Consider the following 49,919-nt stretch of genomic DNA (forward strand, 5'->3'; position numbering starts at 1 on the left):
GGTGCGACCAGGAAACCGGGCTGATCAACAGCATCAGGACGGCGGTGGCGGACACTGCGATGAAGTTCTCGTCAGCGTCCACCGCCCATTTGATGACCAGGGCGGCGAGAACCACCAGCGCCAGCGAGAGGCCCAGCCACGCCAGGTTGGTCAGTGACGAGTCCGGCATGCCGACGTGCAGGAGCAGCCCCTTGACGGACAGGTTGTCCACGTAGCCGGGACCGCCGATCCGTCCGGTGTCCGGCAGGATCTTGGTCCAGAAGGTCAGCGAGGCATTCGGCAGCAGCGCCCAGGACAGCGCAATGGAACCGAAGAAGCCGGCGGCCATCCAGGCCAGCGCCTTGAAATCGCGGCGCACCAGGAAGTACAGGCCGAACGCGAGCGGGGTGAGCTTCACTCCGGCGGCCAGACCGATCAGCAGGCCTGCGGGCCAGCGGATTTCGCCCGCACGCGACTTCCCGTACAACGCGAAATCAGCCAGGATTACGCCCATCAGGATGATGTTGATCTGGCCGAAGACAAACGTGTCCCGCCATGGCCCCAGGAGCAGGATCGCCCCGGTTCCCAACAAGGCGGTGGTCCTGAAGCGGTAGTCGGCGAAGGCCGCGCGCCATGTCTTCATGCCGAAGTAGTGCCGGGCCAGCCAGCCGGCCACCACCGCGGCGCCGGCCAGGGCGGCACCGATGAAAAGCAGGCTGCTCGCGCCGAAGTCCATGGTGGCCAGGGCGGCAAAGAGCAGCGCAGCGAACGGCGGGTACGTAAACGGCAGGCCGTCCCGCGGCGCGTAGAGCTCGTTGACGCCGCCTTCACCCGTTGCCAGCACGCGGCCGCCGCCGTAGTAGTAGACCTCGAAGTCGTTCATGAACGGCTTGTAGTCCGTGTACAGGAACCACACTGCAAAGGCCAGGATCAGGGCACCCGCCGCCGTCGCGAGCCAGCCGCGGGTGGTGGGCGATACGGCCCGAAGCGAGATGGTCACCGGCTGCTAGCTGCCCGTCCCGATGAAGGTGAAGGCGTGCTCCAGGTCCGCGATGAGGTCCTCGACGTCCTCGATGCCGCAGGAGAGCCGGATCAGGTTGACCGGAACAGCCAGCTCGGTTCCCTTGACGGAGGCGTGGGTCATTTCGGAGGGGTAGTTCATGAGCGATTCGATGCCGCCGAGGGATTCGGCCAGGGTGAAGACCGAGGTGTTCTCCGCGACCGTGCGGGCCGCGGCTTCACCGCCCTTGAACTGCACGGAGATCATGCCGCCGAACTTCTTCATCTGCTTCTTCGCGAGCTCGTGGCCCGGGTGCGAGGGCAGGCCCGGGTAGAGCACGGCCTCCACTTCGGGGCGCTCCAGCAGCCACTCGGCCACGGCCTGGGCGTTGTCGCTGTGCCGGTCCATCCGGACACCGAGGGTCTTGAGCCCGCGGGTGGTGAGGAAGGCGTCCATGGGGCCGGACACCGCGCCAACGGCGAACTGGACGAAGCCGATCTTCTCGGCAAACCCGGCGTCGTTGACCACGATCGCACCGCCGACGACGTCGGAGTGGCCGCCGATGTATTTGGTGGTGGAGTGCACCACGATGTCGGCGCCGAGCGCCAGCGGGGTCTGCAGGTAAGGAGAGGCGAAGGTGTTGTCCACCACCAGGAGGGCCCCGGCGTCGTGCGCCAGCTTGGCCAGGGCGGCGATGTCGGTGATCTTCATCATCGGGTTCGACGGCGTTTCCACCCATACAAGGCGCGTCTTGCCGCCGTTTGTTCCGCCCGCGGCAACGGCCGTGGCGACGGCGTCGAGGTCCGACATGTCCACGGGCGTGTTGCCGATTCCCCATTCACCCAGCACACGGCTGATCAGGCGGTAGGTTCCGCCGTAGGCGTCGTTGCCCAGCACGATGTGGTCCCCGGGGCGGGTGAGGGCACGGATGAGGGAGTCCTCCGCGGCCAGGCCGGAGCTGAAGGAGTACGCGTGCGAGCCCCCTTCGAGCGCGGCCAGCTGCTCCTGCAGGGCGTCGCGGGTGGGGTTTCCGCCGCGGCCGTATTCATAGCCGTCACGGAGCCCGCCGATTCCGTCCTGGGCATACGTGGAACTGAAGTGCAGCGGGGGCACGACAGCGCCGGTCCGCGGCTCGAAGGCCTGGCCGGCATGGACGGCGCGGGTGTTGAAACCTTGGTTTTCAGAAACAGACATTGAAGGTCCTTTCATACGGTGATCGAGCCCGCATCCGGAGATCGAACTTGTCGATCCGGGTTTCGACAGGCTCAAGCACCGGAAGTTAGTTACTGAGGTAGGCGAGCAGGTCGTGGCGGGTCAGGATGCCCACGGGGGCGCCGACGAAGGTGACCATCACGGTGTCGACGTCGGAGAGCAGTTCGCGGGCGGCGGAGATGGTCTCCAGGGACCCGATCACGGGCAGTCGCTCCCCCATGTGTTCGGAGATCTTGTCGGTCAGCTTCGCCTCGCCGCGGAACAGCTTGGAGGTGAGGCTCCGCTCGTCCACGGCGCCCAGCACTTCGCCCATGACCACCGGCGGCTCCTGGGACAGGACGGGGATATGGGAGACGCCGAACTCGTTCATGATGTTGATGACATCGCGGACGGTTTCGTTCGGGTGGATGTGCACCAGCGCCGGAAGTTCACCGGTCTTCGACTTGAGCACCTCGCCGACAGAGGCCTCTTCGCCGCCGGACAGGAAGCCGTAGGAGCGCATCCACTGGTCGTTGAAGATCTTGGCCAGGTAGCCGCGGCCCGAGTCGGGCAGGATCACCACCACCACGGCGTCCTCGGGCAGGTCCTTGGCCACCTGGAGTGCGGCCACCACGGCCATGCCCGAGGAGCCACCCACCAGCAGGCCCTCTTCGCGGGCCAGCCTGCGGGTCATCTCGAAGGACTCGGCGTCGCTGACGGCAATCACGTCGTCCGGGACGGCCTTGTCGTAGTTCGCCGGCCACATGTCCTCGCCGACGCCCTCCACGAAGTAGGGGCGGCCGGTGCCGCCGGAGTAAACCGAGCCTTCGGGGTCGGCGCCGATGATCCGGACGCGTCCGCCGTCGGCCTCGGGACGGTTGGCGGACACCTCCTTGAGGTAGCGGCCCGTTCCGGTGATGGTGCCGCCGGTCCCGGCGCCGATCACGCAGTGCGTGACCCGGCCGTCGGTGTCGCGCCAGATTTCGGGCCCGGTGGTCTCGTAGTGGCTGCCGGGCGCGGCGGGGTTGGAGAACTGGTCCGGCTTGTAGGCGCCGGGGATTTCGGTGACCAGTCGGTCCGACACGCTGTAATAGCTTTGCGGGCTGTCCGGGGCGACGGCGGTCGGCGTCACCACCACTTCGGCACCGTAGGCCTGCAGGACGGCGCGCTTGTCCTCGCCCACCTTGTCCGGCACCACGAAGACGCACCGGTAGCCCTTCTGCTGTGCCACGAGGGCCAGGCCAACACCGGTGTTCCCGGACGTGGGTTCAACAATGGTTCCGCCGGGGAGCAGTTTGCCGTCCCGTTCGGCCTCTTCGATCATCTTCGCCGCGATCCGGTCCTTGATGGACCCGCCAGGGTTCAGGTATTCCACCTTGGCCAGGACGGTGGCTTGGATGCCATCGGTGACGTGGTTGAGCTTGACGAGAGGCGTGTTGCCGATGAGGTCCAGGACGGACTGGGCGTACTTCATAGGTACAAAGTTACCGTCTCGGGACCGCTGAACCCGCTTTGGCAGCGAGGGTGGGACGATTGGGCAGTGCATCGGTTCGCATGGCTGACAAAGATCAAGAGTTACCTCCTGCCGGGAGCCACTCTCGCGGCAGGCGTGGCCGCCCTTGCCGCGGGCTCGCTCCCCGAACCTGCCTTCGCGGAACTGGCAGGCCGCACCATTCCCATCCTGTCCTTCGTGCTGGCAATGTCACTCGTCACTGAGCTTCTGGACGAGGCCGGCCTGTTCCGGGTGGTGACGGACCGCCTGGCTGCCCTGGGCCGCGGCCGCGTTTTCATCCTGTGGCTCCTGGTTATTGCGGTGGCCACGGTTTCCACGGTGTTCCTGTCCCTGGACACCACGGCGGTGCTGGTGACTCCGGTGGTGGTGCTCCTGGCTGTTCATGCCCGCATTCCGCCCCTGCCGTTCGCCCTGACCAGCATTTGGCTGGCCAACACGGCCTCCCTGCTCCTTCCGGTGTCCAACCTGACGAACCTGCTGGCCCAGGACAGGCTCGGGCTCAGCCCACTGGGATTCGCGGGCCTTGTCTGGGCACCTGCCCTGATGGGAGTGCTGGTTCCGCTCACCCTGTTGTGGCTGGCGTTCAGGCGGGAGCTGCGGGGAAAGTACGGGCCGCAGCCGGTCCACCGCGTCCGGGACCGTGGCCTGCTGATGGCTGCGGCGGGTACGGTGCTGGTGTTGCTGCCCGCGCTAGTGTCCGGAGTGCCGGTGCAGTACCCAGCCATGGCTGCCGCTGCCTTCCTCCTGGCACTCTTCCTGAGGCGGCGCCCTGCCGCGCTGCGATGGTCCATGGTTCCGTGGCGCCCGCTGATGCTCACGGTGGGCCTGTTCATGCTGGTGGAGGCACTGCACGCCAATGGCCTGACCGTTCTCCTGGCGGGGACGGCCGGATCGGGCGACAGCCTGCCCGCCCTCCTGCAGCTGGCCGGACTGGGCGCGGGCGCCGCCAATGCAGCCAACAACCTCCCCGCGTACCTGGCCCTGGAACCGGTGGCGGGATCGCCCGTGAGGCTGGCGGCCCTGCTCATCGGCGTAAACCTTGGTCCGTTGGTCAGTCCGTGGGCGTCCCTGGCCACGTTGCTCTGGCATGAACGGCTCCGGGCGCTGAACGTCCGGATCAAATGGGGCGGATTCGCGCTCGCAGGCCTGGCAGCCGTGGCGCTGACCGTTCCGTTGGCTGTCGTGGCGCTGTGGGTGGTCTCAGGGATGCACTGAGGGGGATGCGCTCAGGCGCTACGCTCCGATGTCGTTCGCTGCGGCGTCGGAGCTGGCGGCAGGGTTGGAGCCGGGTTCGGCGTTCTGCCACAGGCCGACGATGTTGCCTTCGCTGTCCTTGAAATACGCGTTCCATCCCATGCCCGGAACCTCCATTTTGGCCCGGTGGACCGCACCGCCCAGGGCGGCAATTTTCTCCAGGGCCGCGTCAATGTCCTCGACGTCAACAGTGACAACCGGGGCGGTCAAGTCCCCGCGCCTGAACAGACCGCCGTTGATGGACCCGGGAACAGTGGGCCTGCCCGTTTCGTCCATCGGCGTGGTCATCGCCAGGCTGTATTCCATTTCGGGCATGACCTGAAATTCCCACCCGAAAGCGGATGTGTAGAAGTCCCGTGCGCGGTTTTCGTCGTCCGCGGGGATCTCGAAGTGCACCACTCCTCCGGCCACTGTTTCTCACCTGGCATTCCACAGTCCGGCCCTACAGGGCCGGGCGCGGGCGGTCCGCGCCACAACTGGAGTCTAGGCCCGGGCATGCCTGACGGGCAGGGCCGTTTGGCCTTGCCCGTTTCCTGCATTGCCGTTTCCGGCACTGCCCGTTTCTGGAACTGCCCGTTTCCGGCACTGTCAGCCCAGCGTGGGACGATTGTTAAATGACCATCGCAGACGTCCCCGCCGGCCTGGCCGCCGCGGCGGACGCCTCGCTGCGGTGGCATCCCGGCGGCCCGTTCAGCCTGCTGCAGTCCCTCGGAACCTTGATGCGCGGCAACGGTGATCCCGCTTTTGCGTCGGGGCCGGACGGGCTCTGGATGGCGTTCACGACGCCGGGCGGCCCGGTGACGCTGCGTCTCGCCGTTTCCGGGGACCCCCGCGAACCGGCAGTCGACGTTCAGGCATGGGGACCGGGTTCGGAGGAGGCCGTGGCCGCCGCCCCGCGGCTGCTGGGCAGCGGGGACGACTGGTCCGCTTTTGACCACCCGGAGTTCCACGCCACGCTCCCCCGGATGGTGGTGGAGGCCCGACGCCGGAACCTGGCGCTGCGACTCCCTGCCACCGGCCGGATGATTGACTCGCTGGTGCCCACCATTCTTGAGCAGAAGGTCACGGTCATCGAAGCGCGCCGGGGTTACCGCTACCTGGTGTACCGCTTCGGCACCGCGGCACCCTGCGCGGGCACGGTCGCACCGGCGGGGCTGCGGCTTCAGCCCACCCCGGAGCAGTGGCTGCGCGTCCCGTCGTGGGAGTGGCACAAGGCCGGCGTGGGACCGCAGCGTTCGGCAACAGTCATGCGGGCGCTGCGTTCCGCCGTCGCCCTTGAACGTCTGGCGAAGGTGCCGGCCGCGGAAGCAGCGGCCAAGATGCAGACCATTCCCGGCATCGGCATCTGGACCACGGCGGAGGTGGTGCAGAGAACCCATGGCTGCCCGGACTCCATCGCTGTGGGCGACTACCACCTCGCGGCCTACGTGGGGGCCGCGCTGACCGGACGGAGGACTGACGACGCCGGCATGCTGCGGCTGCTGGCCCCGTGGCAGGGACACCGGCAGCGGGTGGTGCGGATGATCGGCCTCAGCGGCTTCCGGAAACCCACGTTCGGCCCCCGCATGACCATCCAGGACCACCGCCGGCACTAGCTACAGTGCGCGCAAGGAGCGCGAACGGACACTTGCGGCCCCATTGATCACAGCCCCAGCCGTGCCACGGCCTCGTGCCGCATCTCCACCTTGCGGATCTTTCCCGAAACGGTCATCGGGAAGCTGTCGCGGACCTCCACGTAGCGCGGGATCTTGTAGTGGGCCAGCCTCCCCCGGCAGAACTCGGCGACGGCGGGCGCGTCCAGCGGCTCCGCGCCGGGCTTGAGGATGACGCAGGCCATGAGTTCCTCGCCGTACTTGGCATCGGGGACGCCGATCACCTGCACATCCTGGATCGAGGGGTGCGTGTAGAGGAATTCCTCGATCTCGCGCGGGTAGATGTTTTCGCCGCCGCGGATCACCATGTCCTTGATCCTGCCCTCGATCACCACATACCCGTCCGCGTCCATGCGGGCCAGGTCGCCGGTGTGCATCCAGCCGTCCGCGTCGATGGCCTCGGCGGTCTTGTCCGGCTGGTTCCAGTACCCCTTCATCACGGCGTAGCCGCGGGTGCACAGCTCGCCGATCTCGCCTCGCTCCAGCACGCTGCCCGTCACCGGGTCCACCACCTGGCTCTCAAGCTGCGGCATGGTCCGGCCGACGGTCTCCGTGCGCTGCTGCATGGTGTCCCCCGCGCGGGTCATGGTGGACACCGGCGACGTTTCCGTCATGCCGTAGCAGATGGCCACATCCTTCATGTTCATCTCCGTGATGACCCGGTTCATCACCTCAACCGGACAGAGTGACCCGGCCATGACGCCGGTGCGGAGCGTGGACAGGTCGTACGAGGCGAAGTCCGGCAGCGCCAGCTCGGCGATGAACATGGTGGGCACGCCGTACAGGGACGTCCCGCCGAAGTCCTGGACCGCTTCCAGCGCGGCCGCCGGAGTGAAGGAGCGTCCCGGAATGATGGTGGCTGCGCCGTGGCTCAGGGCATTCAGGTTCCCGATCACCATCCCGAAGCAGTGGTAGAAGGGCACCGGAACCACCACCCGGTCATGCTCCGTATAGCCCAGCAGCTCACCGATGGAATAGCCGTTGTTCAGGATGTTGCGGTGCGTCAGCGTGGCGCCTTTGGGGAACCCGGTGGTGCCCGACGTGTACTGCAGGTTGATGGGGTCGTCCGGGTCCAGCCCCGCCAGGCGGGCCTTCAGGACGGAATGCCCGACGTCGTCGGCCCGCTTGAGCAGCTCGGCATACGTCATTTCCGCCTCCGTTTCAGGATCGCCGGCCTGCAGCTGGGGCTGGCCGCCGTCGGGCAGGAAGACGAGTTCCTTCAGTTCCGGGCATTCGCCGAGGGCCTGCCGGGCCATCCCGGTGTAGTCGCTGGCCCGGTCCGACGGCGCCGCCACGAGCATCCTCATGCCGCTCTGCCTGACCACAAACTCCAGTTCATGGCTGCGGTACGCCGGGTTCACGTTCACCAGGATCGCCCCGATCTTGGCCGTGGCGTACTGCAGGATGGTCCACTCCGCGCAGTTGGGGCTCCAGATGCCGATCCGCTCCCCCGCTGTGACGCCCCGGGCGAGCAGTGCGCGGGCCAGCCTGTCGACGTCGTCGTTCAGTTTGGTGTAACTCCAGCGGCGGGCATCGGCGCCGGGGACGGGAGCCGCCTCAATCAGGGCGTCGTGGAACGGAAAGCCGGCCACGATCCGTTCGAAGTTCTGGCCGATGGTCTCGTCAAGCAGCGGGACGTCAGTGTCCCCGGCTGTATAAGCGCGCATGTTGGCACGCTACCAACAGACCACCAGTAAAAGAAGCGTAGGAGAAGCAAAAAGCTAGGAAGCCCTACAAAATATTTCGGGACGGCAGGCGATGGCCCGGTAGGGTAAAACGCATGAGTGCACCGATTGACCTGAAGGCAACGTTCATCCCCAACGACGGCGAATTCTTCCGCGTGAAGCTCGCCCTCGAAATCGCGATCGACGAGGTGGTGAATGAGCCCGGCTGCATCCGTTACGAACTGACGGAGGCCACCGAGGAAAAGCTGGTGCTGACTGAGCAGTGGGCATCGGAGGAAGACCTGGAGAAGCATTCCAAGGGCACCGCCGTCCAGGACCTCAACGAGTCGCTGAGCGCGCTGCTGGCCGAACCTGTCCAGCTCGAACGGCTATAGCCCGCCGCCGATCAGAACAACTTTCCGAGCAAAACAACGCGGGGCCACTTAGCCGGCATGAACCTGGGTTCATCGGCTGAAGCGGCCCCGCGTTGGAGTTTAAGGCTCTGTGCAGCGGATTTGTGCAGCGGGGCCTTTAGGCCTCGGGAATCTGGGCGCCGTCCTGCTTGCCGGCAGCCGCGGCCGCCTCAGCCTGCGACCGTGCCACGTGCGCGTGGACTTCTTCCATGTCCAGTGCCTTGACGGCGTCAACCACCTGTTCCAGCTGCTGGGCGTTCAGCGCGCCGGGCTGCGAGAACACCAGCACCTTTTCGCGGAAGGCCATCAGCGTGGGGATGGACGTGATCCCTGCCTCGGCGGCCAGCTGCTGTTCGGCTTCGGTGTCCACCTTGGTGAAGACGACGTCCGGGTGCTTCTCGGAAACTGCGGAATACGTGGGTCCAAACTGCTTGCAGGGACCACACCATTCGGCCCAGAAATCAACGAGGACGATGTCGTTGTTCTCGACGGTTGATGCGAACTGTTCACCTGTAATGTCTACGGTAGCCATGGGTCAACGGTACGCGAGCCGTCCGGCGATGTCCCGATCGTTTCGCTCATGGCACACCTCTTGCCGTGCGACGGTTGCTGCACGGTGCCTGGTCTCAGTGCCAGAAGTGGGGCGCCTCGCGGCGGGAACCGGGCAGCGCGTTGGTTTCGCGCCACTCGTGAATCCACGCCGGCAGTTCGAGCCCGGCCGGCGGCTCGCCGAACTCCCGGAGAATCTCCTCCTGGCTCACCGGCCTCCCCTTGCTGACCAGCCGCGTGGCAATGTATGCGCGGGCGTAGATCTCCCCGTCCGCCACCATGCGCTGCTCGAAGTAGATGGCCTTGGCATCCAGCCCGATGATGCGGGTTTCGATGGTGTACTGCTGCCAAAGCTGCAGGGACTTCCGGAAGGCGATGGTCTCCCCGGCGGCCACGGGCGACCAACCCCGCCGGCGCATCTTCTGCCAGGTCCCGCTCCGCGCCATGAGGTCAAAACGGCCCAGATCCATCAGCGAGAAGTACATCCCGTTGTTGACGTGCATGGCGATGTCGATGTCCGTGGGCAGTACCCGCAGCTGCAGCGACGAGCTGCCCCAGATACTCAGGGGCGGCCTGCGGGAGGAAGTGAAGAGGAGCAGGAGCGTTCGCAAAAGGAGGTGCATGCCACCATGTTACCCGCGAGTAACATCAGGGCCAAGAGCACCCGCGCTTAGGATTTCACCATGACGCAGCAACGCTACAGGGACATCGCAGAGTGGCCCCTGATGGGAACAGCACTCGTTTTCCTGACAGCCTATGCCTGGCAGGTGATCGGACACATCGAAGGGCGGCAGGCCGACGTCCTTGAAGGCGTCATGTGGATCACTTGGGCTGTCTTCGTTGCTGACTATGCCGCCAACCTGTGGCTCGCGGACAACAGGAAGCGCTGGTTCATCCTCAACCTGCACGAACTGCTGATCGTTGCCCTGCCGTTTTTCCGGCCGCTCCGGCTGCTCCGGCTGGTCACCCTGCTCTCCGTTCTGCACCGGACGGTGGGCGAGACCCTTCGTGGCCGCGTGGTCACGTACGTGGGCGGCTCCGCTGTACTGCTGGTGTTCGTGGGCGCGCTGGCCGTCCTCGACGTCGAACAAAACGCCCCTGACGCCAAGATCCTCACGTTCGGGGACGCCGCCTGGTGGGCCATCACCACCATCACCACAGTGGGCTACGGAGACCTCTTTCCTGTCACCCCGATTGGCCGGATGGTGGCCGCGGCCCTGATGATGAGCGGCATCGCAGTGCTGGGTGTGGTCACGGCCTCCATTGCATCCTGGCTGGTGCAGAGGGTCGAGGAAAACACGGAAGCGGCTGTGGGATCGGCCGAACTTCCGGTCCGCGCGGACGTCCGGGAACTGCTCGTGGAAGTGGCTGCCCTGCGCCAGGAATTGGCGGAGCTGCGCCGCGAACGCCAGAACGAGACATAATTCCGGCAGGCCATGCGAATTCCAGAAAGGCAGCCATCGGACACCTTGAACCGATGACTGCCTTTTTTGTGCAATTAATCCACTCGGGTGAATTAGATAAACACTCAAGATTCCCTCAATATCCTGGATTAGCCCCCGGGTGAACTAATTAACCAGCCCTGCCCGCACGTACGTAGGCGCGGCACCTGCGGGCTCTGGATAGCGGGGCAGTAGGGGCATACTCACCCCGGAGCGAGTAGCCTCCCGCCCCTTAGCGAGTGTTCCCGCCGTCGAATAACGAAGCCGTTAGGTATCCAGCGCACAGGCGCGGGTGCCGCGCACGAATAGTCGGGTAATTCCCACTCGTGCAGTGATTACACCCCATTCATAGACTCGATATTCCTAGGGAAAGCAGCATTCCGGAATTACACATGGCCACTAAGTGGGCATGGGTCTAATCATTCGGCCTCCGAAATTACTCATCATTTCGGCAGGTCACTTCATGCGCCTCCATGCAACGGCCGCACGTCACCGCGGCCTGCTCCCGGCGCACCGCCACCCTGGGGCCCGCTGTCCTGTTGACCCCAAGGCATTGACTCTCGGGGGGAACCGATGGATCAAAACGAGCTTTACTCCGGGGGCAGAGCACCTGCCCCAGCCACTACAAAAAGTAGCGCCACAACCACCAGGCTGAGGACACTGTTGGCCGCGGGAGCCATAGTCACCGCAGTTGCGGTGACGGCCGTAGGCTACTCCGCCGCAGCGCAGACGTCCCGCGTCAGCGACGCCCAGGCAATAACGGCGCCTGTGCCCGAAACCGACAAGTCCCCAGACAGGCCGGCGACAGCCGGTGCGGGGACGCCGGAGGCGGCCGTTGCTGCCGTCCCGGAAGCCGCTGCGGCACCAGCCCCGGCGGCCGAACCGGCCCCGGCACCTGCACCAGAACCGGCACCCGCCTCAGCTCCAGAGCCGCCCAACATGTACACCGTGGTGGCCGGCGACACCGTGGGGGCCATCGCAGCCCGCTTCGGCGTCGATATGAACGCCATGCTGGCGGCCAACGGCCTGGGCGTGTACTCGCCGATCGTGCCCGGACAGGTGCTGAAGCTGACGGGACCCGCCGTCGCCGCGCCGGCGCCCGCGGCAGCTCCGGCACCGGCGGCGGCGGCGGCACCAGCCCCGGCCCCAGCGCCAGCCCCCGCTCCGGCACCCCCTCCGGCTCCTGCCGTCCGCACGATCTATGTGGCGGGGGCCGGCGGCCAGTCAATGGTCGACGCCTGTATCGGCCCCATCCACTTCACACCCACCGATGCCTACGCCCTGTTCATCACGGAGCACGACTTCTGCGGCGGGTGGGCACGGTTCTCGGGCATCGGAGTGGGCGAGACTGTCAGCATTCCGGGCTACGGGACCTACACGGTAGTCGGACGCGGACAGGTGCCGAATCCGGGCACCACCAACAATGTCTCAGCGATCTTCGGCGGTTTCCCGCGGGTCATCCTGCAGACCTGCATCCCGGGAACCAATCAGATGCTGGTGATTGGCCTCAACTAAGGGTCCTAGGCTTGTCCGCGGTTCCGAACCTTCAAGGCCAGGAGCCGCGGACAAGACTCTGCCGGAAGGCGATCCTGACCCTAAGATCCTGACCATTAAACAGAAAAGTCTCCGGAACCTGGTGGTTCCGGAGACTTTTCCTTGGGTGGCAGATGAGGGATTCGAACCCCCGTAGGCGTTGCCAGCTGATTTACAGTCAGCCCCCTTTGGCCGCTCGGGTAATCTGCCGAACTTCAAAAGAAGATCACTCGCGGCTTCTATGTTCAGAACGGCTGTTTCCAGTCCGTTTCGCTTCCAGTAACCGCGGGCAAGACAACTTTACAGAACTTCTGCCGAAGAATCGAATCGAGCCCCGAAGGACCCCGAATACCCCGGAATTCCGCCAAAAATCAGGCTTCACCAAGAATGCGGCCGGCCAGTTTCGCTTCGAACTTCGCTGCCTGCTCCTCGGTGATCTGGTTCAGCTGCACCGCCCGCATCAGATCCGAGTGGACACCGTCCAGCCGGGAAGAAGCATCTGCAACGGGGCCCAGGATGATCGAGGCGGCCACCGCGGCGGCTGCGACGGAAGTGGCTGCGGTGGCGAGGGTGGTGGCGGCCGCGGCAGTCGAGCGGGTGACGTAGCGGACGGCTTTCTGGTGCATGTGCGTTCCTTCCGGGGCAATTCTTCCAACCCCTCCAACTCTGGGGGCCAAGACTTCGTTCCCGCCATGTGTCCGCTATGAGGAAACTGTGAATCGGGCGGAGCGGCCCCGGGCCTTCACTTGGACGCCATCCGTACTAGGCTGGAATGCAGACAGCACCGCCCCTGAAGGGGCATCCAGGCGATCAGCAGGAGGACAGTTATGGCAGGCGAATCCACATTCGACGTCGTCAGCAAGGTAGACAAGCAGGAAGTTGCCAACGCGCTGAACCAGGCGCAGAAGGAACTGGCCCAGCGCTACGACTTCAAGGGCGTTGGCGCGGAAGTCGATTTCAGCGGTGAAAAGATCCTGATGAAGGCGAACTCGGAGGAGCGCGTCCTCGCCGTCCTGGACGTTCTGCAGTCCAAGCTCATCCGCCGCGGGATCTCCCTGAAGTCGCTGGACACCGGCGAACCCTATGCATCCGGCAAGGAGTACCGGCTTGAGGCCTCCATCAAGGAGGGCATCGCCCAGGACCTCGCCAAGAAGATCAACAAGCTGATCCGCGACGAGGCACCGAAGTCCGTCAAGTCCCAGATCCAGGGCGACGAGCTCCGCGTCACCTCCAAGTCGCGCGACGATCTCCAGGCCACCATGGCCCTCCTGAAGGACTTTGACGAGGCCGACCTGCAGTTCGTCAACTTCCGCAGCTAGCGTTCCCGCCGCCGTTTTCGACGCGCAAAAATCCTGACGCTACGCAAGAAGGCCGGCGACCCCCGTATTCGGGAGTCGCCGGCATTTTTGCGTGTCGAGGGCCTTTTTGCGTGTCGCCGGTCAGTTTGCGCGTCGAGGGCGTTTTTGCGTGTCGCCGGAGGAAAAGTACGACGGCGGCAGCTCAGCCGAGCGGTCCGCGCGCCATCAGTTCGAGCCGGGCGATGCGGTCCTGCATCGCCGGATGCGTTGCGAACATCCGAGCCACGCCACCGCCACGGAACGGATTGGCGATCATCAGGTGCGAGGTGTTCACCAGCTTCTGGTCCGGCGGGAGCGGCACCATCTGTACGCCCTGATGGATCTTGCGGAGGGCTGAGGCGAGCGCCAGCGGATCGCCGGTCAGCGCGGAACCGTCCTCGTCGGCGTCGTACTCCCTGGTCCGGGAGATGGCCGACTGGATCACCATCGCCGCGAGTGGCGCAAGCAGTGCCATGGCGAGCATGGCAAGCGGGTTCGAATTGCGCCGGTCACCGCCGCCGAAGAACAGCAGCATCTGCCCCACCGAGGTGATCACGCCGGCCACGGCCGCAGCCACGGACGAGGTGAGAATGTCCCGGTTGTAGACATGCATGAGTTCATGGCCCAGCACCCCGCGAAGCTCCCGGGTGCTCAGAAGCCGCAGGATCCCTTCGGTGCAGCAGACCGCGGCGTTCTGCGGGTTCCGTCCGGTGGCAAAGGCATTCGGCGCCGGCGTGGGCGAGACGAAGATCCGCGGCATGGGCTGGTTGGCCTTAGCGGAGAGCTCACGGACAATCTGGTAAAGCTGGGGAGCCTGCTCCTCGGTGACGGGGTAGGCCTGCATGGACCGGAGGGCGATCTTGTCGCTGTTCCAGTAACCGTATGCCGTGGTGCCTACGCCCACCAGCGCCATGATCCAGATGGGGGTGGTGCTCCGCATGCTGCTGCCGATCACGGCGCCCAGCCCCAGCAGCACCGCCCAGAGAACCCCGAACAGCGCCGCGGTCTTCAGTCCGTTGTGGTGATTATGCACTGTGCCTCCTTGCCGAAGATACTGCCCTCACGAAAGTACTGCCCTTACGGAGTTTGCCGGGGCGGCGCCGCTACGGAACGGGATTCCGCGCGTCGTACTTCAGGAAACCCGACTGCCAGCGTGCCACCGCCCACGCCACTGCGATGCACAACAGGCCGCCCAGCAGCAAGACCCAACCTTCACTCAAAAGTTTAGTGCCGCCGCCGGCCAGCATGTCGCCGATCCTCGGACCGCCTGCCACCACCACCACAAACACGCCCTGGAGCCGCCCGCGCAGGTGGTCCGGCGTCGCCGCTTGGAGGATGGTGGTGCGGAAGACGGCGCTCACGGAATCCGAAATGCCGGCCAGGGCGCAGCAGAGCGCGGCGGGCAGCAACCACCACGTCACGCCGTCCTCCCCGGAGCGACCGGCCAGGACCACCACCAGCCCGAAACCGGCAATGGACGCGCCCCAGCCCATGACGGACCACACCACCGCGCTTCCCTGCCGCCGGATGCCGCCCAGCGGCCCGGAAAACAGCCCGGCAAGGAACGCACCCACGGCCGTGGACGCGAGGAGCACGCCCACGGTGGCCTCGCCGCCGCCGATCATCACCGCGCCGATGGCCGGCATCAGGGCCCGCGGCTGCGCGAAGATCATGGCCACGAGGTCGATCACGAACGTCATCCGCAGGTTCGGGCGCGTGCCCAGGAAACGGAAACCCTCGACGACGGAACGCAGCCCGGCGCGGTGCGCCTCCTTGCCCGGCGGCATCGGCGGAAGCTTCAGCAGGGCCCAGAAGGCAAACACGAAGCTCACCACGTCCAGCGTGTAGGTCCAGCCGAAGCCGACCCACGCCACCAGTACACCGGCCAGGAGCGGACCGGCCGTCATGGCCAGGCCGAAGCTGATCATGCTCAAGGCATTGGCCGCCGGCAGCAGTTCCTTGCGGACCAGCATCGGGATGATGGCGCTGCGGGCCGGCTGGTTGATGGCCTGCGCTCCGCTCTGCACGGCCACCAGCACATACAGCAGCCACACGTTCCCAACCTCCAGCCAGGCCTGAGCCGCCAACGCGGCCGTGGTCAGCCACAGCACGCTCGTTGCCAGGAGGGCCACCCTGCGGCGGTCGTGGGCATCGGCGATGGAGCCGCCCAGCAGTCCTCCCAGCACCAGGGGAACCAGCGCGAAAATACTCAGGAGCCCCACGTAGAGGCTGTCCTGGGTCAGCCGGTACACCTCCAGGCTCACCGCAACCAGGGTCAACTGGCTGCCGAGGTTGGAGACGGCGGATCCGAGCCAGAGCCTGCGGAAGTCGGGGCTTTCGCGCAGCGGGGTGAGGTCAGCCAGAAGTTTTGCCACTGGGCAACTCTAGCCGCGCACGCCGGTGGAACCGGGGCACCCTGCGGTGGACTGCCGTGCGGGGTACGGGCTGCGGTGGGGGCTGCCGAGCCGCGGCCGGGCAGCCGGCCCCGAAGGTTCACCTTGGCCTTGATAGTCTCGGGGATAACCCCGGGCGGGGAATCACAACGGTGGAGGGAGTGCGCATGCAGTTGTCCAGACGGCTGCTTTTCGGCTCGTCGGTCTGGGAGGTCACCCGGCCGCGCACTCCGCTGACCTCCGGCCACCTGATGATCCGCCTCAGCGATCCGGCAACGGCCCTGGACCACCGTTCGGCCGCCGACTGGCTGCGTTGCCACAACGCTGCCCGCAGAGCACTGGCCGACGTCCTGGGGGCTGATACCTGCACCCTGCTCTTCGCGCACCGCTGGCATGCGCTCGGTGCCTCCATCGGCGAACCGGCTGCGGAATCTTCCACCCCCACGTTCCACCTTTTCGGTCGCTGGGACGGCGAACCGGTCACCCCGGCGGAACAGCTCTCCCTGCCGGCGCAGCGCAGGAAGCCTGCGTCGGACCGGGACCTGGACAAGTACGACGCCGGCCTGCGCACCGCGTTGCTGAACGCGGCAGGCCCGGCGGCAAGCCCGGCGGTACGCCCGGAAGCTGGCCCGGAATCCGGTGCGCCGCTGCCCGCCATCCGCGCCTGGCCGCCGTCGACCCCGGCAGGGTCCCACCACACGGTCCTGTCCCCCGAGCGGCCCCTCGGGTCCGTGGAGGATGTGGCCCCGGGGGAACTGCTGGCCCTGGCCGCGGCTTTGGAGGCCCTGGCGCTCCGTCAGGCCGTCACCGGCCTGAGCTGCATCGTGCCGGACACTGCCGTCACAGGCCGCCTGGAACTGCACGCGCTGGGCCGCTCCGCCGGTGAAGCCGTCAACCCCTTTGAAATGTTGCTGCATTCTCCGGAGATTAGCCCCGCCTTATTGTGATTTAGTCATAATAAGTGCTTGAATGGGGCTATGACAGTTCACGAGGCCGGCCAGGATGCATGGGCAGCTGCCCTGCGCGCCCACGGCCGCCGGGTGACCAAACAGCGGCTGGCGGTCCTCACCGCCGTCGAACACCACCCTCACTCGCCGGCTGAAAGCATCCTTGCCGCCGCGCGTGAGGAGCTGCCCGAGATGACCGCACAATCCGTATATGTGGTCCTTGGAGACCTCACGGACCTGCATATGCTGCGCCGGTTCGAACCACCCCACTCCCCTGCGCTGTACGAGACGCGGGTGGGCGACAACCACCACCACGCCATCTGCATCAGTTGCGGGCGGGTGGAGGACGTGGACTGCGCCGTGGGCCATGCGCCCTGCCTCACGCCGCACTGGGACGAAAACTCCGAGCCGATGACCATCCAGATCGCTGACGTTATGTACCAGGGCATCTGCCAGGACTGCCAGCGCACCCAAAAGCTACCCGCCGAACGAAACTAAGCAAGAAAACCAACCAAAGGAGAAAGATGACCTTGAACATCTCTGCGCCCGCTGTGTCCACCACACAGTCCGGTGCTCCCGTCACTTCCGATGCACACTCGAAGGCTGTCGGCGCTGACGGCGCCATCATCCTGACCGACCACTACCTGATCGAGAAGCTCGCACAGTTCAACCGCGAGCGCGTCCCGGAGCGTGTAGTGCACGCCAAGGGCGGCGGAGCCTTCGGTAAGTTCACCACGTCCGAGGACGTCTCCAAGTACACCAAGGCCGCGTTCCTGCAGCCGGGCGTCGAGACCGAAATGCTGATCCGTTTCTCCTCGGTCGCCGGCGAGAACGGCTCCCCCGACACCTGGCGCGATCCCCGCGGCTTCGCCGTCAAGTTCTACACCTCCGAGGGCAACTACGACCTCGTGGGCAACAACACCCCGGTATTCTTCATCCGCGACGGCATCAAGTTCCCGGACTTCATCCACTCGCAGAAGCGCCTCCCGGGCACCCACCTGCGCGATGCCGACATGCAGTGGGACTTCTGGACCCTGTCCCCGGAGTCCGCACACCAGGTCACGTGGCTCATGGGCGACCGCGGCCTGCCGGCTTCCTGGCGCGAAATGCAGGGCTACGGCTCGCACACCTACCAGTGGATCAACGCCGAGGGTGAGCGCTTCTGGGTCAAGTACCACTTCAAGTCCAACCAGGGCGTCAAGACCATCACCGGCGACCGCGCCGAAGAGCTGGCCGGTTCGGATGCGGACTTCTACATCCGCGACCTCCAGGAGAACATTGCCGCCGGCAACTTCCCCTCCTGGGACCTGCACGTCCAGGTCATGCCTTACGAGGACGCCAAGACCTACCGCTTCAACCCGTTCGACCTCACCAAGGTGTGGCCGCACTCGGATTACCCGCTGATCAAGGTGGGCACCATGGAGCTGAACCGGAACCCGGAGAACTACTTCGCGCAGATCGAGCAGGCCACCTTCGCGCCGTCGAACTTCGTGCCGGGTATCGCCGCTTCGCCGGACAAGATGCTGCAGGCCCGCATCTTCTCCTACGCTGACGCGCACCGCTACCGCGTGGGCACCAACCACGCCCAGATCCCGGTGAACCAGCCTAAGAACCAGGTCAACAACTACAGCCAAGACGGCGCCGGGCGTTACCACTTCAACGCCCCCTCCGTTCCGGTCTACGCCCCGAACTCGGTTGGCGGCCCCGCTGCCGTTGAGCCCGCAGTTGCAGGCGGCGGCTGGGAGAACGACGGCGAGCTGACGCTCTCCGCACACTCCCTGCACGCCGAGGACGGCGACTTCGGCCAGGCCGGCACGCTGTACCGCGAAGTGTTCGACGACGGCGCCAAGGCCCGTCTGCTGGACACCATCACCGGTGCGGTGGGCGGCGTCAAGACGCCCGAGATCAAGGAACGCGCCATCCAGTACTGGACCAACGTTGACGCCGACCTCGGCGCCAAGCTGCGCGCCAACCTGGGCGCCGGCCAGACCGAATCCGACGCCGAGGCAGCCAACAAGCTGTAGCCTCGTTGTTCTGCGGCGCCCCCGGCGCCGCTGACTGCGATTCACAAGGACACCCCGCTGCGGAGCATCCGCGGCGGGGTGTTCTGCGTTTGCCGTTTGCGGCTCTTCCCCGCCGTTTGGCTCTTACCCGCTGTTTTCCACAAGCCGTTTTCCACATACGGGCCCCCGGCCACTGGCCCGGCCGGCGACGCCGCCCTAGGCTCCCTACATGAACACATTCGCCGGTATCCCCGCCGCTGCCTTCGGCTTTTATGCCGAACTTGAGCAGAACAACAACCGGGAGTGGTGGCTGGAGCACAAGCCCGGCTACGAAACGCTCGTCCGGGAACCGCTGACTGCCCTGCTGGCCGAACTGGAGCCGAGGTTCGGGCCCGCGAAGATCTTCCGCCCCAACCGGGATGTCCGGTTCTCGCCGGACAAGTCCCCGTACAAGACGGCCCAGGGGGCCCTCGCGTCCTTCCAGGAAGGCGTGGGCTACTACGTGCAGATCAGCGCCGACGGCCTCCTGGTGGGCGGCGGCTGCCATTCGAGCTCACCGGCCCAGCTTGCCCGCTTCCGGAATTCGGTGGACGCGACCGGAACGGGCGAATCCTTGGAGCAGATCGTCCGTAGGGTCGCCGAGGCCGGCTTTACTGTCGAAGGGGAACGGCTCAAGACCGTGCCGCGGGGCTTCCCGCGTGAACATCCCCGGGCGGAGCTCCTCAAATACAAGTCGCTCTCCGCCGGCCGGGTGCTGGGTGAACCGGACTGGCTGTCCACGCCTGCAGCCGCTGAGGAAATTGGCCGGCTCTGGGACGAACTGCGGCCCCTCGTTGAATGGATGGGCCGCCACGCAGCACCCTAGGCCCGCGCTTAAAGCTCAGAAGTGCTGGCCGTCGGTGGCCAGGCGGTGCTCAAGGTTCGAGAAGAAGACGGCCACCATCAGTTCGAAGGCCTTTGTTGCTTCCTCGGGCTGGTTCATCACCACAAAGTCGAACTGCAGGCCGTAGAAGGTGGACGTGAAGAGTCGGGCGTCAGTGTCCGCGTACTCGGGGCGGATGCCCTGCACCACCAGCCAGTCGCGCGCTTTGTCGTGAAGCATGCGGAAGTGGTCCTGCGCTGTTCCGCGGGGCGAGGCCGCCACGACGTCCTGCGCGGTGGCCTCAAATTCCAGCCTGGCCAGGTGGCGGTTCCGCTGGGCCATGGTCCACTGCCAGGATTCCATCAGGAAAGACCGCCAGGCGTCCCTGTCAATGTCGCGCACGTCCGTGGTGCGCATGCTGTCCAGCCGGGATTCGATGGAGCGGATGATCTCGTTGACCAGCTGTTCCCGGTTGCCGAAGTGGTAGACCAGAACGTAGGAGCTGATGCCCAGGCCCTCTGCGAGGCTCCGGAACGTGAGCTCGGCCAGGGTCTTGTCCATCAGGTAGTCCTGGATGGCGGACAGCAGCTCCGCCTTGCGCTCGGGTTTAACAGCTCTGGCCATGACTCCATCTTATGGAGTCATGGCCAGAGCGAATTCCGCGGGAGTCCGCAGGACGGGCGTGAGATCAGTTACGCGTGAGCGCGTCCTCGTCCTCCGGCGTTGCCTTCGGGGCGGCGTTCGGAGCGGCCTTCGGAGCGCCGTTGACGGCAGCCTTGGCTTCCGCGAACTTCTCATTCAGCCGGGAGTGCCGCTGGCCGTAGGAGAAGTAGATCGCCACGCCGATGACCAGCCAGATGGCGAAGAAGATCCACGTCTCGACTGCCAGGTTGGTCATCAGGTAGAGGCACAGGAGTGCGGACACTACCGGGAGGACCTTGCCGAACGGCACGCGGAAAGCCGGCTTCAGGTCCGGGCGCTTCTTCCGCAGGACCAGGATGCCCAGGCTCACCATCACAAAGGCGGACAGCGTGCCGATGTTGATCATTTCCTCGAGCAGGTCCACGTTGGTCAGGCCTGCCACGACGGCCACAGCCGCGCCGCAGATGATCTGGAGGCGGACCGGCGTCGCACGGATGGTGCTGGTCTTGGACAGCGAACGCGGCAGCAGGCCGTCGCGGCTCATGGCCAGGACCACGCGGGACAGGCCCATCAGCAGCACCATGATCACCGTGGTGAGGCCCACGAGGGAGCCGAACGCGATGACCTTGGCGGCGTCGGTGTTGCCCACGGCTTCGAAGGCGGTGGTCAGTGTGGGGTTCTTGGCCTCGGCCAGCTGCGTGTAGGACACCATGCCGGTCAGGGCGAGCGACACCAGGATGTAGAGGACAGTGACGATCGCCAGGCCGCCGAAGATGCCGCGCGGCAGGGTCTTCTGCGGGTTCTTGACCTCTTCGGCCGAGGTTGCCACGACGTCGAATCCGATGAAGGCGAAGAAGACGAGCGCCGCGCCGGCGAAGATGCCCAGGGTGCCGTACTGTGCCGGAACTGCTCCGGTCAGGAACCCGAAGAAGGACTGCTTGAGCACGTCGGCGGTGCCCGAGGCGGCCGTGGGTTCGGAGGCCGGAACGAACGGCGAGTAGTTCTCGACCTTCACGTAGGTGAAGCCGACCACGATGACGAACAGCACGACGGCGATCTTGATCAGGGTGAAGATGTTGCCAACGCGGGCGGACAGCTTTGTCCCCAGCACCAGCAGGACGGTGAAGACTGCCACGATCAGGAAGGCACCCCAGTAGAGGTCGATGCCGCCGAGCGAGATGGCGGGCGGAATGTCCACGCCCATGAGCGCGAAGACCTTGCTGAGGTAGATGCCCCAGTACTTGGCGATCACGGCCGCGGCGGTGAAGAGTTCCAGGATGAGGTTCCAGCCGATGAGCCAGGCCAGCAGCTCGCCCATGGTGGCGTACGTGAAGACGTAGGCGGAACCGGCCACCGGGATGGCCGTGGCAAACTCGGCGTAGCACATGATGGCCAGCGCACAGGTGACCGCGGCAATGGCGAAGGAAACCGTCACGGCGGGGCCGGCGAAGTTCGCGGCGGCCTTGGCTCCGACGGAGAAGATCCCGGCACCAACTGCGACGGCGACGCCCATGATCATGAGGTCCCACGTGCTCAGGGAACGCTTCAGCTTGCGTCCGGGTTCATCGGCGTCGGCGATCGACTGCTCGATGGATTTCGTCCGGAAAAGGTTCATAGGAAAGTCCACAATCTCGATAGCTTGCTGGAAACAGACTTATCAAGAGTAGTGTCCATCCAGTGGACGGTCACATTTATCCCAGATAGTGAGACGCCAAAGAGCGCGAACGAACAGTTGGGGCCCCTCGGGAGAAGGGCCCCAACTGTTCGTTCGCGCTCCTGTTGGGCGCTGTTTGGGAGGGCAGCTCAGGACGGCCAGTCCATCAGCTTTGACCGGATCAGGAACCGCTTCCCTTCCGGCGCCTCAACCGAGAACCCGCTCCCCCGGCCCGGCACCACGTCCACGGTCAGGTGGGTGTGGCTCCAGTAGTTGAACTGCTCCTTGGACATCCAGAACTCAAGGGGCTGCGGCTCCACGCCGTCGGCGATGTCGAACAGCCCCAGGAGGACGTCCGCGCCGGCGGTGATGAACTCCCCGGCCGGATAACACATGGGCGAGGATCCGTCACAGCAACCGCCGGACTGGTGGAACATCAGAGGCCCGTGTTGGATCCAGAGTTTCCTGAGCAGCTCCACCGCTTCGGCGGTGAGCGCCACCCGGGAGATGTCCTCCCCGGGTAGCGTCACTGCGGCATGAAGCCTCGCCTCCGACATCAGTACTTGATGACGACGCGGCCGTCGATCTTGGCGTGCTTCATCTCGTCAAGAACGGCGTTGACTTCGGAGAGCTCCCGGGTGGACACGGTGGGGTGGATCTTGCCCTCTGCGTAGAACTCGAGTGCTTCCTCGAGGTCCTGCCGGGTACCCACGATGGAGCCCCGGACCGTCAGGCCCTTGAGCACGATCTCAAAGATCGGCGCAGGGAAGTCGCCCGGCGGCAGCCCGTTGAACACGATGGTTCCGCCACGGCGCGCCATCCCGATCGCCTGCCCGAATGCTGACGGGTGCACAGCAGTGACCAGGACTCCATGGCAACCTCCGGTTTCACGTTGGATGACTTCGGCGGGATCGTCGTGCAGCGCGTTCACGGTGAGTTCCGCGCCGTGCTTCTTGGCCAGGGCCAGTTTGTCGTCCGCAATGTCCACGGCGGCGACCCGCAGACCCATCGCCACGGCGTACTGGACGGCGATGTGCCCGAGCCCGCCGATGCCGGAAATGGTGACCCACTGACCCGGCTTGGCCTCGGTCATTTTCAGTCCCTTGTAGACGGTGACCCCGGCGCAGAGCACCGGTGCCACCTCCACGGGGTCCGAACCCGCGGGAATCCTGGCGGCAAAGCGGCTGTCCACCAGCATGTACTGCCCGAACGAGCCGTCAACGCTGTAACCGGCGTTCTTCTGCGCTTCACACAACGTTTCCCAGCCGGTGCGGCAGTACTGGCAGTCCCCGCAGGCGGACCAGAGCCAGGCGTTGCCCACGAGGTCTCCGACAGCCAAATCAGTGACACCTTCACCCAAGGCAACAACTTCGCCTACGCCTTCGTGGCCGGGGATGAACGGCGGTGAGGGCTTGACCGGCCAGTCGCCCTCGGCTGCGTGAAGGTCCGTGTGGCAGACACCGGTGGTGATGACCTTGACCAGCGCCTCACCGCGCCCCGGGGTGGGAATGGGGAGGGTCTGGATCTGAAGATCCTTGCCGAATTCAGTTACTACGGCTGCTTGCATTGTCGTCGTCATTGGCGAAATCCTTGCGTCGTTAAAGCATTGCTTTTGAGGGGGCGGTAAAGGGTCGTGCTGCCTTCCTGAGGGGTGGCCAGGTGGTGCGGGCGGGGACGGATGCGTGCAATCCGTCCCCGCCCGGGCTCAGAGCGGCCTAGAAGAAGCCGAGCTTGTTTTCGTTGTAGCTGACCAGGAGGTTCTTGGTCTGCTGGTAGTGGTCCAGCATCATGGAGTGGTTTTCACGTCCGATGCCGGAGGACTTGTATCCGCCGAACGCGGCGCCGGCCGGGTAGGCGTGGTAGTTGTTGACCCAGACACGGCCCGCCTGGATTTCGCGGCCGGCACGGTACGCAACGTTGCCGTTGCGGGACCAGACACCGGCGCCCAGGCCGTAGAGCGTGTCGTTGGCGATGTCCATGGCGTCGCTGTAATCGCTGAAGCGGGTCACGGAAACCACCGGGCCGAAGATCTCCTCCTGGAAAATCCGCATCTTGTTGTTGCCTTCGAAAACGGTCGGCTGGACGTAATAGCCGCCCGCCAGATCGCCTTCCAGCTGGGCGCGGGCGCCGCCGGTGAGCACCTTGGCACCTTCCTGCTTGCCGATGTCGATGTAGGAGAGGATCTTTTCCAGCTGGTCGTTGGAGGCCTGTGCGCCCACCTGGGTTTCGGTGTCCAGCGGATTGCCTTGAATCATCTTCTCCACACGGGCCACGGCGTCGGCCATGAAGGAGTCGTAGATGTCTTCCTGGACCAGGGCTCGGGAGGGGCAGGTGCAGACTTCGCCCTGGTTGAAGGCGAACAGCGCGAAGCCTTCCTGTGCCTTGTCATAGAACGCGTCGTCGGACTCGGCAACGTCGTTGAAGAAGATGTTCGGGCTCTTGCCGCCGAGCTCCAGGGTGACCGGGATCAGGTTCTGGCTGGCGTACTGGCTGATCAGCCGGCCAGTGGACGTCTCGCCGGTGAAGGCGATCTTGCGGATCCGGGGGCTGGAGGCGAGGGGCTTGCCGGCCTCGACGCCGAAGCCGTTGACCACGTTGAGCACGCCGGCAGGCAGCAGATCGCCGATGAGTTCCATCAGGACCAGGATCGAGGAGGGCGTCTGCTCTGCGGGCTTAAGGACCACGGCGTTGCCCGCGGCCAGTGCCGGGGCGAGCTTCCAGACGGCCATGAGGATGGGGAAGTTCCACGGGATGATCTGGCCTACGACGCCGAGGGGCTCGTGGTAGTGGTAGGCGGTGGTGTCGTCGTCGAGCTGTGACAGCCGGCCTTCCTGGGCCCGGACGGCGGAGGCGAAGTAGCGGAAGTGGTCGGCGGCCAGCGGAATGTCCGCGTTGAGGGTTTCGCGGATCGGCTTGCCGTTGTCCCAGGACTCGGCGACGGCGAGCATCTCGAGGTTCTCGTCGATGCGGTCCGCGATCTTGTTCAGGATGGCTGCGCGCTCGGCGACGGAGGTCTTGCCCCAGGAGGGCGCGATCTTGTGTGCGGCGTCCAGTGCCAGTTCGATGTCCTCGGCCGTGCCGCGGGCCACCTCGCAGAATGCCTTGCCGGTGACCGGGGTGATGTTTTCGAAGTACTGGCCCTTGACGGGGGCAACCCACTCGCCGCCGATCCAGTTCTCGTAGCGGTCCTTGAACGTGACCTTCGAACCTTCGGTACCGGGCTGTGCGTAGACAGTCATTGCTAGCTCCTTTGCTGTGCAAGATGATTAGCGGCCAGTACTGCGGCCGCCGTTGCATTCAGCGTAGGAGCGGGGAGGTTGCAGTCAGGTTGCAACCCAAGTGACGCGGCTCACGTTGTGAGGTCAGGCGCTGAGTTCAGTTTCCAGCCGTTCAAGATCGGCGACGAGGGCGGCCCGCTTGGGCGAGCGCGGCGGCAGGAGCTTCAGTGCGGCGATGCGGACGCCGACGTCGTCCTTTGCTTCCGGCAGTTCCGCGTACTTCAGCAGCGCATCAGCGCTGCCGTCGGTGAGCACCGCTTCGCGCAGCAGCGAGGATACGCGGTCCCTGAGTTCGACGATGCCCGGCGCTTCCGAGCGGGGCAGCACGGCGCCGCGGTAGATCTCCAGGGCGATGCGGTGCGCCCCGCGCTGCAGGCAGTTGAGGACCTGGCCGGAATCCGGCATGAGGTCCATCGGCAGCCGATAGGGTCGGGACCCGGGGACGGCCTCCGGGCTGAGCTGCTGCAGGACCTTGCGCAGGCGCACCATCTCGGGGCGGAGCGTCATGGAGGTGCCCTCGCCCGGGTACAACAGGGTGCAGAGTTCCTCCGCGCTGAGACCGTCCGGATGGACGCTGAGAAGTGCCAGGATTTCGCTGTGCCGGGCCGAGAGCGCCACGGTGCGGCCCTCAATGCTGAGCAGTGCCTGATCCCGTCCCAGGATCTGGAGGCTGTTGCGGTAGAGGCTGCCGGTACCCGCGGCGGACGCAGTGCGCCCCGCGGCAGCCGCGGACCGCCGTCGGGCAGGTGCGGCCTGGCGGGCGGCCGCCAGCTGGAGCCGCTCCACGCGCAACTGGGCCTGGGCTGCCGCAACGGTGGCTTCCACCAGTGAGAGCGTGTGCGGTGCGACGGCGGATTCGGTGCCGGTGATGTCCACGACCCCCAGGAGGGCGCCGGAGTCCGGGTCGTGGAACGGCACGGCCGTGCAGCTCCACGGGTGGACGGAGCGCTTGTAGTGCTCGGCGCCGGAAATCTGGATGCTGCGGCCCAGGGCCAGGGCTGTGCCCGGGGCACTGGTGCCCACACTGGCCTCGGACCAGTCGGCGCCGGCCACGAACATCATGCCCTCGGCCCGGCGCTGCGTCACGGCGTCGCCCTCCACCCAGAGGAGGCGGCCCACCTCGTCACCCACGGCTACCAGCAGGCCGCTGTCGTGGCTGGGCAGGACCAGTAGCTTATGGATGACGGGCATGATGGTGGCCAGGGGATGCTGCCGGCGGTATTCCTCGAGCTCTTCCTGGTCCATGGCCAGCGGCGCTTCGGGGTTGTCCGGATTCGCGCGGAACTGGACTGATCGCTGCCAGGATTCCTCCACGAGGCTTCGCAGTCCGGGCACGCGAACGTTATTGGCCTGACCGGAGCTGCCGGCACCGAGCGGGCCGGGTCCGGCCAGCAGTTCGTGACCCGCGAGGGCATGCCGCTGGAGCAGTGCCGCAGCGTCAACGCTGTCCGCGCTGCCAGGGACGGCCGGCTGCATTGTTTTCCTCATTGGACTCCCCTGCCGGCACAACAGTGTGCCAGGCGTGACGGCATGCCGAAGTGGCTTGGTCCGGCCAGTCTAGTTCCCGCCCGGCGCCGCCGCCACCGGTCCGTTGGTCCACCGGAGCGGGTCAGTCCTCAGCGCTGCGGGAGATGCGGATCATTTCCTCGCGCGGCACAACCTTCACCCGTTCACGCACGACGCCGGTCTCCGCCTCCGCTTCCGTCCACGCCTTCCCGAGGGCTGCTTCGTGGGCGTCGAGCCTGTTCCAGCCTTCCCAGGTGGTGTACTCCACCCCGCGCTCCTCAAGGAGGGCGATGATGGCGTGCGGATCCGGGTTCTGCGCCGGCGGCAGGGTCAGCCGGTCCTCGAGCAGGCAGCCGATGGTCTCCAGGGCATCGCCCTTGGTGTGCCCGATGAGGCCGACGGGACCGCGCTTGATCCAGCCGGTGGCGTAGATCCCCGGGACGGGGTTGCCGGCAGCGTCCAGGACGCGGCCGCCCTCGTTGGGGATCACGCCTGCTTTGGCGTCGTATTCCAGTTCGTCCAGCGGCGATCCGTGATAGCCGATGGCCCGGTAGACAGCCTGGACGGGGTAGTCGATGTACTCTCCGGTGCCCTTGACGTTGCCTGTGCCGTCCAGCTGCATCCGCTCAAACTTGATCCCCGCAACCTTGCCGTTGCCCGCGGCGCTACCCGCGGCGTCGTAGATCTCGACCGGGCTGTGCAGGAAGTGCAGGTGGAGCCGGCGGGAGGAGGGCACTTCGGCTTCGGCGTGCTCTTCAACCAGCCAGTTGGTCATGGTGTTCACCATGGTCTTGGTCTGGTTGTTGGTGCGGATGGCTTCCTCGGAGGCTTCGTCGAACTCAAAGTCCTCGGGGTACAGCACGATGTCAACGTCCTTGGCGTGGCTCAGTTCGCGCAGCTCCAGCGGGGTGAACTTCACCTGGGCGGGGCCGCGGCGGCCGAAGACGTGGACGTCCGTGACCGGGGAGTTTTTCAGCGTCCGGTAGACGTTGTCCGGGATTTCCGTGGACAGCAGCTCGTCGGCGTGCTTCACCAGCATGCGGGCCACGTCCAGGGCCACGTTGCCGTTGCCGATGACCGCGATTTCCTTTGCGTCCAGCGGCCAGTCACGGGACACGTCGGGGTGGCCGTCGTACCAGGAGACGAAGTCGGCGCCCCCGTAGGAGCCCTCGAGCTCGACGCCGGGAATGTTCAGGTCCGCGTCCTTGATGGCGCCGGTGGAGAAAATCACGGCGTCGTAAAAAGCGCGGAAATCATGGAGTTTCAGGTCGCGGCCATACGTCACGTTGCCGAGGAAGCGGATGTCGCCCCGGTCCAGCACCTTGTGGAGCGCGTTGACGATGCCCTTGATGCGCGGGTGGTCCGGAGCCACGCCGTAGCGGATCAGGCCGTACGGTGCAGGGTAGGCCTCGAAGAGGTCGATGCTGACTTCAAAGTCGCCGTCCTTGACCTCATTGGACTTGGTCAGGATGTCCGCAGCGTAGACGCCTGCCGGTCCGGCGCCGACGATCGCGACGCGGAGCGGACGTTTGGGGGTGGTTTCGGCCGAATTGGACACCGGGAGCCCTTCCAGAACTGAGAGACTGCGCCAGGTCACTTAGCGCACAATTCCCCCATTCTAAGTGGTCAGCCCGCTTTCCCCGGGGAGTTATTGAGGGATACGACGTCGCCCTCCTGGTACAGCAGGGCGCGCAGTTCGGATTCGGCCGAGCCCGTCCGGCGCGGGTCGATGGTCTCCCCCGCGGAAAAATGATCCAGCAGGCGCGGATCCACATAGCTTTTACGGGCGATCGACGGCGTGTTCCCGAGCACCGCCGCGGCGTCCTGCATCGCCAGGCTGATGGCCCGCTTCTTCGCCACCACCGTCGCCTGCGGCCCGGACCGGGCGAGACTGACCGCCGCCGCCACCGTGCCTCGAAGGGTGCGGAAATCCTTGGCGGTGAAGTCCGCGCCGGTGCGTTCCTTCACGTATTCATTGATGTCAGCGCTGCCCACCGGATGCCAGCTGCGCCCGTTCTTGTACGCCAGGAGCCTGGCGTTACCACCGCGGCGCTTGAGCGAACGGACCAGGGCGGCGAGGTCGGCGTCGTCGATCTCCGAGTCCCAGGTCTTGCCGCTCTTGGCGGGGAAGCTGAGCTGGAGGGTCTCCTGCTTCACTTTCACGTGCGCGCACAGCAGGGTGGCCAGGCCGTGGCTGCCGTTCTCGTTGGTGTACCGCTCGGATCCGACCCGCAGCGATCCGCTGTCCAGCATCCTGAAGGCACCCGCCAGGACGCGTTCGCGGGAGAATCCCTCGTTGCGGAGGTCCATGGTGACCAGCCTGCGTGCCCCTGGCAGGGATTCGGCGAGCTGAAGGGCCCGGTCGAACTTGAGCCGGTCCTTCTTTTCACGCCAGGCCGGGTGGTAGATGTACTGGCGGCGGCCCACCGCGTCCAGTCCGGTGGCCTGGATGTGGCCGTTGTCGTAGGGCGCAATCCACACATCGGTCCACGCCGGCGGGATGCCGATGCTCTCCAGCCGCTCCCGGACAGGCCCCGGGGGCAGCGTGGAACCGTCCAGGTCGCGGTAGGTGAAGCCGGTGCCTGCGGCCAGCCGCCGGTAGCCCCTGCCCGAGGCGTTGCTGTGGCGGAGCCTCACCGGAGCGCCCGCTCAGAATGCGCGTTCATATTGGTAAGCCTACTGAGTACCGCAAGCCCCTGGGGTACCGTTCTCGCAGTATCGGCATTGTGTTGGCGGAATACCGCCGGCGGAGGTGGTGTTATTGATCGTGTGCCTACACCCGACGGAACCGCCACCCCTATTGCTATGACCGCACCGGGCAGCCCTGTTTCCGCTGCCGCGTCCAACAGCGCTTCCGGCGGACAGCCGGCACGCCCCGGAGCCGCGCTTAAGGCCGTGGACAAGGACACGACGGCGGGTGTCCTCTTCGGGATCGGCGCATATGGACTCTGGGGGCTGCTGCCCCTTTACTTCTTCGTGCTGCAGCCCGCAGGTGCGGTGGAAATCGTGGCCAACCGGGTGGTGTGGTCGCTGGTGTTCTGCACGCTGCTGGTGACGGTCACCCGTTCCTGGGGCGTCCTGGCGGCTGCGTTCCGTGACCGGGCCATCTTCGGCACCTTGTCCATCGCCGCGGCCCTCATCGCCGTCAACTGGCTGACCTACACGTACGGTGTGACCACCGGCCAGGCCGTGGAGGCGTCCCTGGGCTACTTCATCAACCCCCTCGTCTCCGTCCTGCTGGGCGTGTTCGTACTCAAGGAAAAGCTGCGTCCGCTCCAGTGGGCCGCCGTCGGGATCGGGTTCATCGCCGTGGTGGTCCTGACGATTTCGTACGGCAAACTCCCGTGGATCGCGCTGACGCTGGCGGTGAGCTTCGGGCTCTACGGCTTCGTAAAGAAGCGGATCGGCCCCAAGGCGGACGCCATCACCAGCCTGACGATGGAGACCGTGGTGCTCACTCCCCTGGCGGCCGCCACGATGATCTTCCTCGCCGTCAGCGGCACCAACACCCTCGGAACCCAGGGCTCCGCGCACTTCTGGCTCCTGGTTTCCTCGGGCGTGATCACGGCCGTGCCGCTGCTGTTCTTCGGAGCCTCTGCCCGCCGCCTGCCCATGACCACCATCGGGCTGCTGCAGTACTTCGCGCCCGTGCTCCAGTTCATCGTTGCCCTGGTGGTGTTCAAGGAAGCCATGACCCTGGACCGCTGGATCGGCTTCGGCGTGGTGTGGCTGGCTCTGCTGGTGCTGACCGTGGACATGCTGGCCGCGACGCGCCGGAACTCCGTGGCCCGGAAGCGTGCGCTGCGGGAAGCGCGAACGGGCAGATAATGCCCTGATTTCCGCTTTTGGGGCATTATCTGCCCGTTGGCGCTCTGCCCGTTCGCGCTCTAGTGGGTCAGGGCGCCATGGCGGTGTCCACCCGCTCGTACTCGCGCGGGATGACCACCATGGGCACCGGCAGCGCGCGGAGCACCTTGTTGGCCGTGCTTCCAATGAACAGCTTGTTCTTCTCGGCCAGGCGCGAGGAACCCACAATCAGAATCTCGCCGTCATCCCATTCGAGGTCATCGATGCATTCCTCGATGGTGCGGCCGTGGGCAACTTCCACCGTGACTTTGTGCCCGTCAGGAAGACGGCGCGACGCTTCGGTGAGCACGGTGTTCGCGTGGATGTGCGCCGCGTTGACCACTTCGCCCGGGTCGCCTTCGGCGTCGAGTTCCACCAGGGAAACCATCCGCAGCGGCACGCTCCGGCGTCCCGCCGCCCCGATGGCGACGTCGATCGCCGCTTCCGCGCCCGCGCGCTGGCCGACGGCGAGGGTCAGCCGGTTGATCGCCTCGGTCCGGCGGTAGCCGCGCGGAGCCAGCGCGACGGGCACGGGCGATGCATGCAGGAGGCCGTTGGCCACGCTGCCCACGGTGTGGCGTTTGAACAGTCCGTTGCTCGCCGCCCCAACCACAATAAGTGCGGCGTCATTGTCAACGGCGGCCTCGATCAGTCCCGCGGCGAACGAGTCCGCGTGGCGCGCATGGAACTCCACGGGGACGTCGTCGGGGACGAGGCTGAGCCCTTCGCGCTGCGCGTCCTGCACTGCCTTCTCGTTGGCGAGGACATGGCCGCTCGCTACGTCCTGGGCAACATGCAGCCCTTTGTCCACCACAAAGACCAGATCCAGCTGCGCGCCCTGCGCCCGGGCCAATGCGGTGGCCAGGGCAACGGCATCCGCCCCGCGCTCGTTTGGTGTGTAGCCGACTACGTATCGCATGGGTGAACCCCTCTTTGGGTCTGGGGCAGAATCCAGCCTCGCTCGGGGTTCCCGGGCGACGTCGGCCGGTCTGCGTTCCTGCAGTGGTACTGCTGACTCTAGCCCACACGGGCACCAATCAGGGGGGACATTCTCCAGCGGAAAACACGGAGAGGCGCGGACGGTCTGTCCGCGGCTCTCCGGTTGTAATGAGGGTGGTTAGGCGTGCGCCTTGATGGCGGCGGCCAGCACCTCGAGGCCGTCCAGCAGCAGCTCGTCGCCGATGACCAGCGGCGGCAGCAGCCGGATGACGTTGCCGTACGTACCGCAGGTGAGGATGATGACGCCTTCCTTCAGGCACGCAGCTGCAACGGCCTTGGTCAGCTCCGGATTCGGTTCCTTGGAGCCGGCCTGCACGAGCTCGATGGCCAGCATGGCGCCGCGTCCGCGGATGTCGCCGATCACGGATTTCTCCGAAGCGGCAAGCTCGGCCTGCAGTTCGCGGAGGCGGCCGGTGGCCAGTTCCTCGATGTGCTTGGCGCGGCCGTTGAGGTCGTATTCCTCCATGGAGCCGATGGACGCGAGGGCAGCGGCGCAGGCAACCGGGTTGCCGCCGTAGGTGCCGCCGAGGCCGCCCGGGTGGACGGCGTCGAGCAGGTCTGCCCGGCCGGTGATCGCGGAGAGCGGCATGCCGCCGGCGATGCCCTTGGCCATGGTGATGATGTCCGGGACTACACCTTCGTGGTTGACGGCGAACCATTCACCCGTGCGGCAGAAGCCGGACTGGACCTCGTCGGCAATGAAGACGATGCCCTTTTCCTTGGCCCAGGCGGCCAGTGCCGGCAGGAAGCCGTCGGCCGGGACGATGAAGCCGCCCTCGCCCTGGATCGGTTCGATGATGATCGCAGCTACGGACTCGCCGCCGATCTGCTTCTCAATCATGGTGATGGCGCGCTTGGCAGCCTCTGCACCGGTGATTGAGGGGTTTTCCTCGCGGAACGGGTAGCTCATGGGCATGCGGTAGACCTCGGGCGCGAACGGGCCGAAGTTGGTCTTGTACGGCATGGCCTTGGCGGTCAGGGCCATGGTCAGGTTGGTGCGGCCGTGGTAGGCGTGGTCAAAGGCGACGACGGCGTCACGGCCGGTGGCCAGGCGGGCCACCTTGACGGCGTTTTCCACGGCTTCGGCACCGGAGTTGAACAGTACCGTGCGCTTTTCGTGGTCGCCGGGGGTGAGACGGTTCAGCTGCTCGGCGACGGCCACGTAGCCTTCGTACGGGGTGACCATGAAGCAGGTGTGGGTGAAGTGCTCCACGGCTTCCTTCACGGCGCCGACGACGGCGGGATCGGACGCGCCGACGCTGGTCACGGCGATGCCGGAACCAAGGTCGATGAAGGAGTTGCCGTCGACGTCGTGGATGATCCCGCCGTCGGCATCCGCGACGTAGACGGGGACGCTGGAGGCGACGCCGGCTGCCACGACAGCCTTGCGGCGTTCGGTCAGCGCGATGGACTTGGGGCCCGGGAAGTCGGCCTGGACGCGGCGTTTCTGCTCGAGACGGAAGGTGATGTCATGGGCGGTTGCAGTCATGGGAATGCCTTTCTGGAAAATCGTGGAGTGAGTGAAGCGTCGGAGTTATGCGTCTGCTTTATGCATCCAGTGCACTCATCACGTGCTTGATGCGCGTGTAGTCTTCGACGCCGTACATGGAAAGGTCCTTGCCGTAGCCGGACTGCTTGAAGCCGCCGTGCGGCATTTCGGCGGTCAGCAGGATGTGGGTGTTGATCCACACCGCGCCGAAATCCAGGTCGCGGCTGACGCGCATGGCGGTGCCGTGGTCGGTGGTCCAGACGCTGGAGGCCAGGGCGTAGTCGACGTCGTTCGCCAGCTCCACGGCCTCGGCCTCGGAGCTGAACGTCTGGACTGTGATGACCGGTCCGAAGGTTTCCTTCTGGACGATGTCGTCGGTCTGCTTGGCGCCGGTGATGATGGTGGGTTCGAAGAAGAAGCCCTTGTCCCCTGCCCGGTGGCCGCCGGTGACAATCTTGCAGTTCGCGGGCAGGTGCTCCACAACCGACGTCACGGCGTTGAAGTGGTTCACGTTGTTGAGCGGGCCGAAGTAGTTGTCTTCGTCGTTCTGCGAGCCGGTGTGAAGGGTCTTGGTGTGTTCCACCATGGCTGCCACGACGTCGTCGTGAACGGAGTCTTCCACCAGGACCCGGGTGATGGCGGTGCAGTCCTGGCCGGCGTTGAAGAAGGCGAACTCGGCGATGGCCGCGGCGCTCTTCTTGATGTCGGCGTCCTTGAAGACGATGGCCGGGGCCTTGCCGCCGAGCTCCAGGTGGGCGCGCTTGAGTCCCTTGGCAGCGCCGGAGGCCACGGCGATGCCGGCCCGGACGGAGCCGGTGATGGAGACAAGGCCGGGGACCTTGTGCTCCACCATCATGGCGCCGGTTTCACCGGTGCCAAGCACCACGTTGAGGACGCCGGCCGGGAAGATCTCGCCGGCAAGGCGGGCAAGGACCAGGGTGGACTCGGGGGTGGTGTCCGATGGCTTGAGCACCACGGTGTTCCCGGCGGCGAGCGCGGGGCCGATCTTCCAGATGGCCATCAGGAACGGGTAGTTCCAGGGGGCAACCTGGGCCACGACGCCGATGGGTTCACGTCGCACGTAGGAGGTGTGGCCTTCGAAGTACTCGCCGGCTGACTTGCCTTCGAGGATGCGGGCGGCGCCGGCGAAGAAGCGCAGCTGGTCGGCGCCGGCGGCGACTTCCTCCGACGCGATCAGTGAACGCACCTGGCCGGTGTTGCGGTGCTGGGCTTCGACGAGTTCATCGCTGTTGGCCTCGACGGCGTCGGCAAGCTTGAGGAGCATCAGCTGCCGCTGGGCCGGGGTGACGTGCTTCCAGGTCTTGAAGGCATCCTTGGCAGCCGTCATGGCGGCGTCGACGTCGGCCTGCACGGAGATGGGCGATTTGGCCACCACCTCACCGTTGGTGGGATTCACGATGTCCAGCAGACCGGTGCCGGCGGGTGTGACGAATTCGCCGTTGATGAAGTTCTGCAAGGTTTGGACCACGGTGTTCAACCTCTTTCATGCTGGTTTCTGTAACCGGTTCTGCGACCGGCCCAGTGTTGCGACTGCTCATGAGCCTATGCCAGGGCCCGTACGCAGGGAATAGCCACCTGCACACCATCCCCTGAATCCTTTAGTGCGGTTGCCCAGCGCGCAGCTATCCTGAATCCATGGCAATTTCCCTCGCCGCCCTGCTGGGCGTCCAGTCGCTCAAGCTCGTCAAATCCGGCCTCGCCGAGACGACGTGGCACCAGGACATCCACTGGGTCGCCGTCACCGAGCAGGAGGACCCGCAGCGCTTCCTCAATGGCGGCGAGCTGGTGCTCACCACCGGGATGCGGCTGAAGTCCGCCCCGGACCAGCGCCGCTTTGTGCGGCAGGTGCAGCGGGCGGGTGCGGTGGGGATCGGTTTCGGGATCGGGCTGACGCACGACGCCGTTCCGCCGGCGCTGATTGCAGAGGCCAACCGCTGGGGCCTTCCCGTGGTGGAGGTCCCCTACGAGACACCGTTCATTGCCATCACCAAGCTGGTGGCGGATGCCCAGTCGGCGGACCACTACGCGAAACTGGAACGGCTCATCGCGGGACACCAAATCCTGGCCCGCGCCCTGCTGACCGGCGGCGGCCTCTCCGAGCTGCTCAAGAACCTCGGCTCCATGCTGCGCACGGATATTGTCCTGACCCAGTTCACTGCGCAGCTGTACAACAGCGTTCCCGGCAACCCCGCCCCCACGGCCGACACGTGGGCGTCCTACCCCATCCCCACCGGCCGGCGCGACGCGTGCACCCTCTGGGTCCGGCAGCCGTTCGAGGACTCCGGCATCGTCGGTTATGCCCAGAACCTCATCAGCGTGGAGTTGAACAACATGGTCAAGCAGCGGCAGGCCCAGCGGGCGCTGTCCGGCCAGGTCCTGGAGGACGTGATCCACGGGACCCTGGAATCCAGCGAGGCGGCCCGGCGGCTTGCCGGCATCGGCATCAACAGCACCCGCAAGAGCGTGGTCCTCCTCGCCGAGTCCGCGGCTCATCCCAAGCAGCTGGTGAGCTCCTCGATGCCGCGGCCGCTGGAGCACGGCGTGACCGCCGTCGTCGGGAAGGACCTGATCGTCGTTGTGCAGGACGACGGCAGCGGGGCCGCCGCCCTGGCGAAGAGCCTCAGCGACCATCTGGCCGAGGCCGGCATCCACGCCACGATCGGCATCGGCGGCGCCTACACCAAACCCAACGGGGTGCGCTGGAGCTACTTCGAGGCGCGCGACGCGGCCAGCCACGGCCTGCCCGTCAACGAGCCCGAGCGCCTCAGCCTCACGTCGCTGCTCCTGGCCAGCGAGGACGTGCCGCTGGCGGACATGGCGAACGAGTCCCTCAACCCGCTGCGGAACTTCGACGCCCTGCACGGGGCCGAGCTGATGGCCACGCTGGAGAGCTACCTGAACAACAACGGCTCGGTGGCCGCCGTCGCCGAAGCACTGACGCTGCACCGCAACACCGTGCGGTACAGGCTGGCGCAGATCACCGAGCTGACCGGCTACGATCCCGCGCAGACCCAGGACCGTGTACAGCTGTGGCTGGCGCTGGCGGTCCAGCGGCTGAACCAGCGCCAGCAGCGGTAAGAAGCGGCTTTTCGGCCAGCACCGATTGCAGAGGGCCGCTTCGTTAGATGATCACCTGCGCCCCGGTGCTCGGGCTCCAGACAATGCGCCCGCCTTGAAAGTTCTGGATCACGGTTCCGCTGGAGCCAACGTATTCACTGGTGGTGGGATAGCCGAGCGGACCGTTCTCAAAACCCGTATTGGCCCAAGCCTGCCGGATACCGCCCTTGGACACGTGTGCGCCCGTGGCAGGGGACCAAACGATGGCGCCGCCTTCAAACATTTGGTAGGCCCCGCCATCCCGCAGACCCTTGATTTCATTCGTGTACGGGTATCCCAGTGGGCCATTCTGGAGTCCGCTCCACACCCAGGTGCTGCGGATCGCGCCCGTTGATACCTTCGCCCCGGTGGAGGCGGACCAGACAATCGACCCGCGTTGGAAATCCTGGTTCGCTCCGCCATTCCTTAGCCCGCCCACCTCACTGGCGACCGGATACCCCAGCGTGCCCGATTCATATCCCACGCCGCCCCAGGCAACCCGGATAGCGCCTCTCGACGTGTGGGCGCCGGTAACCGGGGACCATACAATGGCGCCCCCCTGGTACATCTGATAAACCCCACCCGACACGAGGCCACCGATTTCATCCGTCACCGGGTAGCCGAGGGGACCACTTTCCATTCCGGACCACAGCCAGGTGTTTCGGATGGCCCCAGTGGACTCGTACGCGCCGCTCGCTGCCGACCAGACGGCGGTGCCACGCTGATAGTCACGGTAGGCGCCGTAATTGGCGAGCCCCAGCGCCGCTGCCCTAACAGGACTACCCAGGCTGTTCCGGGCGGCAGCCTGATCGAGTTGGCTCACGATGGCCGGGGAGACGGAGTCAACTGTTACGGACGCCGATGTCGAAGTGATGTCGTTGACCCGGATCTGCACGCCGGCGTAGGTCGTAAACACTCCGCCGCGTTGCCATGCGAGGTTGGAGCCGTACCAGCCGCTGAAGGCAAGGGTACTGGGCGGAAGAAGCAGTGACGATCCCGGTTCCGGGCCCGCTTTGAGGATCTGGACGCCTTTGTTGCCGTTGACCGCGGTTGCCGAGTCGTAGCCGACGGGAAGCCGAAGCTGAACGTAGTAGGTCTCGCCGCTGCCCGGATCCTGGAACTTCACGGCTCGAGCAGCGGAATTACTGGCCCACGGAAGTAGCGTGACTGTCTGGCTGCCCTGCAATGTTCCAAGATCGCGGATCTCGTCCCCGCTCCCAAACGAACCGTAGTCGTAAAGGGCGGCGTTAAGGTAGGGCTGTGCGTACTGGGAGACGCCCATCAAATCAGTTCCGTCGCCATACTCGCGGGCATAACACTCGCCGTCGCCCACCGCCCAGGCTGTGACGGCCGTGTCCGCGCGTCCACTAGAGCAGTCGAGGGAGTTGGCATGCTGCAAACCGAACACGTGCCCGAACTCGTGCGCCAGGACTGGCGAAGTGAACCCACTGGTCAGCGGCATCACGATTCGCCCGGTGGTGGCTCCGGACGACCAGCCGGCGCCCAGGTTGCCGCCGACGGAATACACGACGACGTCTGACCTCGGAATGAATACGACGAGGGCCTGGCCCGGGTCAGCCTTCCACCCCAGCTCCCTGGTGATGGTCTCCAGAATCACATCGAAGTTGTCGCCGGAGCTGGCGCTGGTGACGAATCCCAGCTTGAGGCTGGCGAGGCTGATGGTCAGCTTGCCGTCGCTGATCGTTCGCCAGTAGTCCCCTGCCGAAGTAACGGCCGCCTTGGCTTTAGTGACATCGATGGATGCAACGTCGGCGTCAGTTTTATCTCTCGTCTTCGCCGTGACCAGGGTGACCTTGATGTCGGCTGCGCGCGCGCCAACTCCCGCGGATTGACGGACGATGGTTCTCTGGGCACCAGACTCTGCGGGCGCGGCCACCACAGGATCGGGCACCGCTGGCTCGGTCGTAGCGTTGGCGGCCGGCAGGCCGGCCATGACCAATAGGGAAGCGGCGGCAAAGGCAGCGGCAACTCGTATGAAGTATGGGGTGAAATTGGACATCAGCCACTCCCGGCAGGACTAACGGTTAACTCTGCGGAAGGACTCCCCCAGAAACTGCCAGCGGCTGGCGTGGACCCCCATGCTTTACGCCGACACTACGAATGGTAAGGCCACGAAGCACATTTGGGAACACTGTTCACATCAGTCACATACGGCGCATGCGTTTCGGGATTACGGTACGTCCGGAACTCGGGCCTTCCGGAGATGTTTGCCACATCTTTACAAACATCAAACGTCTAACGTCTAATGTTTAAGTATGGCAACCACGACGACGGCGGCACCGCCCGGAACTGACACCCCACCTGCCGAGCGGGCAAAGGCAGCCCGGCCCCGCGCCGTCGTCGTCTTCGGAATCGTGGCCTTTGTGCTGATCGGCCTCAACCTCCGCGCAGGCATCACCGGGGCCTCGGCCCTCCTCCATGACCTCCAGGAAGTCCTGGGCTACGGTGCATTCATTGCCGCCGTCATCCCCTCCGTTCCCACCCTGTGCTTTGCAGTCGCCGGGGCGGCCACGTCCTGGCTGACGCGCCGGATGGGGGTGGAAAAAGCCATCCTGCTGGCCCTGGGAATGCTGGCCGTCGGCCTTCTGGTGCGCGGTATCCCGTCCACGGGCATGCTGCTGGCCGGAACGGTGGTGGGGATGTCCGGGCTCGCTGTCTGCAACGTTGCCATGCCGTCCTTCATCCGCGAGCACTACGCCGACCGCACCTCCCTCATGACGGCCCTCTACACGGTCACCATGACCACGGGCGCCACCGTTACGGCCGTGATGGTGGTCCCGGTGGCCCAGCTCCTGGGTTCGGCGTCGGCGGGACTTGGCTCCATCGGACTGCTCTCCGTGGCCGCTTTCCTTGGCTTTCTCCCGGTGGCACTCCACGCACACCGGAACGCGGCCCCCGGCCGGGGCACCAGCATTTCCCCGTGGCCGCTGATTCGCACCCGCAAGGGCGCACTGCTCACCTCCATCTTCACCCTCCAGGCGCTGCTCGCCTATGCGGTGCTGAGCTGGTTCCCGTACATGCTCACCACCACCGGGCTGACCGCCACGGACAGCGGCCTGATGTACGGCCTGATGCAGCTGGTCTCCGTTCCGGCGGGCATGGTGCTCCTGGCCATCGGCTCCCGTCCGCGGATGCTCCGCCCGGCCTTCTACCTGGCAAGCGTCACCATGCTCCTGGGCATTACTGCCCTGATGCTGCTGCCTGCCGCGCTGGCCGCTGTTCCGGCCGCGCTGCTGGGGTTCGGCCTGGGCATCTTCCCGCTGGTCATGGTGATGATCAGCCGGAGCGGCCGGTCGACGGCGGAAACCACCGCCATGTCCACGCTGGCGCAGTCGGTGGGGTATCTGCTGGCCACAGTGGGCCCGTTCGGCATGGGCCTGCTGCACAGCGCTACCGGCGGCTGGACCGTACCGTTGGTTCTGCTGCTGGCCATCGCCCTTACCCAGATCGTGGTGGGGCACCTTCTGACGGCAAGGACCAAGCCATGACTCTTACCGCTTCGCACCGGCCTGTTCTGGCGGACGAGATTACGGACAAGCTCCGCGAGATGATCCATTCCGGCGAATGGCAGCTGCAACAGAAGATCCCCGCGGAGCCCGAGCTGATGGCCCGGCTGGGTGTGTCCCGGGGCACCCTGCGCGAGGCCATCAAGGCGCTGGCCCACAGCGGGATGCTGGAGGTCCGCCGCGGTGACGGCACCTACGTCCGGGCCACCAGCGAGATCTCCGGCGCGGCTCAGCGCATGTACAAGGACCACACCCAGGAGCACATCCTCGAGGTCCGGGTGGGCCTGGACACCCAGGCGGCCCGGCTGGCCGCCCGCAACGCACAACCTGAACACATTGCCGCCATGAAAGCGCTGCTGGCGGAGCGGCGTGACGCCTGGAACGCTGAGGACTACCCCGTTTGGGCCCGCGCCGACTGGGATTTCCATGTGCTGGTGGCGCAGGCTTCGGGGAATCCGCTGCTGCATGAGCTGTACGTCAGCTTTGGCGGCGTGTTCCATGCCGACCTGCTTCGGCAGCAGCGCCGCAGCGGCTTCAACGGTCTCCCCGACGAAGGGCACGGCGAGCTGGTGGATGCCATCGAGGCGCACAATGAAGCAGCTGCCGTGGACAGCGTCAACCGGAACCTGAACTCCTGCGCGGAGTGGCTCGGCGTGTAGCCGGGGCCATAACTCAGTAGGCTTAGCTATTTGGGGAGTTCTCATCCCGGCCTCGGCCGGTCCGGGCGTCCCGTTTCTGCACGCTGACGAATTGGAGTACCCCTTGGCCAGATCAGTCGACATCACGGTGGACGGCAAGCGCCCGGACCCCTGGGCAGACGGCCTGGGCAGGGTGGGCGTCCGCTCGGCCCAGATCCTGCTGGTCCTCACCGTTGTGGTGGTGTCCGTCTTCGCGCTGCTGCAGATCCGGCTCCTGGTCATTCCGGTGCTGATCGCCCTGATCCTGGCGGCCGCCATCATGCCGTTCGTCAATCTCCTGAAGCGCCGGGGCCTGCCCGCCTCCGCGGCCACTGCAGTGGCCTTCGTGGCCTTGCTCGCCGTGCTGGCCGGCGTCACCACCGTCATTGTCGCCTCCATCCGCAGCCAATGGGGAGACCTCGCAAGCCAGGCATCCTCGGGCCTGGACGAACTGCAGTCGTTCCTGCTCAACGGCCCCATCCCGGTGGACGGGGAGCAGATTGAACAGGCCCGGGCGGCCATCGTGGAATTCGCCGCCAGCAGCCAGGTCCGCTCCGGAGCCATCACCGGGCTGTCCGTCATCACCGAGTTCCTCGCCGGGGCCAGCCTCATGGTGGTGATCCTTTTCTTCTTCCTCAAGGACGGGGCCGCGATCTGGAACTTCTTCCTGCGGCCTTACACCGGCGCCCGCGAGGCCAAGCTGCGCCGATCGGGCGCACGCACCATTCAGGTTCTGGGCGATTACGTGCGCGGGACAGCCATTGTTGCCCTGGTGGACACGGTGGCCATCGGCACAGCACTGCTGGTCCTGGGGGTCCCGCTGGCCATCCCGCTGGCCATCATTGTCTTCATCGGCGCTTTCGTCCCGATCGTGGGAGCCACCGTGGCAGGCATCCTGGCGGCGCTGGTGGCACTCGTAGCCAACGGACCCGTGGTGGCACTGATTGTGGTGATCGTGGTGATCGCCGTCAACCAGCTTGAGGGCAATCTGCTTCAACCCGTGGTGATGGGCAAGTCCCTGCAGCTGCACGCCCTGGTCATCCTGCTGGCCTTGACGGCGGGGACCATTCTCGCCGGCATCATCGGCGCCGTGCTGTCCGTCCCGCTGGCCGCCGTGATCTGGGCGATCGTCCAGGTCTGGACCACCGACGCCGCAGAACCGGAACCGGCGGGCTCGGCAGAGGCCGGGGAATCCTCGGACCCGGCTGACGCGGACCCGGACCTTGCTGCCGCGGACGCCAGCAGGTCCTAGCAGCATCCACGGACAGATAATAAGCACCCTTATCAATATCTTGGTAGGGTGAGGCATGCGTAAAATCAGCACCATGAACGGAACCGGAACTCTCTTTGGCTGGGCCTTCGGCGACTCTGCACGGTCCGGCGACCAGTCGTACCTCGACGAACTGCGCCGGGAAGCTCTCGCCAACGCCAGCCAGGACGCCAAGTCGCGGGGCTTCGACGTCCAGGAGGGCACCGAAAGCTACACGGTCATCAACCCGGCCGACACCCTCGCGGACGTCCACACCGCACCGGACCAGCTCATCGTCCGCTGCACCGTGAAACTCACCGGCCCGGGCGCCGAAAACATCCACGCCGAAGGCCCCATGAACGGCTAGCAATGGCGGATGAAGATACGGCCCTCGGAGAAGCCGCCAACGCGGCCGAGGCGGTGTCCAACACCAAGGTGCTGGACGTCGTCGCACGTTCCGGGTTCGCCGTAATGGCCCTGCTCCACATTGTGATCGGTGCTATCGCCATCGCTTTGGCCTTCGGCCAGCCGGGGCAGGCCGAACCGACGGGAGCCATCGAACAGCTGGCAGCGAATCCGTGGGGGCCCGGCGTGATGTGGGCCGGGCTGATCGGCTGCGCGGGCCTGTCTCTCTGGCAACTGAGCGAAGCCACCCTCCGCGCCCGCCACCTGCCTGCGGGCCAGCGGCTCGGCAAGCTCATCTCCTCCGGGTTCCTGGCGGTGGCCTACGGCAGTGTGGGGCTCACTTTTGCAGGGTTCGCGGTCGGCCTGCGCGGTGACTCGGGCGATTCCACCAGGGACTTCAGCACCGCCCTGGTCCAGGGACCTCTCGGTGTGCCGGCACTCATCGCGCTGGGCCTGACGGTCATCGGCGTCGGAATCTATTTCATCGTCAAGGGCGTCCGGAAACAGTTCAAGGAGGAACTGCATCACTTCGAGGGCACCCGGCGCGGACGCATGATCAGCTCACTCGGCGTGGCCGGCCACGTGGCCAAAGGCATCGCCCTGATCCTTGCGGGCCTACTGTTCGTGGTAGCAGCCGCCACCAACCGGCCGGGAGAATCCACCGGGCTGGACGGCAGCCTGAAGGCGCTGCGGGACCATCCGGCGGGGCCGTTCCTCCTGATGGCCATTGCCGCCGGACTCATTAGCTACGGATTGTTCGCCCTTGTCCGGGCGAGATTTGGCCGGATGTAGCCGGATATAAAAAGCGCGAACAGGCAGCTAATGACGTCAACCGTGCGGTTTGCGGTCATTAGCTGCCTGTTCGCGCTGGAGAAAGGTTCGGGCTAGACCTGCGCGGCCACTCCGTCGCGTGAGATGGAAACCATGTCCTCGCGGGGCACAACCTTGACCCGCTCGCGGGCAACCTCGACGCCGTGCGATCCGGTCTCGGTGGCCTTCTCGCCGAGGGCGCGCTCGTGTGCGTCCAGAGCCAGCCAGCCTTCCCAGCTGGTGTACTGCACGCCGCGGCTCTCCAGCAGTTCGACGACGGCTTCCGGAGCCGGCGCGGCTGCCAGCGGCAGGTTCGCGCGGTCTTCCAGCAGGTACGTCACGGTCTCAAGGGCGTCGCCCTTGGTGTGGCCGATGAGGCCTACGGGGCCGCGCTTGATCCAGCCGGTGGCGTAGATGCCCGGCACGTGGGTGCCGGCAGCGTCCAGCACGCGGCCGCCGTCGTTCGGGACAACACCCTTCTTGTGGTCGAACTCGACCTCCGGCAGGGCGGAACCGAAGTAGCCGATGGCGCGGTACACGGCCTGGACCGGGTAGTCCACGAACTCGCCGGTGCCGCGGGCGTTGCCCGTGCCGTCCAGCTCGGTGCGCTCAAACTTGATGCCGGCAACGCGGCCGGGGGTCTCGGCGTCGTCGTATACCTCAACCGGGCTGTGCAGGAAGTGCAGGTGCAGGCGGCGGGAGGCCGTGAGCTCGGAGAGCTCTTCCGGCTGCTCGGCGATCCAGTTGGTGAGGGTGCCAACCATGGTCTTGGTCTGGTTGTTGCTCTGGACCTGGCGGTCTGATTCCTCGTCGAATTCGAAGTCCTCCGGGTACAGGATGATGTCCACGTCCTTGGAGTGGGCCAGCTCGCGCAGTTCCAGCGGGGTGAACTTCACCTGGGCGGGGCCGCGGCGGCCGAAGACGTGCACGTCAGTGACCGGAGAGGACTTGAGGCCGGCGTAGACGTTGTCCGGGATTTCGGAGACCAGGAGGTCGTCGGCGTGCTTGGAGAGCATGCGGGCCACGTCCAGGGCCACGTTGCCGTTGCCGATCACGGCGATTTCCTTTGCGTCCAGCGGCCATTCGCGGGACACGTCGGGGTGGCCGTCGTACCAGGAGACAAAGTCGGCGCCGCCGTAGGAGCCGTCGAGTTCGATGCCGGGGATGTTCAGGTCCGCGTCCTTGATGGCGCCGGTGGCGAAGATGACGGCGTCGTAGTGGGTGCGGAGGTCCTCAATGGAGAGGTCCGTGCCGTAGTCCACGTTGCCGAAGAAGCGGATGTCGCCGCGGTCCAGGACCTTGTGCAGGGCGTTGACGATGCCCTTGATGCGCGGGTGGTCGGGCGCCACGCCGTAGCGGATCAGGCCATAGGGCGCCGGGTAGCGGTCAAAGAGGTCGATGCTCACGGTCAGCTCGCCGCTCTTGACGGCTTCGCTCTTGGTGAGGATGTCGGCGGCGTACACGCCGGCGGGGCCGGAACCCACGACGGCGACCCGGAGCGGGCGGGCGGCAGAACCTACGGTGGTGCTATTTGACACGGCTGTGTTCCTTTTTCTGTCACGGCCCAACTGACTCGCACTTAACGTCGTGAAAACGGCTTTTGGGAGCGTTAACTGCGAGCTAGTTGGGAAGGGGCTTCGGGCTACTTGGTCAGTACGCGGGGGCGGTTCGGGGTGGTGGTGCTGTAGTCGGCGGTCTTGAAGTGCGACGGCGCGAACGGGCTGACGCGGACAACGTCACCGATCACGATCACCGCGGGATTTGCGACGCCGGCGGCCTCGGCCTGGTCAGCGATGGAACCGACAGTGCCGATGGTCACGCGCTGGTTGGGCAAATAGCCATTCTCAACGATGCCAACTGGAGTGTCCTGAGGCAAACCGGCAGCCATCAGGGCGGCGGCGGATTCGCGCAGCTGGCCCACTCCCATGAGCAGCACGACTGTGTGGTCGGACCGGGCCGGGACCTCGGAAAGCTCCTCGTGGCCGGTAACTACGCTGAAGCCCTTGGCCAGGCCGCGGTGCGTCACGGGAATGCCGGCCGCCGCGGGGACGGAGATAGCCGAGGTCACGCCGGAGACCACCTCAACCTCGACGCCGTGCTGGCGGCAGAATTCCGCTTCCTCGCCGCCGCGGCCCAAAACGTAGGGGTCGCCGCCCTTGAGCCGGACCACGCGGTGGCCCTTGAGCGCCTCTTCCACGAGGATCCGGTTGATCCCCGCCTGCGGCACGGGATGGTGGCCGGGGGTCTTGCCCACCTCTATGACGCGGACATCGGGGGCGAGTTCGTTCAGGAGCTCGCGGGGGCCCAGGCGGTCCGCCACCACGACGTCGGCCTGGCCAAGGAGCCGGCGGCCGCGGACGGTGATGAGCCCGGTGTCGCCGGGACCGCCGCCCACAAGGGCCACGCTTCCCCGGTGGGCGCGCTGCCGGCGGAGCGGGAGGTCACCGGTTTCCAGCGCGGTGGCAACGGCGTCACGGAGGGCCATGGCACGGCGCGGGTCTCCCCCGGCGTTCACGGCGATCTGCACGTCGTCGACGACGGCGACGGCGGGGGTCCAGGCAGCGGAGGCTTCGTGGTCGGAGGCGTTGACGCACCAGACTCGCTGCGCCTCGGCGTCGGCCGAAACCTGGGCATCCACTGCGGAATCGCCGGTGGCTGTCTGGACGAACCAGACGCCGTCGACGTCGGACGTGAGGTAGGGGCGCTGCTCCCAGGTGAGGAGGCCGGCGTCGGCCAGTTCCTCAAGTCCTGCGGAGGCAACGGGGGCAACCACGGTCACCCGGGCACCGGCGTCGAGCAGCCCTTTGGTGCGTCGCGTGGCCACCGGCCCACCGCCCACCACCAGTACGGGGCGGCCCAGCAGGCGCAGTGCCGTGGGGTAGATGTCCTGAATTGCCATGGATCAACGGTAGGGCCGCGTCACATACCGGAACAACGGCGCGGAAACACCAGTTCACGTAAGGTAACGCTGCGTCACATTGCCGGCACGCTCATTCGACGGGCGGCGGTCCCTGCGTCCGTGCCTGGTTCAGCAGCGCGTTGGCCGTCCACCGCATCGAGGCAACGGCAGCGTCCCTGCTCAGGCCGCCCACATCGGTCAGCCACACCAGCGACTCGATCCCGGTGGCACTGCGGATCGCCAGAACCAGCCGATGGATCTCCGCTTCGGACAGCTCAGGCCCCAACGGGGCGAGCGCCTCGGCGATCCACGCGATGGCGCGGCCCTGGCGCAGCGGCAGGCCCCGCTCCTGGCCGTCCGCGGGTTCCAGCGAGAGCCGCAGCATGGTCCGCTGCTGCGCCTCGGTTTCGATGATCATTCCGGTGAACTCACGCACTACGGCATCCAGCCGCTCGGCCACATCCTCCGGGGGATTGTCCGGCAGCATCGATGTCCGTGCAGTCTCCGGATGGGCCGCAGCCAGCAGCTCCCGCTGACCCGGGAAATAGCGGTAGGCAGTACTGCGGGCGACACCCGCCACCAGCGCGGCCTCATCCACCGTGGGCGTTGCACCGGACGCGACGAGCTGGCGCGCGGCAGCAACCAGGCCTTCAAGGGTGCGGCGCTTCTGACCGGTGCGCCCGACGTCGGCATAAGGTCTTGACATGTCCTTCATGGTACCTGAGTCTTGTTATGGGACATCAGTCCCATAAGTCTTTCCACCAGCATCGGGGCGACCACCATGGAGACGAAGAAAGTTGCATCCGCCGTAGTCCTGCAACCCGGCGAGGGAGCCCGCCGCTGGTTCTTCGGCGGCGGGGTACAGACCTGGAAAGCCACGGAAGAAGACACAGCCGGCGCGTTCCTGCTCTTCGAGGATGAAATGGCCCTCAACAAGGTCACTCCGCTCCACACCCATCCCGACTCGGACGAGACCATGTACATCCTGGCCGGCGAGATCCTGATGAACATGGACGGCACCGAGCACCGGGTCGCCGCGGGCGGGGTAACCATCGCGCCGAGGGGTGTTCCGCACGCGTTCAAAGTCACCCAGGAGGGAACCCGCGTGCTCTGCCTGCACACGCCTGGCGGCGCCCAGGCCTTCTACTTTGGCGCCAGCGAGCCGATTGGCGCTGATGAAGACGGTGCACAGGTGGTGGACTTTGACCGGATCCGCGAATCCGGGCGTGTGAACGGCGGTATTGAGATCATCGGGCCGCCGCCGTTTCCCGGAACGTAGGTTTCGGGACGGGTGACCTAGCGCGGCGGCGGAACGAGGCCGGCGAGGTAAAGCCCGCGCCCTGCGATGAGCCGTTCCAGGTACCGGCTCAGCACCAGCGTCTCCGCGATCCGGCCCAGCGGGCCGAAGGGCGCCGTGAATTCCACCCGGTCCGTCATGATGCATCCGGTGTCCGTCGCTTCGAACTCGTGGACGTGGCGGAAGGCCGTGAACGGGCCTCGGACCTGCTCGTCCACAAACCTTGACGGGAACTCCAGCGAGGTGATGCGGCTGGTCATGCGTATCGGCAGGCCGAAGTGCCGCGCCCGCCACGTGACCTCCTGCCCGGCGCCGATCAGGCCCGACGTCACCCCCGCCACGGCCCGCTCCCCCGCGTCCGCCTGTGATTCGAGGTGCGCGTCGATGCTGCGCGCGAGGTCAAACAACTGTTCCCGGGGCAGGGCGGATTCGGTGCGGCACACGAAGCTGACGGTCATGGCGCCAGTCTGCCAGACTCCCCCGCCCGGCGAAGCGCCGTCGCCGCCGTCGTGGGGCCGGGGCACCTCATTCAGACAAAACAGCAGAGCCCGACGGCGGGACTCGCCGTCGGGCTCTGCTCTTTGGTTCTGTTCGGGCTGCCTCAGGCGCCGGCCCTAGCGGGTGCTGCCGGCGAGGAGGCCGCGGCGCCGCAGGAGGCGCTTTTCAATCGGCGCGAAGACCAGCAGTTCGATCAGGATGCCCACGGCCAGGATCAGCAGGATGGCCGACATCACGATGGTCATGTCCGCCAGGTCGCGGCCCTGGTTCAGCATGGAGCCGAGGCCGAAGCCGATAGTGCCGCCAACGGCGATGATTTCGGCGGCCATGAGGGAGCGCCAGGAGAACGCCCAGCCCTGCTTCAGTCCGCTCAGGTAGCCCGGCAACGCCGCCGGAAGGACGATCTGGAGGGCCATTTGCAGCCGGCTGGCGCCCAGCACCGTGCCCACGCTGCGGTACTGCGGCGGGATCTGGTCGACGCCGGAAATCAGCCCGTTGATGATGGACGGGATGGCACCCATGAACACCACGAAGTACACCGTGGCGTCGGTCAGGCCGAACCAGATGATGGCCGCGGGCACCCATGCCACGGAGGGCAGCACCTGCAGGCCGGAGATGAGCGGGCCGAATGCGCGGCGCAGCGGGGCCACCTGGGCCAGCAGAAGTCCGATCGGCGTCGCTATGACCACGCTGATCAGGAAGCCGACGATTCCGCGCTGCAGGGATGTCCAGACGGCTTCCTGCAGTGAACCCTCGGCCCACAGGGTGCCGAACTGGCCAAGCACGTCGAGCGGTCCGGGCACCAGGTCGCGCCGCTTGAAGCCAAGGGATACGTAGAACTGCCACGCCAGGACCAGCACCACGAGCGCCGCCACCGGGAGCAGGATGCGGCTCCAGTCGATGCGCGCGGCACGGGCTGCGTCCGACTGCAGTGAATCCAGTCCGGATTCGAGCTCGCGCAGGTCTTCGTTGCCGGTGGAGGACCGGGTCAGGGCCGCGTGCACCTTGCGGGTTTCCGGCTCATCGGTGATTGAGCTTGCCTGGCCAGTGATTGAGCTGGTCGAAATCGGGGTCTCGGCAAGCTCGACCAACGGAGTTTGCTTATTTGGCATGGCGGCGGATCTCCTCTCGCAGCCGGGCGGTGATGACCCCGGTCAGCTGTCCGGCAAGACCGGCGTCGGTTCGGTGTTCCTCGGTGACGTTCCATTCCTGGACCACGCGGCCGGGGCGTGAGGACAGCAACAGCACACGCTGGCCCAGCCGGACAGCTTCGCGGACGTTGTGCGTCACAAAAACGATGGTGCGGCCGGTCTCCTTCCAGATCCGTTCCAGCTCGTCGTGGAGGAGGTCGCGGGTGATGGCGTCCAGCGCGGCAAACGGCTCGTCCATGAGCAGCAGCTGCCGGTCCTGGGCCAGGGACCGGGCCAGCGAGACGCGCTGGCGCATGCCGCCGGAGAGCTCGTGCGGGCGCTTGTCCCCGGCTCCGCCAAGGTGGACCAGGTCCAGGAGTTCGTTCGCCTTCGTGCGCCGTTCGGACTTGCCCACGCCGCGCAGCTTGAGGGCGAGCTCGATGTTTTCCCGGGCCGTCAGCCATGGGAAGAGGGCTGCGTCCTGGAACATGAAGGCAGCGCCGTCGCTGGGGACTTCAAGGGCGCCCGACGTCGGGAGTTCCAGTCCCGCCATGATGTTCAGCAGGGTGGACTTGCCGCAGCCGGACGCACCCAAGAGCGCGACGAACTCGCCTTGGGCGATGCTGGCGTTGACGTCGTCCAGCACCGGGGCGCCGTCGCCGAAGCGTTTACCCAGGTTTTCCAGTACGACTGGCATGGTCCTGTCCTAACGTTGATGGGGCTGGAGTTGGTGCTTTGAGGGTGATGCTTTTGGTGCTACGTGCAGGGTTAGTCCTTGCCGAGGCCGGCGGCGCTGACCTTGCTGCCGCCGCTTTTGTTGCTGACGCTGTTCAGGGCGGTGAGGTCGAAGATGCCGCTGATGTCGGCCTGCTTGGTGGTGCCGGCGTCCACGCCGTCCTGCAGCAGCTTCTTATAGGCTCCGGCCAGCGGATCCACGGTGAACACGATGTTCTTCAGCGACCTCTCGATGACGTCCGCCGGGAGCTCGGCGCCCCCGCCTTCCTTCAGCGCGGTGTTCAACACGCTCGCCTTTTCCGCGGCGGGTGTGTCATTGAGCCAGGCCACGGATTCGGCGTGGCCCTTCAGGAGTGCCTTGACGGTGTCCGGGTGGTCGGCGGCGAACTTCTTGCTCACGATCAGGATGGTGGTGGGGAACTCGCCCGG

General features: G+C 66.1%; 46 protein-coding genes, 1 tRNA gene and 1 pseudogene (1 of these 48 only partly in view). 18 read left to right on the forward strand and 30 right to left on the reverse strand.

What is annotated here, in order from left to right; all coding sequences use genetic code 11:
- The 3 genes from AC07YR_RS07005 to AC07YR_RS07015 all read right to left on the reverse strand — a co-directional run.
- On the reverse strand, positions 1–979 hold the 5' portion of the coding sequence (locus AC07YR_RS07005; RefSeq protein WP_436058301.1) for a glycosyltransferase 87 family protein. Its footprint begins 293 nt before the window's first position; only the first 979 of its 1,272 coding nucleotides appear in the window; the start codon lies at positions 977–979; its stop codon lies off the left edge, out of view.
- A 6-nt stretch (positions 980–985) separates the two neighbouring features.
- The gene (locus tag AC07YR_RS07010) at positions 986–2,173 is read right to left on the reverse strand and encodes a cystathionine gamma-synthase (protein WP_494733526.1); all 1,188 of its coding nucleotides are present in this window, start codon (positions 2,171–2,173) and stop codon (positions 986–988) included.
- Positions 2,174–2,258: 85 nt separating this feature from the next.
- Positions 2,259–3,644, reverse strand: a complete 1,386-nt coding sequence (locus tag AC07YR_RS07015) for a cystathionine beta-synthase (RefSeq protein ID WP_055799667.1) — start codon at positions 3,642–3,644, stop codon at positions 2,259–2,261.
- A 66-nt stretch (positions 3,645–3,710) separates the two neighbouring features.
- Here AC07YR_RS07015 and AC07YR_RS07020 point away from each other — a divergent pair, with 66 nt between their 5' ends.
- Positions 3,711–4,898 (forward strand): ArsB/NhaD family transporter, encoded by a 1,188-nt coding sequence (locus AC07YR_RS07020; protein WP_436058303.1) that lies wholly within the window; start codon positions 3,711–3,713, stop codon positions 4,896–4,898.
- An 18-nt stretch (positions 4,899–4,916) separates the two neighbouring features.
- On the opposite strand, the gene AC07YR_RS07025 is transcribed toward AC07YR_RS07020, so the two are convergent.
- Positions 4,917–5,348 carry a VOC family protein gene (locus tag AC07YR_RS07025; RefSeq protein ID WP_436058304.1) on the reverse strand — a complete coding sequence of 144 codons (432 nt, stop codon included), beginning with the start codon at positions 5,346–5,348 and terminating at the stop codon, positions 4,917–4,919.
- Positions 5,349–5,551: 203 nt separating this feature from the next.
- Here AC07YR_RS07025 and AC07YR_RS07030 point away from each other — a divergent pair, with 203 nt between their 5' ends.
- Positions 5,552–6,532 (forward strand): DNA-3-methyladenine glycosylase family protein, encoded by a 981-nt coding sequence (locus AC07YR_RS07030; RefSeq protein WP_436058305.1) that lies wholly within the window; start codon positions 5,552–5,554, stop codon positions 6,530–6,532.
- A 47-nt stretch (positions 6,533–6,579) separates the two neighbouring features.
- On the opposite strand, the gene AC07YR_RS07035 is transcribed toward AC07YR_RS07030, so the two are convergent.
- Positions 6,580–8,256 (reverse strand): AMP-binding protein, encoded by a 1,677-nt coding sequence (locus AC07YR_RS07035; RefSeq protein ID WP_494733527.1) that lies wholly within the window; start codon positions 8,254–8,256, stop codon positions 6,580–6,582.
- A 113-nt stretch (positions 8,257–8,369) separates the two neighbouring features.
- Between AC07YR_RS07035 and AC07YR_RS07040 the strand changes: the two genes are divergently transcribed.
- Entirely contained in the window at positions 8,370–8,648 is a 279-nt protein-coding gene (locus tag AC07YR_RS07040; RefSeq protein WP_436058307.1) for a putative quinol monooxygenase, read from the forward strand.
- Between the two features lie 136 nt (positions 8,649–8,784).
- Here AC07YR_RS07040 and trxA read toward each other — a convergent pair whose 3' ends face one another.
- Together trxA and AC07YR_RS07050 are read right to left on the reverse strand one after the other, a co-directional pair.
- A complete protein-coding gene (gene trxA, locus AC07YR_RS07045) occupies positions 8,785–9,198 on the reverse strand; it encodes a thioredoxin (protein WP_055799683.1) in 414 nt (137 codons plus the stop codon).
- 94 nt (positions 9,199–9,292) lie between these two features.
- A complete protein-coding gene (locus AC07YR_RS07050; protein WP_494733528.1) occupies positions 9,293–9,838 on the reverse strand; it encodes an acyl-CoA thioesterase in 546 nt (181 codons plus the stop codon).
- Between the two features lie 60 nt (positions 9,839–9,898).
- Here AC07YR_RS07050 and AC07YR_RS07055 point away from each other — a divergent pair, with 60 nt between their 5' ends.
- The gene (locus AC07YR_RS07055; RefSeq protein WP_494733529.1) at positions 9,899–10,639 is read left to right on the forward strand and encodes a potassium channel family protein; all 741 of its coding nucleotides are present in this window, start codon (positions 9,899–9,901) and stop codon (positions 10,637–10,639) included.
- A 591-nt stretch (positions 10,640–11,230) separates the two neighbouring features.
- Positions 11,231–12,172 carry a LysM peptidoglycan-binding domain-containing protein gene (locus AC07YR_RS07060; RefSeq protein WP_494733530.1) on the forward strand — a complete coding sequence of 314 codons (942 nt, stop codon included), beginning with the start codon at positions 11,231–11,233 and terminating at the stop codon, positions 12,170–12,172.
- A gap of 146 nt (positions 12,173–12,318) precedes the next feature.
- On the opposite strand, the gene AC07YR_RS07065 is transcribed toward AC07YR_RS07060, so the two are convergent.
- A tRNA-Tyr gene (locus AC07YR_RS07065) sits at positions 12,319–12,400 on the reverse strand.
- Between the two features lie 161 nt (positions 12,401–12,561).
- Positions 12,562–12,816, reverse strand: a complete 255-nt coding sequence (locus AC07YR_RS07070; RefSeq protein ID WP_494733531.1) for a hypothetical protein — start codon at positions 12,814–12,816, stop codon at positions 12,562–12,564.
- Between the two features lie 201 nt (positions 12,817–13,017).
- On the opposite strand from AC07YR_RS07070, the gene AC07YR_RS07075 reads away from it, so the two are divergent.
- Entirely contained in the window at positions 13,018–13,509 is a 492-nt protein-coding gene (locus tag AC07YR_RS07075) for a YajQ family cyclic di-GMP-binding protein (RefSeq protein ID WP_003804256.1), read from the forward strand.
- Between the two features lie 181 nt (positions 13,510–13,690).
- Here AC07YR_RS07075 and htpX read toward each other — a convergent pair whose 3' ends face one another.
- Complete coding sequence (htpX, locus tag AC07YR_RS07080; RefSeq protein ID WP_436058310.1) at positions 13,691–14,560, reverse strand: zinc metalloprotease HtpX; 870 nt, start codon at positions 14,558–14,560, stop codon at positions 13,691–13,693.
- A 70-nt stretch (positions 14,561–14,630) separates the two neighbouring features.
- Entirely contained in the window at positions 14,631–15,902 is a 1,272-nt protein-coding gene (locus AC07YR_RS07085) for an MFS transporter (protein WP_055799698.1), read from the reverse strand.
- A gap of 185 nt (positions 15,903–16,087) precedes the next feature.
- Here AC07YR_RS07085 and AC07YR_RS07090 point away from each other — a divergent pair, with 185 nt between their 5' ends.
- The 4 genes from AC07YR_RS07090 to AC07YR_RS07105 all read left to right on the forward strand — a co-directional run bounded on the left by AC07YR_RS07090 (position 16,088) and on the right by AC07YR_RS07105 (position 19,735).
- The gene (locus tag AC07YR_RS07090) at positions 16,088–16,867 is read left to right on the forward strand and encodes a hypothetical protein (protein ID WP_494733532.1); all 780 of its coding nucleotides are present in this window, start codon (positions 16,088–16,090) and stop codon (positions 16,865–16,867) included.
- A gap of 30 nt (positions 16,868–16,897) precedes the next feature.
- The gene (locus AC07YR_RS07095) at positions 16,898–17,365 is read left to right on the forward strand and encodes a Fur family transcriptional regulator (protein ID WP_028269678.1); all 468 of its coding nucleotides are present in this window, start codon (positions 16,898–16,900) and stop codon (positions 17,363–17,365) included.
- Between the two features lie 26 nt (positions 17,366–17,391).
- Positions 17,392–18,891 (forward strand): catalase, encoded by a 1,500-nt coding sequence (locus AC07YR_RS07100; protein ID WP_055799704.1) that lies wholly within the window; start codon positions 17,392–17,394, stop codon positions 18,889–18,891.
- A gap of 208 nt (positions 18,892–19,099) precedes the next feature.
- Complete coding sequence (locus tag AC07YR_RS07105) at positions 19,100–19,735, forward strand: DUF2461 domain-containing protein (protein WP_055799707.1); 636 nt, start codon at positions 19,100–19,102, stop codon at positions 19,733–19,735.
- A gap of 15 nt (positions 19,736–19,750) precedes the next feature.
- On the opposite strand, the gene AC07YR_RS07110 is transcribed toward AC07YR_RS07105, so the two are convergent.
- From AC07YR_RS07110 to AC07YR_RS07145, 8 genes are all read right to left on the reverse strand, one after another.
- Complete coding sequence (locus AC07YR_RS07110; protein ID WP_055799710.1) at positions 19,751–20,356, reverse strand: TetR/AcrR family transcriptional regulator; 606 nt, start codon at positions 20,354–20,356, stop codon at positions 19,751–19,753.
- A gap of 64 nt (positions 20,357–20,420) precedes the next feature.
- Positions 20,421–21,989: an amino acid permease gene (locus AC07YR_RS07115; protein ID WP_055799712.1), complete on the reverse strand. Its 1,569-nt coding sequence runs from the start codon at positions 21,987–21,989 to the stop codon at positions 20,421–20,423.
- Positions 21,990–22,177: 188 nt separating this feature from the next.
- Positions 22,178–22,585 (reverse strand): DUF779 domain-containing protein, encoded by a 408-nt coding sequence (locus tag AC07YR_RS07120; RefSeq protein ID WP_436058315.1) that lies wholly within the window; start codon positions 22,583–22,585, stop codon positions 22,178–22,180.
- On the reverse strand, positions 22,585–23,607 hold the full coding sequence (gene adhP / locus AC07YR_RS07125; protein ID WP_436058316.1) for an alcohol dehydrogenase AdhP: 1,023 nt from the start codon (positions 23,605–23,607) through the stop codon (positions 22,585–22,587). The genes AC07YR_RS07120 and adhP overlap by 1 nt, the downstream gene beginning before the upstream one ends.
- 136 nt (positions 23,608–23,743) lie before the next feature.
- Positions 23,744–25,267 (reverse strand): acetaldehyde dehydrogenase ExaC, encoded by a 1,524-nt coding sequence (gene exaC, locus AC07YR_RS07130; RefSeq protein WP_055799718.1) that lies wholly within the window; start codon positions 25,265–25,267, stop codon positions 23,744–23,746.
- A gap of 123 nt (positions 25,268–25,390) precedes the next feature.
- Positions 25,391–26,794, reverse strand: a complete 1,404-nt coding sequence (locus AC07YR_RS07135; protein ID WP_494733533.1) for a helix-turn-helix domain-containing protein — start codon at positions 26,792–26,794, stop codon at positions 25,391–25,393.
- 121 nt (positions 26,795–26,915) lie between these two features.
- Positions 26,916–28,370 carry an FAD-dependent oxidoreductase gene (locus tag AC07YR_RS07140; protein ID WP_494733534.1) on the reverse strand — a complete coding sequence of 485 codons (1,455 nt, stop codon included), beginning with the start codon at positions 28,368–28,370 and terminating at the stop codon, positions 26,916–26,918.
- Positions 28,371–28,438: 68 nt separating this feature from the next.
- Positions 28,439–29,449: a DNA topoisomerase IB gene (locus tag AC07YR_RS07145; RefSeq protein ID WP_494733535.1), complete on the reverse strand. Its 1,011-nt coding sequence runs from the start codon at positions 29,447–29,449 to the stop codon at positions 28,439–28,441.
- A gap of 168 nt (positions 29,450–29,617) precedes the next feature.
- On the opposite strand from AC07YR_RS07145, the gene rarD reads away from it, so the two are divergent.
- Entirely contained in the window at positions 29,618–30,640 is a 1,023-nt protein-coding gene (gene rarD / locus AC07YR_RS07150) for an EamA family transporter RarD (RefSeq protein WP_436058319.1), read from the forward strand.
- 67 nt (positions 30,641–30,707) lie between these two features.
- Here the strand turns inward: rarD and AC07YR_RS07155 are convergent, their stop codons facing one another.
- From AC07YR_RS07155 to AC07YR_RS07165, 3 genes are all read right to left on the reverse strand, one after another.
- Positions 30,708–31,577, reverse strand: coding sequence for a universal stress protein (locus AC07YR_RS07155; protein ID WP_494733536.1), 870 nt, complete (start codon positions 31,575–31,577; stop codon positions 30,708–30,710).
- A gap of 198 nt (positions 31,578–31,775) precedes the next feature.
- Positions 31,776–33,146, reverse strand: a complete 1,371-nt coding sequence (gene gabT / locus AC07YR_RS07160; RefSeq protein ID WP_494733537.1) for a 4-aminobutyrate--2-oxoglutarate transaminase — start codon at positions 33,144–33,146, stop codon at positions 31,776–31,778.
- 58 nt (positions 33,147–33,204) lie between these two features.
- Complete coding sequence (locus AC07YR_RS07165; protein ID WP_055799785.1) at positions 33,205–34,635, reverse strand: gamma-aminobutyraldehyde dehydrogenase; 1,431 nt, start codon at positions 34,633–34,635, stop codon at positions 33,205–33,207.
- 167 nt (positions 34,636–34,802) lie between these two features.
- Between AC07YR_RS07165 and AC07YR_RS07170 the strand changes: the two genes are divergently transcribed.
- Complete coding sequence (locus AC07YR_RS07170) at positions 34,803–36,245, forward strand: PucR family transcriptional regulator (protein ID WP_055799733.1); 1,443 nt, start codon at positions 34,803–34,805, stop codon at positions 36,243–36,245.
- 43 nt (positions 36,246–36,288) lie between these two features.
- On the opposite strand, the gene AC07YR_RS07175 is transcribed toward AC07YR_RS07170, so the two are convergent.
- Positions 36,289–38,283 carry a hypothetical protein gene (locus AC07YR_RS07175; protein WP_494733538.1) on the reverse strand — a complete coding sequence of 665 codons (1,995 nt, stop codon included), beginning with the start codon at positions 38,281–38,283 and terminating at the stop codon, positions 36,289–36,291.
- 256 nt (positions 38,284–38,539) lie between these two features.
- Here AC07YR_RS07175 and AC07YR_RS07180 point away from each other — a divergent pair, with 256 nt between their 5' ends.
- The 5 genes from AC07YR_RS07180 (at position 38,540) to AC07YR_RS07200 (ending at position 42,913) form a co-directional block, all read left to right on the forward strand.
- Positions 38,540–39,772 (forward strand): MFS transporter, encoded by a 1,233-nt coding sequence (locus AC07YR_RS07180; RefSeq protein ID WP_436058323.1) that lies wholly within the window; start codon positions 38,540–38,542, stop codon positions 39,770–39,772.
- Positions 39,769–40,449 (forward strand): FadR/GntR family transcriptional regulator, encoded by a 681-nt coding sequence (locus AC07YR_RS07185; RefSeq protein ID WP_494733539.1) that lies wholly within the window; start codon positions 39,769–39,771, stop codon positions 40,447–40,449. Before AC07YR_RS07180 ends, AC07YR_RS07185 begins: the two co-directional genes overlap by 4 nt.
- Before the next feature lie 103 nt (positions 40,450–40,552).
- Complete coding sequence (locus AC07YR_RS07190; protein ID WP_494733540.1) at positions 40,553–41,719, forward strand: AI-2E family transporter; 1,167 nt, start codon at positions 40,553–40,555, stop codon at positions 41,717–41,719.
- A 55-nt stretch (positions 41,720–41,774) separates the two neighbouring features.
- Complete coding sequence (locus AC07YR_RS07195) at positions 41,775–42,083, forward strand: hypothetical protein (RefSeq protein ID WP_494733541.1); 309 nt, start codon at positions 41,775–41,777, stop codon at positions 42,081–42,083.
- 2 nt (positions 42,084–42,085) lie between these two features.
- Complete coding sequence (locus AC07YR_RS07200) at positions 42,086–42,913, forward strand: DUF1206 domain-containing protein (protein ID WP_494733542.1); 828 nt, start codon at positions 42,086–42,088, stop codon at positions 42,911–42,913.
- Positions 42,914–43,005: 92 nt separating this feature from the next.
- Here AC07YR_RS07200 and AC07YR_RS07205 read toward each other — a convergent pair whose 3' ends face one another.
- The 3 genes from AC07YR_RS07205 to AC07YR_RS07215 form a co-directional block, all read right to left on the reverse strand.
- The gene (locus tag AC07YR_RS07205; protein WP_055799747.1) at positions 43,006–44,469 is read right to left on the reverse strand and encodes an FAD-dependent oxidoreductase; all 1,464 of its coding nucleotides are present in this window, start codon (positions 44,467–44,469) and stop codon (positions 43,006–43,008) included.
- 104 nt (positions 44,470–44,573) lie between these two features.
- On the reverse strand, positions 44,574–45,830 hold the full coding sequence (gene cobA / locus AC07YR_RS07210; protein WP_494733543.1) for a uroporphyrinogen-III C-methyltransferase: 1,257 nt from the start codon (positions 45,828–45,830) through the stop codon (positions 44,574–44,576).
- A gap of 91 nt (positions 45,831–45,921) precedes the next feature.
- On the reverse strand, positions 45,922–46,536 hold the full coding sequence (locus tag AC07YR_RS07215) for a TetR/AcrR family transcriptional regulator (RefSeq protein ID WP_494733544.1): 615 nt from the start codon (positions 46,534–46,536) through the stop codon (positions 45,922–45,924).
- A gap of 75 nt (positions 46,537–46,611) precedes the next feature.
- Here AC07YR_RS07215 and AC07YR_RS07220 point away from each other — a divergent pair, with 75 nt between their 5' ends.
- Entirely contained in the window at positions 46,612–47,109 is a 498-nt protein-coding gene (locus AC07YR_RS07220; protein WP_494733545.1) for a cupin domain-containing protein, read from the forward strand.
- Between the two features lie 17 nt (positions 47,110–47,126).
- Here AC07YR_RS07220 and AC07YR_RS07225 read toward each other — a convergent pair whose 3' ends face one another.
- From AC07YR_RS07225 to AC07YR_RS07240, 4 genes and pseudogenes are all read right to left on the reverse strand, one after another.
- Entirely contained in the window at positions 47,127–47,585 is a 459-nt protein-coding gene (locus tag AC07YR_RS07225) for an SRPBCC family protein (protein WP_436058331.1), read from the reverse strand.
- A 156-nt stretch (positions 47,586–47,741) separates the two neighbouring features.
- Positions 47,742–48,737: an ABC transporter permease gene (locus AC07YR_RS07230; RefSeq protein ID WP_494733546.1), complete on the reverse strand. Its 996-nt coding sequence runs from the start codon at positions 48,735–48,737 to the stop codon at positions 47,742–47,744.
- Positions 48,727–49,452 (reverse strand): ABC transporter ATP-binding protein, encoded by a 726-nt coding sequence (locus AC07YR_RS07235; protein ID WP_028272786.1) that lies wholly within the window; start codon positions 49,450–49,452, stop codon positions 48,727–48,729. The genes AC07YR_RS07230 and AC07YR_RS07235 overlap by 11 nt, the downstream gene beginning before the upstream one ends.
- Positions 49,453–49,523: 71 nt before the next feature.
- Positions 49,524–49,919 (reverse strand): annotated as a pseudogene (locus AC07YR_RS07240) (sulfonate ABC transporter substrate-binding protein); the annotation flags it as partial.

The organism is Arthrobacter sp. GW460-12-1-14-TSB2, from assembly GCF_059423525.1.

What these genes read in the sequence shown, in the direction of transcription:
- AC07YR_RS07060 (WP_494733530.1), top strand. Translation starts at nt 11,231, where the DNA reads ATGGATCAAAACGAGCTTTACTCCGGGGGCAGAGCACCTGCCCCAGCC.
- AC07YR_RS07110 (WP_055799710.1), bottom strand. Translation starts at nt 20,356, where the DNA reads ATGGCCAGAGCTGTTAAACCCGAGCGCAAGGCGGAGCTGCTGTCCGCC.
- AC07YR_RS07105 (WP_055799707.1), top strand. Translation starts at nt 19,100, where the DNA reads ATGAACACATTCGCCGGTATCCCCGCCGCTGCCTTCGGCTTTTATGCC.
- AC07YR_RS07175 (WP_494733538.1), bottom strand. Translation starts at nt 38,283, where the DNA reads ATGTCCAATTTCACCCCATACTTCATACGAGTTGCCGCTGCCTTTGCC.
- AC07YR_RS07235 (WP_028272786.1), bottom strand. Translation starts at nt 49,452, where the DNA reads ATGCCAGTCGTACTGGAAAACCTGGGTAAACGCTTCGGCGACGGCGCC.
- AC07YR_RS07090 (WP_494733532.1), top strand. Translation starts at nt 16,088, where the DNA reads ATGCAGTTGTCCAGACGGCTGCTTTTCGGCTCGTCGGTCTGGGAGGTC.
- AC07YR_RS07230 (WP_494733546.1), bottom strand. Translation starts at nt 48,737, where the DNA reads ATGCCAAATAAGCAAACTCCGTTGGTCGAGCTTGCCGAGACCCCGATT.
- AC07YR_RS07095 (WP_028269678.1), top strand. Translation starts at nt 16,898, where the DNA reads ATGACAGTTCACGAGGCCGGCCAGGATGCATGGGCAGCTGCCCTGCGC.
- AC07YR_RS07070 (WP_494733531.1), bottom strand. Translation starts at nt 12,816, where the DNA reads ATGCACCAGAAAGCCGTCCGCTACGTCACCCGCTCGACTGCCGCGGCC.
- exaC (WP_055799718.1), bottom strand. Translation starts at nt 25,267, where the DNA reads ATGACTGTCTACGCACAGCCCGGTACCGAAGGTTCGAAGGTCACGTTC.
- cobA (WP_494733543.1), bottom strand. Translation starts at nt 45,830, where the DNA reads ATGGCAATTCAGGACATCTACCCCACGGCACTGCGCCTGCTGGGCCGC.
- gabT (WP_494733537.1), bottom strand. Translation starts at nt 33,146, where the DNA reads ATGACTGCAACCGCCCATGACATCACCTTCCGTCTCGAGCAGAAACGC.
- AC07YR_RS07030 (WP_436058305.1), top strand. Translation starts at nt 5,552, where the DNA reads ATGACCATCGCAGACGTCCCCGCCGGCCTGGCCGCCGCGGCGGACGCC.
- AC07YR_RS07015 (WP_055799667.1), bottom strand. Translation starts at nt 3,644, where the DNA reads ATGAAGTACGCCCAGTCCGTCCTGGACCTCATCGGCAACACGCCTCTC.
- AC07YR_RS07040 (WP_436058307.1), top strand. Translation starts at nt 8,370, where the DNA reads ATGAGTGCACCGATTGACCTGAAGGCAACGTTCATCCCCAACGACGGC.
- AC07YR_RS07200 (WP_494733542.1), top strand. Translation starts at nt 42,086, where the DNA reads ATGGCGGATGAAGATACGGCCCTCGGAGAAGCCGCCAACGCGGCCGAG.
- AC07YR_RS07215 (WP_494733544.1), bottom strand. Translation starts at nt 46,536, where the DNA reads ATGTCAAGACCTTATGCCGACGTCGGGCGCACCGGTCAGAAGCGCCGC.
- AC07YR_RS07035 (WP_494733527.1), bottom strand. Translation starts at nt 8,256, where the DNA reads ATGCGCGCTTATACAGCCGGGGACACTGACGTCCCGCTGCTTGACGAG.
- AC07YR_RS07075 (WP_003804256.1), top strand. Translation starts at nt 13,018, where the DNA reads ATGGCAGGCGAATCCACATTCGACGTCGTCAGCAAGGTAGACAAGCAG.
- AC07YR_RS07120 (WP_436058315.1), bottom strand. Translation starts at nt 22,585, where the DNA reads ATGTCGGAGGCGAGGCTTCATGCCGCAGTGACGCTACCCGGGGAGGAC.
- AC07YR_RS07220 (WP_494733545.1), top strand. Translation starts at nt 46,612, where the DNA reads ATGGAGACGAAGAAAGTTGCATCCGCCGTAGTCCTGCAACCCGGCGAG.
- AC07YR_RS07170 (WP_055799733.1), top strand. Translation starts at nt 34,803, where the DNA reads ATGGCAATTTCCCTCGCCGCCCTGCTGGGCGTCCAGTCGCTCAAGCTC.
- AC07YR_RS07180 (WP_436058323.1), top strand. Translation starts at nt 38,540, where the DNA reads ATGGCAACCACGACGACGGCGGCACCGCCCGGAACTGACACCCCACCT.
- rarD (WP_436058319.1), top strand. Translation starts at nt 29,618, where the DNA reads ATGACCGCACCGGGCAGCCCTGTTTCCGCTGCCGCGTCCAACAGCGCT.
- AC07YR_RS07155 (WP_494733536.1), bottom strand. Translation starts at nt 31,577, where the DNA reads ATGCGATACGTAGTCGGCTACACACCAAACGAGCGCGGGGCGGATGCC.
- AC07YR_RS07010 (WP_494733526.1), bottom strand. Translation starts at nt 2,173, where the DNA reads ATGTCTGTTTCTGAAAACCAAGGTTTCAACACCCGCGCCGTCCATGCC.
- AC07YR_RS07055 (WP_494733529.1), top strand. Translation starts at nt 9,899, where the DNA reads ATGACGCAGCAACGCTACAGGGACATCGCAGAGTGGCCCCTGATGGGA.
- AC07YR_RS07115 (WP_055799712.1), bottom strand. Translation starts at nt 21,989, where the DNA reads ATGAACCTTTTCCGGACGAAATCCATCGAGCAGTCGATCGCCGACGCC.
- adhP (WP_436058316.1), bottom strand. Translation starts at nt 23,607, where the DNA reads ATGACGACGACAATGCAAGCAGCCGTAGTAACTGAATTCGGCAAGGAT.
- AC07YR_RS07195 (WP_494733541.1), top strand. Translation starts at nt 41,775, where the DNA reads ATGCGTAAAATCAGCACCATGAACGGAACCGGAACTCTCTTTGGCTGG.
- AC07YR_RS07135 (WP_494733533.1), bottom strand. Translation starts at nt 26,794, where the DNA reads ATGAGGAAAACAATGCAGCCGGCCGTCCCTGGCAGCGCGGACAGCGTT.
- AC07YR_RS07100 (WP_055799704.1), top strand. Translation starts at nt 17,392, where the DNA reads ATGACCTTGAACATCTCTGCGCCCGCTGTGTCCACCACACAGTCCGGT.
- AC07YR_RS07225 (WP_436058331.1), bottom strand. Translation starts at nt 47,585, where the DNA reads ATGACCGTCAGCTTCGTGTGCCGCACCGAATCCGCCCTGCCCCGGGAA.
- trxA (WP_055799683.1), bottom strand. Translation starts at nt 9,198, where the DNA reads ATGGCTACCGTAGACATTACAGGTGAACAGTTCGCATCAACCGTCGAG.
- AC07YR_RS07185 (WP_494733539.1), top strand. Translation starts at nt 39,769, where the DNA reads ATGACTCTTACCGCTTCGCACCGGCCTGTTCTGGCGGACGAGATTACG.
- AC07YR_RS07050 (WP_494733528.1), bottom strand. Translation starts at nt 9,838, where the DNA reads ATGCACCTCCTTTTGCGAACGCTCCTGCTCCTCTTCACTTCCTCCCGC.